Raw genomic sequence first — 57061 nt, 5'->3', positions numbered from 1 at the left:
GGGCCGCTCGGCCAGGGCGCGCTGGACAACGCGCTGCGCGCCGCGGTGCTGTCCCGGCTGCCCGGCACGCCGTTCCTGCCGCACCCGGCACCGGTCGAGGTGGGCACGCCCGCGCTGCGGCCCCGGGACGCGACGCTGCTGGAGGGCGCGGACGGCTCGGTGGTCGAGGCACTCGCGCCGATCTTCCCCGGGCTGCTGCCCGCCGGTCTGGAGCGCCGCACCGAGCTGCGGGTGCTGAACGTGCGCCGGGTGCCGCTGGCCGAGGTGGTGGACCAGCTCGGCGGCCTCGACCGCGAGCCCGGCTGGTGGCGCAACCTGTACGCGGCGCTCGGCGGGGCGGACCCGGAGGCGCTCGGCGCGCTGCCCGTGCCGCTCGCGGACGGCCGGACGGTGACCGGGCCGCGGCGCGTCCTGCTGCCCTCCGAGGACGCCGACTGGGCGGCCTTCCCCGGCTACCCGGAGTCGCTGGCCGGAGCCCTGGCCGCGCTCGATCTGCGGCTGGCCCACCCCGAGGCCGCCCACCCGCTGCTGGCCAAGCTCGGCGCCGGCACCGCCACCCCGGCCGGGGTACTGGACACCCCCGAGGTGCGGGCCGCCGTCGCCCGCTCCTACGAGCTGGCCGAGGACGACCTGGACGCGGCGCTGGAACTCGGCGACGCCGTCCTGGCCCTGGTGAAGGCCGCCGCCCCGGAGCCGGGCGCGCACCCCTGGCTGGCCCGGCTGGCACTGCTGGACGACGAGGGCGAGCCGGCCCGCGCGGGCGAACTGGTGCTGCCCGGCAGCCCGTTCGCCACGCTCGCGCGCGAGGAGGACGCCGGCTGGGTGGACGACGAGCTGCTGGAGCGCTGGGGGTCCGAGGTGCTCGCCGCGGTCGGTGTGCTGGCCGACTTCGTGCTGGTGCGCGCCGAGGACGTGGTGCTCGACCCGGACGACCTGGAACGGCTCGACCCCACCGTCCCCGCCGACCGGGCGGCCGGCGGCCACCCCACCGGCCTGCTGGACGAGGCACCGGACGGGTTCGCCGACTGGGCCGAGGACGCGCTGGAGGCCCTGCAGGCCGACGAGGCGGTCGGCGTCCCGCCGGTGGCCGCCGAGCTGCTCGCCGTGCGCGACCTCGACCTGGTGGACGACGACGCCTGGCCCGAGGCGCTCGCCGCGCTGGCCCGACCGCCGTACCGGGACGCCGTGGTCAACCCGGTCCGCACCCTGCTGCCGGACGGCACGTACGCCGACCTGCCGCCGTACACCGCGTGGTGGCTGCGCGACCACCCGGTGCTGGCGGGCCGCGAGCCCGCCGGGCTGCGCGCCGCCGGGGCCGACCCGCTGCTGCGCGGCCTCTACGACGAGGCGCGGACCACCCTGGACGACCAGTTCCTGCACGCGCTCGGGGTGCGCACCACGCTCGCCGCGCTGCTCGCCGAACCGCACGGACCGGACGAGGTCCTGGACCGGATGACCGACCCGGCGGTCGACCTCGGCCACCGCCAACTGCACGGCCTGCACAGCGCGCTGGCCCGCGTGGAGCGCGAGCGGATCGAACCGCTGGACGTGGTGCGGGCGCTGCCGCCGCTGGACCCGGCCACCGGTCGCCGGCCGGCCCACACCGTGGTGGTGGACGCCACCGAGGCGGTCGTCGCCGACGCCCCCGACCTGGTCCAGCTGCTGCACCCGTACCCGCTGCTGCCGGTCGCCCCGGCACTCGCGGCCGACCTCGCCGAGCGGCTGCACGTGTCGCTGGCCAGCGAGGTGGCCGGCGGCCGGGTGCTCTCCGAGGGCGTGCTGCACCGCGTCCCGGCCGTGGTGCGCGAACTGCTGCCCGGCTGCCCGGTCGCGTACGAGGAGCACGAGGAGCTGCTGGTCGTCGGACCGGACGGCGACGAGGCCGCGGTGGACTGGCGGTGGGACACTGGCGCGGACGCCCCGGAGCCGCCGTACGACCCCGAGCAGGCCGAGGCCGACGACGAGGACGACGAGTTCGAGGTCCCGCCGGTGGCCGGCCTGCTGCACGCGGCCACCCCGGAGGGCCTCGCGGCCGGGCTCGCCTGGTCGGTCGGGCAGTGGCACCGGCGCTTCGAGGTGCTGGCCGCGCTCAGCGAGCCCGACCGGGCGTACGAGCTGTCGGCGGCCCGGGACTTCGAGGGCTGAACTCAGCGGGCGCGGGCCCGGAGGCGGCCGTAGACGGTGACGGCGACGGTCAGCCAGACCGCCCCCAGGGTCACCAGCGCGGCTCCCCGCAGCGCGGGCGTCGGTCTGATCGCCAGGCCGATGCCCGCCATCGCCAGTGCGGTCAGCCCGACCGCCAGCAGCCCGGCCAGGAAGGCGATGAACGCCTCCAGGTCCCCACCCTTGCGCGCCATTCGGCACCCCCTCCCGGGGCCCATCATCGGGCTTCGGTGCGGGGGCTGTCACTCATCCGGCGGCGCGTGTCACTCCGTGCGTCTCGACCGGTGCGTCTCGACCGGTGCGTCTCGACCGGCCGCGTCTCGCCGCGGGCGGCTCACCCCGGGTTGCTCACTCCATGCCGTGGCGCTTCATGTAGCGCCAGGTGATCTCCAGGGCGATGCCGCAGACCAGGGCGATGGCGACGCCGATCAGCGGGTCGCGGACGCCGACCAGGGAGAGCTCGAAGAAGTCGGACAGCGCCGGGACCGCCAGGACCAGGGCGAACGCCCCGCCCATGGTGGCGATCAGCAGCAGCCGCCACCAGGTGTACGGGCGGGCGACGATGGCGAGGACCCAGATGGCGATCAGGAAGAGCGTCAGGGTGGCCACGCTGGTGTCGGCCTTGAGGTCGGTCGCGTGGTCGGTGCGGGCCAGCGTGTAGGCGACGAAGGTGCCGGTCCCGGCGATGACGCCGGCGGGGACGGCGAGCCGCAGCACGCGTTTCACGAAGCCGGTGCGGGCCCGCTCGTTGTTGGGGGCGAGGGCCAGGAAGAACGCCGGGATGCCGATGGTCAGCGAGGACAGCACGGTGGAGTGCCGGGGCAGGAACGGGTACGGCGAGTGGGTGAAGATCACCAGCAGCGCCAGGAGCACCGAGTAGACCGTCTTCACCAGGAAGAGCGACGCGACCCGCTCGATGTTGCCGATCACCCGGCGGCCCTCGGCGACGACCGACGGCAGGGTCGCGAAGGAGTCGTTCAGCAGCACGATCTGGGCGACCGCCTTGGTCGCGTCGGATCCGGTGCCCATCGCCACGCCGATGTCGGCGTCCTTGAGCGCCAGCACGTCGTTGACGCCGTCGCCGGTCATCGCCACGGTGTGGCCGCGGGACTGCAGCGCCCCGACCAGCAGGCGCTTCTGCTGCGGGGTGACCCGGCCGAACACGCTGGTCCGGTCGGCGGTCTCGGCGAGTTCCTCGGGGTCGGTCGGCAGGGTGCGGGCGTCCAGCGGGCGGTCGGCGCCCGGCAGACCCAGGTGGCCGGCCACGGCGCCGACCGAGACCGCCGCGTCGCCCGAGATGACCTTGGCCCGGACCTGCTGGCCCTCGAAGTACCGCAGGGTCTCGGCGGCGTCGCCGCGCAGCCGCTGCTGCAGCACCACCAGCGCGAGCGGGATGAGGCCGGCCGCCGGGTCGGGGGAGTCCAGCGGGACGGGCGAGCGGCCGAGCAGCAGCACCCGCAGGCCCCGCGCGCCCAGCTCGTCCACCTCGGCCAGCGCCGGGTGCCCGGCGGGCAGCAGCACGTCGGGGGCGCCGAGCAGCCAGCTGGCCTCGCCGCCCTGCGGCTCCAGCAGTTGCACGCCGCTCCACTTGCGGGCCGAGGAGAACGGCATCGCCTCGATGACCCGCCAGCCCTTGCGGCCCGCGGCGGCGCCCGGCACGCCGCCCGGGGATGCGCCCGGTGAGCCGTCGCCGTCGTCGCCGCGGCCGTACGCGTCGATGACCGCCTGCATCGACGGGTTGGGGCGGGCGTCGGCGCCGGCCATCAGGGCGAGCGCGTGCTTGACGGTGGCCGGGTCGACGGCGGTGGGTTCCCCGTCGGAGAGCACCCGCAGGTCGATCACGTCCATGCCGCCCTCGGTGAGGGTGCCGGTCTTGTCGAGGCAGACGGTGTCGACCCGGGCCAGTCCCTCGATCGCCGGGAGCTCCTGGACCAGGCACTGCTTGCGGCCGAGCCGGATCACGCCGATCGCGAAGGCCACCGACGTCAGCAGTACCAGCCCCTCCGGGACCATCGGGACGATGCCGGCCACCGTCCGCCGCACGGCCTCGCGCCAGTCCCGGCCCTCGACGGCCAGCTGGCTGATGATCAGGCCGATCGCGGTGGGGATCAGCAGGTAGGTGATGAACCGCAGGATGCTGTCGATGCCGCTGCGCAGCTCCGACCTCACCAGGGTGAACTTGCTGGCCTCCTCGGCGAGCTGCGCCGCGTAGGCCTGGCGGCCGACCTTGGTGGCGGTGAACGCGCCCGCGCCGGCCACCACGAAGCTGCCGGACATCACCTGGTCGCCGGGCTGCTTGAGGACGGGGTCGGGCTCGCCGGTGAGCAGCGACTCGTCGATCTCCAGGCCGTCCGCCTCGGTGACCTCGCCGTCCACGATCACCTTGTCGCCGATGCCGAGCAGCACGGTGTCGTCGAGGACGATCTCGGAGACGCCGATCTGCTGGGCGGCGCCGTCCCGGCGGACCTGCGGGCGGGCCTCGCCGATCAGGGCCAGGCTGTCCAGGGTCTTCTTGGCGCGCAGCTCCTGGATGATGCCGATCGCCGTGTTGGCGACGATGACCAGGCCGAACAGGCCGTCCTGGATCGGGCCGACCACCAGGATGATGCCGAACATCACGCCGATGATCGCGTTGAAGCGGGTGAAGACGTTGGCCCGGACGATCTCCCGGGTGGAGCGGCTGGAGCGGACCGGGACGTCGTTGACCTGTCCCTTCGCGACCCGCTCGGCGACCTCGGCGATGGTCAGGCCGCCGCGCCGGCCGGGCAGCAGCCCGAGGGGGTGGGCCCCGTCCGGATGGTCTCCGCCGGTCGGCCGCTCTTCCGCTGGCTGGGCAGGCTGCGTCATGGCACCGACTCTACGGGCGCCTTATGTCCGATGCGTGCTACTAAAGGACCGTTCAGTCCGACCGGGTGGCCGGGTCCTGACCGTTGTCGTCCACCGTCCGCCCGGCCGCCCCGGCGGCGCGGCTGCGGGCGATCGCGTCCCGCCGGGCGCGGCAGTACCAGAGGCCGATCAGGCCGAGCAGGCCGCCGGAGAGGCAGATCCACGGCCAGGTGCCGTGACCGTGCTCGGAGAGCGTGCCCTGGAAGGGGAGCAGGGCGAGGAAGGCGACGAACCACACCACCGTGCCACCGCCGACGATGGCGACGTCGTTGGCCTCCAGTGGAGGGGGCGAGGGGTGCAGCGGCGTCTTGGGCATGGGGCCTAGCGTACGGTGCGGCGGGGCCCGGACGCCGCGTGGAGGCCGCGTGGAGGCCGCCGTACGGACCGGGTGCGGACCGGGCGCGGCCCCGGGTGGGCCCGGGTCGCGACCCCTGCGGGCTCTACGCGCGAAGATAGCGCGTGTGCGATCGGGAAACCATACTTAAAGGTCTGATCCCGGCCACCGTCGCCCCGGGTGTCACCCCCCTCTCCTCAGCTCCCCCACAGAGGACGCACGCATGCCTGTGGTCCAGCCGACCACCGAGTCGCCCGAACCCGCCGACGCCGCTCCCGAGCCCCCCACCGGCGCGGTCGACCGCTACTTCCGGATCAGCGAGCGCGGCTCCACCCTGCCGCGCGAGATCCGCGGCGGTGTCGCCACGTTCTTCACCATGGCCTACATCCTGGTGCTCAACCCGATCATCCTGGCCAGCGCCACGGACGTGACCGGGGCCCACCTGGACAGCGCCCAGCTGGTCACCGCCACCGCCCTCACCGCGGGTCTCACCACCCTGCTGATGGGCGTGATCGGCAACGTCCCGATCGGCCTGGCCGCCGGCCTCGGCGTCAACACCATCGTGGCGCTCCAGCTCGCCCCGAAGATGACCTGGCCGGACGCCATGGGCATGGTCGTGCTGGCCGGTTTCGCGATCATGCTGTTGGTCGCCACCGGGCTGCGGGAGCGGGTCATGAACGCCGTCCCGCTCGGCCTGCGCAAGGCCATCGCGATCGGCATCGGCCTGTTCATCACCCTGGTCGGCCTGGTCGACTCCGGCTTCGTCAGCCGCATCCCGGACGCCGCGCACACCACCGTCCCGCTGCAGCTCGGCGGCAACGGGCACCTGCTCGGCTTCCCCGTCCTGGTCTTCGTCGTCGGCCTGCTGCTCACCCTGATCCTGGTGATCCGCAAGGTGCCCGGCGCGATCCTGATCAGCATCGCGGTCTCCACCGCGCTCGCCGTGGTGATCGACAAGGTGGCCGACGTCCCGGCGCTCAAGTGGGGCCTCACCGTTCCGACCTGGCCGGGCAACCCGGTCGCGGCGCCGGACTTCGGGCTGGTCGGCAAGGTCAGCCTGTTCGGCGGTTTCGAGAAGGTCGGCGTGCTGACCGGCGTGCTGTTCGTCTTCACCGTGCTGATGTCGTGCTTCTTCGACGCGATGGGGACCATCCTCGGCGTGGCCGACGAGGCCCACCTGCTGGACGAGAAGGGCGACCTGCCGGGCATCAACCGGATCCTGATGGTCGACGGCATCGCCACTGCGGCCGGCGGCGCCACCTCCGCCTCGGCCAACACCTGCTTCGTCGAGTCCACCGCCGGCGTCGGCGAGGGCGCCCGCACGGGCTTCGCCTCGATCGTCACCGGCCTGCTCTTCGTGGTGGCGCTCTTCCTCACCCCGCTTGCCACCATGGTCCCCGCCCAGGCCGCCACCCCGGCCCTGGTCACGGTCGGCTTCCTGATCCTGGCCAACTCGATCAAGGAGATCGACTGGGCCGACTACACGATCGCGATCCCGGCCTTCCTGACCATCGTGATGATGCCGTTCACCTACAGCATCACCAACGGCATCGGCTTCGGCTTCATCGCCTTCTGCGTCCTGCGCCTGGCCGTCGGCCGCGGCCGCAGCGTGCCGGTCCCGCTGTACGCGGTGGCGGCGGTGTTCGCCTTCTACTACCTGATGCCGGCCTTCGGACTGCTCTGACGCCCTACGGTCCCCGACGCCGTACGCCGCGCGGCCCCGTCCTCCCCCGTGGGAGGGCGGGGCCGCGCCGTGCACCGATTCGCGCGTTACCAGCACCTTCGGCTGTTCGGGGGTTGCAGTGACCGCAAGCTCCATACAAGAAGAGCCCCGGGGAACCAGTCCCCGAGGCTTCTCTGCGCCTTGGGCCGGATCAGAAGGTCGGGAACTCCCCGGCCTGGATGGCGCCTACGAAGGCCGACCACGCCGCGGGGGAGAACCCCAACTCCGGACCACTCCGGTCCTTGCTGTCTCGCACCGGAACGATGCCCTCGACCCGAGCGGCAGCGGGAGCTACCTCGATGCACTCGCCGCCGTTGCCCTGAGAGAAGGTCGACGTCTTCCACTCGCGCGGCCCGGGGTGCCAGTCGACAGGTTTGGTTGGGGTCACGTTCACTAGCTCCCTCATTGCGCAACGAATCCGGCGGGCGGAGTCCGGCCAGTTCAGTGCCTCAGCCCGAAGCCGATCATAGGCGTGCGATCGCCGCTCCACCGTTTCCGGGTCGGTCACGAAGTGCCCGCCGTCTCTGCTCTCTGCGTAGGACCATGTCTCCCCGTCCGGCAGGCTCAACAGATGAAAGCCGCCCGCTCCGGTTCGCTCGCCCAACTCCCTCTGCGTGACGTGTAGATGGATGTTCGGATGCCGGTCCGGGATGGTCAGCAGGTGTTCAAGCTGCTCGTGCATCACCAGGCGCCCGCCAACCTGCTGCCAGATGACCGCCTCATCGACTATGGCCACGAGTTCCGGCCCTCCGGGGGCTAGAAACCGCGCCTGCCGCCGGAGTCGCGCCCGTACGCCCCGCTCGATCTCGGCGTCGTCGGCTTCGGGCTGAAGTACATACCGGAACAGCGCGCGAGCGTAGTCGGCAGTCTGAAGAAGGCCTGGAATACGTTCGGTGTGGAGCCCGCGAATCCTCCACGCTTCCTGTTCCTGCCCGGCGTATGACCTGAACCATTCCGGATGATCGATGGTGGCCCAGTCGACCCGATCCCAGGCGTCTGCCAACTGGCCGTGAGTGTCAAGGGCCGTGTCACACGCTTCGGCAAACGCACGGGTCGGCGGGCGCTCCAGAACCTCGATCTTGTTGACGTAGCTGGGGTGGAAGCGGATTGCCCGCGCCAGCTTGGCGCACGAGTCGAACCCCGCCCTCTCCCGGTGGTCCCGCAGCAGCCACGCCCAGACGTTAGGCGTGATCTGTACGTCTCGCTGCTGCACCCGCCTGCCGGCCAACGTGAACTCCCCATTCGAGACAACCGATCTGTCTTGACGTCAGGTATACCCCTTCGCCTACCCGGTGCAGTTGTCTAGTTACCGCACAGCAACGGCTCAAAGGCGGCGGACATGACCGTGTACCGGCCCAAGCGTGGACAGCTTGTCCACGACCGACGGACGAACCGAACCGGCGTCTACATGGGCGCCTGGGGCGGTCAGCAGTACGTCCGCCCCGAAGGGGGCGGGTGCGAGTGGACGGCGGACCCGGCGGACGTCGGACCGATCGGCCCGGGACTGGAGTACGCCAACCCGCTCGGAGCGCCCCGAGGATCGATCCGTCTGACGGACGCGTGAGACCGCCGCGGGTCTACACAGTGCTGGTCGGCACAGCCGCCGTCGCCGCCCTGGCCGTCGCTCTCGTGACGGACACGGCGATACACGGTCAGCCGTACGGGCCTAGGGCACTTGCGGTGCTGCTCAGCTTCAACTGCGTCTTCGGTGCGGCGGTCGTCGCTGCCGATGCCCTTCTTCGGGGGGCAACCACTACCCGGAAAGGTGCGGCAAATGAGTGACCCCCCGGATCGCTGTCTCTGCGGTGCGCAGATCAACCCGAGCGAGCCGGACGCGGACGGCATCAGCACGTGGTCCTGCGGCTGCCGCCGGTTCGGGCTCTTGCTGCCGCCGGACTGTCGGCGGGCGCACCCGGACGAGCCTGCCGTTCAGGTCTGCGGCCGGAAGCGGACCCGGTAGCCCCGAACTCCCGCCCCGATCGGATGTCCTTCCGTGAACTCCGATCGAGGCGGGCTCCAACTCCCGTACCCCCGCCCGAACGCTTGGGTGGACGTCCCGGTACGGGAACGGTGGTCCCGTCCGTACATGCCCCCCGTCATGGATGGGCGGGACCGCTCCAGACCCCGTCCTGGGCGCGTGCCAGCGCCCAGGCCCCACCCCACGAAGGAACAATGGTTTTGCTCCCCAAGCCCAGCAAGGTCCCGCCGCGCAGTGAGGCGGACGAACCGACCGGAAAGGTCCGCCAGAGGCTGATCAAGCGGTACGAGAACGGGGTGTCGAGGTACGCCCTTGCGCGCGAACCGGGGCACACCGACCAGTGGTTGCGGGTGCGGTTCGCCCGGTGGGGTGTCCAGATCCGGGGCCGGTCGGAGGCGCAGCGCATCCGATGGGCGCAGCACAGCGAGAACCCTGCCGCATGACCGGCGGAATGCTCTCCGGTAGTGGGCCCGCTTCCAGGGTGTGGCAAGCCCAGTTCTGGTTCAGCGGCCAACCGGGCATCCCTGCCAAAGATGGGCTCCCTGGAGTTGCAGGGACGCCTGACACCAACGGGTGGGTGTACTGCGCGTCGTTCGAGCGTCTGGCATCCAACCTGATTGCGGGGGCTGCCTGGCAGTGCTCCGGGTTGGAGCCCGCTCCGGAAATGATCAACTTCGGGGAAATCCTGCTGCGGCACGGTCGGCGCGTTGCCGAGCGAACGGGGCGGTGGACGTACGGAGCGGGCAGAGGACAGGGCTGGGCGGACGTCACCGTCATCTATGACCCGACCAGGGGGTGATCCAGTGCCCCCGAAGACGCCCGCCGGCGCCCCGTTCCTTGTCTCCGACGTCGTCGCCACGGTGGCCAACACCGAGACGTGCGAATGCCCCCGACCCGCCGGATGCGTTCAACGCCTGGGGCTGCCCCCGGCGCGCGGACGGTTCCGCGACGGACAAGGCCGTATCTGGGAAGTGGTCCGTCGGCAACAGTTCGCCGACCCCGTAAACGGCAGGGTGCGGCAGACAGCCATCCTGCTCCGGCGGTATGAGGAGGACCAACCCGTCTTCATGACGATCCGGTGCGCTGGTCCGATGCAGACGGAGAACCGATACGAGGCGAACCGCCTCGGACGCCCACCCCGACTCCCGTTCGAACCGGTCACGCCGCCGACCGGAGGCCTGCGCAGGTGAAATCCGACAGCTACGACGCCCGACCGGCGTCATGAAATGGAGGGGACCGTGGGACACCAACTGATCGCTGCCCCGTTCGCGGGTGGGCACGTCGTGCTGAAGCCCGGCCGAATCGAGGCCATCAAAATTCCCGAGCGCCTGTTCCGGGAGCTGGACCACGGCGGTATCCCGCGCTGGCTGACGGACGCCGTTAACCGCCGGTGGGACATGACGCTCCCGGACCGGCCGATCGGCGAAGTCGTGCTGATCCGGAAGCCGCCGCTGTTCGGCCACAGTCGGGCCAGCTGGGAACTCAACCTCGGGTGCGACTTCGACTGTGATCACTGCTTTCTCGGTGAGCGGCCGTTTGCGGGCCTGGACGAGGCAGGCAAGCACGACCTGTTGCGGACCCTGCGGGACGCCGGGGTGCTCTGGCTCCAGATGACCGGGGGCGAACCCTTGATCGACCGGCACTTCCCCGGCGTCGCTCGGCTCGCCCACGACCTCGGCATGATGATCGAGGTCCAGACGAACGGGTCGCGACTGTCCCGGCCGGAGATCCTGGACGTGCTGACGTCCGTCCGGCCGTACCGGGTTGCCGTGTCCCTGTACGGCGCCACGCAGGAGACGTTCGACGGCTTCACCCACAGTCGGGGCGCGTTCAAGCGCGTCACTGTCGGACTGGCCGCCGCCGTCGACGCCGGGTTGCCCGTGCGCCTGTCGCTGATCATCACGGCGAAGACCGCTCACGAGCAGGACCGCATGCGCGGCATGGCCGACGACATCGGAGTGCCGTACATCGAGTACACCCACATGTCCCCGACGATCTACGGCGGCGGCAAGACACTCGACTCCCAGAGTCCCGCCCACCTCAAACCGGTTGGCCGTTTCGAGGGCTGCAACGCCGGTCACACCTTCCTGCACGTCGACCCCCACGGCCAGGCGTCGATCTGCAAGGTCGCCCGCGACGAACAGGTCGACCTGATGACCGAAGGAGTCCAAGGACTCTCCCGCCTCGGCGTAATCGCTGACGGCCTCATGCTTCGCACCGGTGGCTGCGCCGGCTGCCAGCTCTCCGAGAAATGCTCGGTGTGCAGGCCGCTGGCCAAGCGCTACCAGGAGGCGAAGGCACCACTCAGGAACTACTGCCAACACGGACAGAAGGAGAGTGCAGCATGACCGCTGTCATGGTCGAGATCAGCCCCACCCGCACCGAGGAGGACGACGAGCTGTCGTTCATCGACGACGCCGAGGCGTTCGGCGTCGACGCCCTCCCGGGATGCAACGACGACAACCCGTACCGGTAATCCGGTACTAGCGTGACGTGTCGCCGGGCAGGCTCCAGACGTTCAACCTGGGGCCCGCCCGGGGGCCTTCCATGACTGACGAACGGAAGACCGTGACCACGACCCGCATCCCCTACGCCGACCTTCCCGTCGCGGCGCGCAGGGCCGTTGAGACGCGCACCGGCCCGGCCCTGAAAGTGGAGTCGGAAGCCGAGGGCTTCAACAGCGAGATTGCTGCTCGCCTGATCACTCAGGCCGGCGAGTACTACGTGAAGGGACTCAGGGCAGACCATCGACGGGTGTGGACTCAGGCCAGAGAGGCGGAGGTGAACCCGTACGTGCACGGGATCGCACCCGCGTTGCTCGCCCGCGTCGAGGCCGCGGGATGGGACTTGCTGATCTTCGAAGCGGTCGACGGGCACCACGCCGACTACAGGCCCGGCTCGCCCGACCTGCCCAAGGTCGTTGACGTACTTCGGCGTCTGGCGGAAACCCCTTGTCCGCCGATCGAACTTCGGTACGCCGAACAGCGGCTCGCCCGGTACGCCGCGTGGCCGGAAGACCTTGACCACTTCGCCGGGAACGCGCTGCTCCACACCGACTGGCACAACACGAACGTTCTCGTGACCGACCAGGGTGCCCGGCTCGTTGACTGGGCATGGGCCACCAAGGGTGCCCCGTGGCTGGACGCTGCGTATTGGGTGATCTGGCTGATCGCATCCGGGCACGACCCCGCCGCGGCTGAGGAGTGGGCCTCACGCGTCCCGACGTGGCAGACGGCTCCCGCCAAGGGGATCGACGCATTCGCCATCGCCAACGCCAACATGTGGCACGAGATCGGCGGTCAAGACCCCGACGCGTGGACGGCCCAGATGTTGGCAGCCGCAGAACGCTGGCGGAATCACCGGACGACTTAGCTCTCTGTCCCGTCCGGGTCCGGCTGTGCGGGGCTATTCCGTCGGCGCCGGTCGCTGGTCGGCCGGAACAACCCAGGACCCACGTCCCCATTCGGTCGTGATCAGCCCGCGTTCGCGGAGCACTTCGAGGGATCGCCGAACGGTCATGATCGCCCGACCGAAGCGCGTCACCAAAGCCGACTCGGAGGGGAACGGCGTCCCGTCGTCGTACACGCCTGCATGAATTTCCGCGGTCAGCTCGTCGGCGATGGCACGGTAGCCGTTCCACCCCAGGCCCGCCGCCCCGCCCGCGCCGTCGTGGGAGATGCCCGCGCTGTTCAGGGAGATCCCGCCGCACGTCGCTGACTGGCGGAAGCCTCTCCGCGGTGAGGACAACGCCACAGTGCGCCCCTACACCCCGAAGGCCGTCGTCGACCCCATCCGGCGCGCAGCAGCGTTCGCAGCGCTCGACTTGCCTGATCCGGTCAACTGGCTGGCCGACGCAGCCACGGCTGACCAGGTGCTCGCCGGGGCGGGCGTGTGATGGCAGAGAACGCGACCAAGCCTCACTCGTGCTGCATCTGCGGCACGAAGACCGCTGACGGCCGAGTGATCGGCACCGTGGACCGCGTAAGCGGCCCCGCGTACGTCCGCTGGGCGTGCCGGACCCCCTGCGCCCCGGCGAAGACCCGCTAGACCCTCACAGCCCCGTCCGGGTTCGCCTGGGCGGGGCTTTCTCGGTCAGGCTCAGAAGTAGGAGTTAGAGGTGTTGGGGTCCCGCATGACGGTCCACGCGCCGCCCGGCTCCGCGACGTCCCGCAGGACGGTGGCGCCGAGGGCTTCGAGGCGGGTGACGGTGGCGGCGCGCCCGCCCGGGCCGGGGTGGAGGTCCAGGTGCAGGCGGTTCTTGGCCTGCTTGGACTCGGGGACGGCCTGGAAGAGGATGCGGCGGCCGAGGCCGGTGTCCGAGTCCGGGTCGTACGGGTCCTCGGGGTGGCGGACAGCGGCCGGCGTGCGCCAGGCGGCGTGGCCGTCCACCTCGGTGGTGGCGTCCGGGCCGACCGCGCCGGCGGCGAGCAGCCGGGTGACCAGCGGGCCGTGGTCCTCCAGTGCGTACTCCAGGGCGGCGGCCCAGAACGCGGCCTGGCGGTGCGGGTCGGCGCAGTCGATGACGAGCTTCCAGTGCAGCGGCATGTAACCGGTTGTATCGGTGACCCGTCCGACGGGCAATCACGGGCGGTCGGAAGGTGTCAAAAAGGTGCCCGTGTAGCCCAGTTGGCGGCGGGAATACTGGCTGGACGGAGAAGGGGGAGGGGACTCGACCGATGGTGCAACAGGATCCGCCCGGGGGTGTCGAGGCGCAGTTGCTGCCGGAGCTGTTCCGGACGGCGGACAACGCCTCGCTGGAGGGCCAGCGCGAGACGCTGCGCTGGTACCGCGGCCTGATCGCGATGCTGGTGGTCGCCGCGCTGATCGGGTCGTTCCCCGGCCCGGACCACGAGGGCGGCGACTTCGACGTCTGGCCGCTGTTCTCGGTGGCCGCCTTCCTGGTCGCCGGCTACTTCTGGTCCCGGCTACGCCGCAGCAACCCGCAGGGCCGCTGGTACGAGGCCCGGGCGGCGGCCGAGTCGGTCAAGACGCTGGCCTGGAAGTACACCGTCCGGGCCCGCCCGTTCGACGGCGAGGCGGAGTCCGCGGACGTCGACCGCGGCTACCTGCTGCAGGTCGAGGACGTCATGCGGGCCTTCGAGGACCCGGAGATCGTGCCTCCGGACACCGTCGCCGAGATCACCCCGGAGATGCGGCGGCTGCGCGCCGAGAGCCTGACCGCCCGGCGCACCCTCTACCTGCGCACCCGGGTCGAGGGCCAGCGCACCTGGTACCGCTCCCGGGCGGATTCCTGCGACTCGCAGGCGGTCTCCTGGGGGCTCGGCATCGCGGCGCTGATCATCCTCGGTGCGGCGGCCGCCATCGCCCAGGCCACCGGTGCGCTGCAGGTGCACGTCTTCGGGGCCAGCTCGGCCGCGGCCGCGGCGATCATCGCCTGGACGCAGCTCAAGCAGCTCCGCCCGCTGGCCGCCGCTTACCAGCTGGCCGCGCGCGAACTGGAGAACGTCGGCAACCAGCTCTCCGACCTGGACGTCCGGGCGCCGGACGCCGAGGCGCGCTGGGCCCGGCTGGCCGCCGAGGCGGAGGACGCGGTCTCCCGCGAGCACACCACCTGGCGGGCCCGCCGGGCGTTCCCGCGCTGAGCACCGTCGCGACAGCGGGCCCCTGCCGTGCCGCGGGGGCCCGCGCCAGTCCAACTCGGAGAAGGGACTGGGGAGATACCGCGAAGCGCGGGCCACGCCGGGACCACAGGTGTGCGGGGTGCGTGAGGGTAGAGCGGCGAGGTACGGACCGTAATCGTTACGTGTCCATGCCCTGGTTTCATCGCCTCCGCGCGACCCCTGTACCGCCGGAGGCCCCCCTTGCGCATTCTCCTGATCGCCAGCGCGTTCAACAGCCTGACCCAGCGCGTCCACACCGAGCTGCGCGAACGCGGCCACCAGGTCGCCGTGCAACTCGCACTCGGTGACGAGCAGATGAGGGACGGGGTGGCACGCACCGATCCCGAGCTGATCGTCTGCCCGATGCTGACCAAGGCCGTCCCGCGGGACATCTGGTCCACCCGGACCGTCCTGATCGTGCACCCGGGGCCCACCGGCGACCGCGGCCCCTCCTCGCTGGACTGGGCGATCACCGAGGGCGCGGAGCGCTGGGGCGTCACCGTGCTGCAGGCCGTCGAGGAGATGGACGCCGGCGACATCTGGGCGTCCGTCGACTTCCCCGTCCCCGACTGCGGCAAGAGCGAGCTGTACCGGGGCGAGGTCGCCGACGCCGCCGCGGAGGCCGTCGTGCTGGCCGTCCAGCGCTACGAGGGCGGGCTGTTCACCCCCGAACCGCTGGACTACGGCCGACCCGACGTGCGCGGCGAGCTGCGGCCGCTGCTGCGCCAGGAGGCGCGCCGGATCGACTGGGAGCACGACGACACCGCCACCGTGCTGCGCAAGCTGCGGGCCGCGGACTCCCAGCCCGGCGTGCCGGACGAGTTGTACGGACGCGACTTCTTCCTGCACGGCGGCCACCCCGAGGACGAGCTGCGCGGCCCGGTGCCCGGCGCCGTGCTGGCCACCCGGGACGGAGCGATCTGCCGGGCCACCGCGGACGGCGCGGTGTGGATCCCGCAGCTGCGCCCGCGCCGCACTCCCGGCGGGCCCGCCACCTTCAAACTGCCCGCCGCGACGGTGCTCGCCGACGAGCTGTACCGGGTCCGCGAGGTGCCGGTGAGCCCGGCGGCGGCCGCCCGCCGCGACACCTGGTCGGAGCTGCGCTACCGCGAGGAGGGCGACGTCGGCTACCTCGAATTCGCCTACCCGGGCGGGGCGATGAGCACCGAGCAGTGCCGCCGGCTGCTCGCCGCCTACCGGGAGGCGGCCGACCGGCCCACCTCGGTGCTGGTGCTCGGAGCGCCCCGGGACTTCTACTCCAACGGGATCCAGCTGAACGTCATCCAGGGCTCGGCCTTCCCGGCGCTGGAGTCCTGGGAGAACATCAACGCGATGGACGACTTCGTCGAGGCCGTCCTCACCACGACGGACAAGGTCACCGTCGCGGCCCTCGGCGGGAACGCGGCGGCCGGCGGGCTGATGGCGGCGCTCGCCGCCGACGAGGTGTGGTGCCGCGACTCGGCGGTGCTCAACCCGCACTACCGCCTGATGGGCCTGTACGGCTCCGAGTACTGGACGTACACCCTGCCGAACCGGGTCGGCGCCGAACGGGCCGAGCGGCTCACCACCGAGGCGCTGCCGGTCGGGGCCGAACACGCCCGCCGGATCGGCCTGGTGGACCGCACGTCCGGCGGGGACGCGGCGGAGTTCCGCCGCTGGGTCGTCCGGGAGGCCTCCGGCATCGCCGCCTCACCGGAGCTCACCGGGCGGCTGGTGGACAAGAAACGCCGCCGCGCCGCCGACGAGGACGCCAAGCCGCTGGCCGAGTACCGGGCGGAGGAACTGCGGCGGATGCACGCCAACTTCTACCGGGCGGGCGAGCCGTACCACGGGCTGCGGCGGGACTTCGTGCACAAGGCGTGCCCGGTGGCCACGCCGGAGCACGTGGCCGGACTGCTCGGGCGGCCCGAGTAGGACGCGCCCGGGCCGCCCGGGCAGGATGCGCGCGCACGGTGACGCCCGGCCGGGGTGGGGGACCGGCCGGGCGTCCGCTCGCGTGCCGCCCGCCGCTCAGCGCCGGACGTCGGCTCCTCGCAGCCTTTGCTGCGGGACCAGGGGTTCCCGCGGCGGCCGGGGTGCCCGGGGCGCCCGAGGGGGCAGCGGGGCGGCCGGACCGGCCAGCAGGGGCTGCGCGTCGGGGCGGCTCGGGGAGACGGCGAAGGCGAGCGAGCCGAAGAAGACGTAGCAGCCGAGCCCGACCCCGAGCGGGAAGATGAACTGCAGCGCCATCACACCGTCCTGCGTGGAGTGCGAGAAGTCCACCTGGACCGACAGCGCCGCCATGCCCGTGTAGTGCATGGCGCAGACCGCCACGCCCATCACCGGCGCGGCCGCCAGGACGGCGAGCGTGCCCCGGATGTTCAGCGCGGCCCAGAGCGCGGCCGTCGCCGCGACCACGGCGATGGCGACCGAGAGCGCCACCGTCACGTGGTCGTAGCCGAGTCGGCCGGGCAGGACCATCGCGGCCATGCCCAGGTAGTGCATCGCGGCGACCCCGAGGCCGGTGGTCAGCCCGCCGATCAGCAGGGCGAGCGCGGGGCGCCGGCGCCAGTACCCGACGGTGAAGAGCCCGACGCCGACGAAGGCGACGGCGACCAGCAGGCTGAGCACGGTCAGCCCCGGCTGGTAGCTGATCTCGACGCCGGTCACGGAGAAGCCGAGCATCGCGATGAAGTGCATGGACCAGATTCCGGCGCCGAGCGAGGTGGACGCGAAGAGCAGCCAGACGGCCCGGGTGCGGCCCGTCGAGACGAGCGACCAGCGGGCGCTGCGCAGGGCCACGAAGGCGCCGAGGCAGGCGACGAAGTACGAGACCGCCGGTGTCACCCAGCCGTGGTCGGCATGGTGGATCTCACCCAATTGAGCTCCCTGGAGGCGGGGTTGAGGGCGCCAGGGCTGGGGCGGACGCGGGTCGGCCGGGGGCGGCCGGGGAGGGCGTGCGGAAACGGGCACGCGAACGGGTACGGGGTCCGCCGAGGGGAGCCTGGCGTGTGGTGCCCCTGACAACGGGGGAGAGTAGGCCACTGTCCGGCGGTCGCACAATGTTCGTGGTTTTCGTGAAATCCCAGGTCAGGATGGACCTTTACGGCGCCTGCATGATCTTGGCACCAACCCCTGACACCGCCTGCGCACGGCCCCCGGGCCCGTTCGTGTCTTACTCCAACGGCGCTAGCCCGAACGGGTGGCCCGCCGGGTCGATCAGCACCTTGAGCGTGCGCCCGTGCTGGTACGCGGGTTGGGTGGCGCCGAGTGCGAGGGCCTTCGCCGTCGACTCCTCCAGGTCGTCCACGTAGAAGTCGAGGTGGAAGTGCTTGCTCCCGTCCGGCTCCGTCCACGGCTCCGGCCGGTACCCGTTCACCCGCCCGAAGCCCAGCGGACTGCCGCCCTCGGGGTTGTCGAGGATCGCGAAGTTCTCGTCCACGTGCCGGGTCTCCCACCCCAGCAGCTCGCCGTAGAACGACGCCAGCGCGACCGGGTCGGCGCAGTCGATGGTGACCATGGCGAGCCGGGCAAACCCGGTGTCGCCCTGTCCGGGCTGTCCGGACTGCTCGGACTGCTCGGACGGCGCGGACTGCTCGGAGACGAGGTCGGACATGGCTGGTCGGCCCTTCTGGGAGTCGAGACCTGAGGCCCATCACCAATATGTCACCGGGCCGAAGCTCCGGCGCGGCGGCGGATCCCATTTTCCTTAGCGAGAGTAATGACGTAAGCTAAAGAGATGCCCGAGATGTCCGAGCAGGACCTCGCAGCGATCAGTCAGCTGCGGTCGTCCACGATGCGCCTCTCCCGACGACTCAAACACCAGCGGGTGGAGGAGTCGCTCAGTCCCACCGAGATGGGAGTGCTGGGCACCCTCGCCCGGTGCGGGAAGGCGACGCCGGGTGAGCTCGCCCGGAAGGAGCACGTGCAGCCTCCTTCGATGACCAGGATCGTCGCGATGCTGGAGGAGAAGGGGCTGGTGCGGCGGGAGCCGCACCCCGAGGACCGCCGTCAGGTGGTCGTCAGCAGCACCGAGCAGGCCGAGACGATCCTCGCGGAGAGTCGCCGGCGCAGGAACGTCTGGCTCGCCGAGCTCGCCCAGGGGCTCGACGAGGAGGAATGGGCCGTCCTCCGGGAGGCCGCACCCGTGCTCTACAAGCTCGCACACCTCTAGGCACACCGAACCCCGCCGGCCCAGCCGGGAAGGACCCCGCGGGAGAAGGGACACCGCATCACCGCAGGACCGACCACCGACACCAGGAGCGCGACGGCCACCGCCATGGCCGTCGCGCCGCGAGGGGAGACCACCGTGACACCGCCGGCCGCAGCCAGCGCCGCCGCCATCCGTACCGACGACCTGACCAACGACCCCGCCGCGGACCGCGCCGGGGCCGCCGACGCCCAGGCACCCGCCCCCACGGGGCTGCCCGGCAGCGGCGACGACGACCCCGACGAACGCACCGCGGCGGACTCCGCCGCTCAGGGCCGGACCCACCCGGCCGCATCCCCGACAGGCGCCCGCTTCACCAGGCCCGGGGGGATGTTCTCCTCCCTGCGCGTTCGCAACTACCGCTACTACTTCGCCGGCCAGGTGGTGTCCAACACCGGTACCTGGATGCAGCGGATCGCCCAGGACTGGCTGGTGCTGAGCCTCACCGGCAGCCCGCTCGCGGTCGGCATCACCACCGCCATGCAGTTCCTGCCGATGCTGCTGCTCGGCCTCTTCGGCGGCGTGCTCGCCGACCGGATGCCCAAGCGCCGGCTGCTGATCTACACCCAGGGCGCGATGGGCCTGCTGGCCGCGGGACTCGCCGTGCTGACCGTCGGCGGCGTGGTGACGCCCTACTACGTGTACGCCTTCGCCCTGCTGCTCGGCCTGGTCACCGTGGTGGACAACCCGACCCGGCAGGCCTTCGTCTCCGAGATGGTCGGGCCCAAGGACCTCGCCAACGCGGTCAGCCTGAACGCCGCCAACTTCCAGACCGCCCGCCTGGTCGGCCCCGCCGTCGCGGGCCTGCTGATCGCCGCGGTCGGCAGCGGCTGGGCCTTCGCGGTCAACGCGCTGTCCTTCGTGGCCGTGATCGGCGGACTGCTCGCGATGCGGGAGGGCGAACTGCGCCCGACCGAGCCGATCGCCCGCGAGAAGGGGCAGCTGCGCGAGGGTCTGCGGTACGTGAAGGAGCGGCCCGAACTGCTCTGGCCGATGGTGCTGGCCGGTTTCATCGGGACCTTCGGCTTCAACTTCCCGACGCTGCTCGCCGGATTCGCCCACGACACGTTCAAGGTCGGTGCCGGCCAGTACGGCCTGCTGAACACCGCGATGGCGGTCGGCTCGCTGGCCGGCGCGCTGCTCGCCGCCCGCCGGGGCGCGCCGAGGCTGCGCCGGCTCGTCGTCGCAGCGCTGGCCTTCGGCGCGCTGGAGGTGACCGCCGCCTTCGCACCCGGCTACTGGACCTTCGCGCTGCTGCTGACGCTGATCGGGGTCTTCGGGCTGAGCTTCAACACCTCGGTCAACTCGATGCTGCAGCTGGCCACCGATCCCGCGATGCGCGGCCGGGTGATGGGCCTGCTGGTGCTGGTCTTCACCGGCGGCACGCCGATCGGCGCCCCGGTCGTCGGCTGGGTGACCGCCTCGTACGGGCCCCGGACCGGCCTGCTGGCCTGCGGACTGGTGTCCGCGCTGGCCGCCGCCGTGGTCGGCCTGGTGCTGGCCCGCAGCGCGGACCTGCGGGTGCGCTTCGACCTGCACCCGGGCCGCGGCGGCCGCGTGGTCGCCGTCGTGCCGCGCACCGCGCCGACGCGCAAGTCCCAGCTGGCCGCCGCCTGCTGACGTGACGTCGAACCCCCCGGGTCCGCCCCGGGGGGTTCCCGGCGTCAGAGCCGGATGGCGAGGACCTGGCCGGGCCAGACGCCGCCCGGCTGCTCGACCTCGAAGCCCTCGGTCTCGGTGAAGCCGAGCGCTCGGTACTGGGCGACGAGCTTGCGGTCGGCGCCGCCGTAGCAGTCGACCCGCAGCAGGCCGATGCCGCGCCGCCGGGCCTCCTCGACCGCGTCGGCGATCAGCGCGGCGCCGATGCCCGAGCCCTTGCGGGTGCGGTCCGTGACCAGGTTGCGGACGAACAGTTCGCGCTCGTCCACGGCCGGGACGTACGAGCCGCACTCCTCGGACAGCACGCAGGAGCCGACCGTACGGCCCCCGCCGTCCACGGCGAGGCGGATCAGGAACGGCTCGCGGCCGTACCGCTCGACGTGCTCGACCCGCTCGGGCGTGGTGCTGAACGGCTGGTCGCCCCACTGGCCGGTGCGGTCCCGGCCGGCCAGCCAGGCCACGGCGCCGTCGAGCAGGGCGAGGATGTCCGGGACGTCCTCGGGGCCTCCGGTGCGGATCTTCAAGCTGCTGGAATCGATCACGGACCCGTTCTAGCCCAATGCCGCGCGGGTGGGAAGACGGCCCTGCCGGGGACGGCCCCCGCAGGGGCGGAGCGGTCGCCGGGGCCATAGGGGCCGTAGTGGCCGGAGCGGCGGCAGGGGCCGCAGGAGCCGTAGGAGCCCCTCCGGGCCGCCGGGCTCCGCACCGGGCGCTCCGCGCGGGAGGATGGGCCCATGAGGCTCTTCGTGGCGGTGCTCCCGCCGGCCGAGGCGTTGCAGGGGCTGTCCGACGCGGTCGCGCCGGTGCGCGGGCTACCCGGGGCGGACCGGCTGCGCTGGACCACCGTCGCCGGCTGGCACCTCACCCTGGCCTTCCTCGGTGCGGTCCCCGCCGAGCGGCTGCCCGAGCTGGAGGAGGCCCTGGCCGCCGTCGCCGGGGTGCACCCGGCGCACCGGCTGCGCATCGCGGGCGCCGGGCGGTTCGGCGACCGGGTGCTGTGGGCCGGCGTCGAGGGGCGGACCCGGGAGCTGCGCCGGCTGGCCGAGGCCGTCGCCGGGGCCACCGCCGAGGTGGTCGGGGAACCGGCCGACACCTTCGCCTTCCACCCGCACCTCACCCTCGCCCGGGCCGGCTCCACCCGCGGCCACCGGCGCGCCGTCCAACGGGTCGCGGCGGCCGAGCTGGACGGCCTGGCGGCGGCGCTGGCGGACTACCGGGGGCCGGAGTGGGAGGCCGCCGAGCTGCACCTGATGAAGAGCGACCTGGACGGCGGCTTCGCGCACTACGAGTCACTGGGATCCTGGGCGCTGGCCGACCGGGACTGAGCCTCCGGGCGCCCTCGCCGTCCGGCGGCGCGGACGGCGGAGGTACGCTCGTTGACCGTGGATCCCAAGACTCGTATGCGCATCGTCTCCGGCACGCTGGTGCTGCTGCTGATCGTCGTGCTGTTCAGCTCACTCGCCGGTCGCTGAGGCCGGCCGGCGGGCATGCCTGCCGGGCGCGGTTGCCGGGGCCGCATGCCGGGGGTCGGCCGACGGGCCGGTGGCCGACGGCGGCCCCTGCCCGGTCCGGGCCCGGCCCCTGCCCCGAACGGCCGTGAGGGCCACCACCCCGGGTGGGTGGTGGCCCTCACGCATGCCTCAGCGGGTGCTCAGAGCTGCTCGACCACGTAGTCGATGCAGTGGGTGAGCGCCTCGACGTCCGCCGGGTCGATCGCCGGGAACATCGCGATGCGCAGCTGGTTGCGGCCCAGCTTGCGGTACGGCTCGGTGTCCACGATGCCGTTGGCACGCAGTGCCTTGGCGACCGCGGCGGCGTCCACCGACTCGTCGAAGTCGATGGTGCCGACCACCTGGGAGCGCTCGGCCGGGTTCGCCACGAACGGGGTGGCGAAGGAGGACTTCTCGGCCCAGCCGTACAGCCGGGACGAGGAGTCGGCCGTCCGGGCGACGGCCCAGTCCAGCCCGCCGTTGCCGTTCAGCCACTCCAGCTGGTCGGCCAGCAGGAAGAGCGTGGAGATCGACGGGGTGTTGTACGTCTGGTCCTTCGACGAGTTGTCGATGGCCGTCGGCAGCGAGAAGAACGGTGGGACGTAGCGGCCGGAGGCGGCGATCTCGGCGGCGCGCTCCAGGGCGGCCGGGGAGAAGGTGGCCAGCCACAGGCCGCCCTCGGAGGCGAAGGACTTCTGCGGGGCGAAGTAGTAGACGTCCGTCTCGGTGATGTCCACCGGCAGGCCGCCGGCGCCCGAGGTGGCGTCCACCAGGACCAGCGAGCCCTCGTCCGCGCCCACCGGGCGCCTGATCGGCATCGCGACGCCGGTCGAGGTCTCGTTGTGGGTGAGTCCGTAGACGTCCACGCCGGCCTCGGCGACCGGCAGCGGGTGGGTGCCCGGGGCGGACTTGATCACGCTCGGCTCGCCGAGCCACGGCGCGGCCTTGACCGAGGAGCCGAACTTCGAGGAGAACTCGCCGAAGTCCAGGTGCTGGGACTTCTCCCGGACCAGGCCGAAGGCGGCGATGTCCCAGAAGGCGGTGGAGCCGCCGTTGCCGAGCACCACCTGGTAGTCCTCGGGGAGCGAGAAGAGGCTGCTCACGCCCTCGCGCACGCGCTTGACCAGGTTCTTGACCGGGGCCTGGCGGTGGGAGGTGCCGAGCAGGGAGGTCTGGGTGGCGGCGAGGGCACTCAGGGCCTCGGGGCGCACCTTGGACGGTCCGCAGCCGAAACGGCCGTCTGCGGGCTTGATGTCAGCGGGGATCCGGATCTGAGCCACGCGCGCAGCCTACCGGCCGGGCACCGGGCGGGGGTACGGTCGTCCGCCCGCTGAGACTGTGATCTTGGCTGCTCGGAGACGCCGACAGCGGGCCCGATCGAGACCGGACCCGCTGCTCAGGGGCACTGTTCGGACGTACGTCCGGTGCGGTCAGTGGCCGATGGCGTCCCAGCCCTCGATCGCCTCGGGGCGGCGCGGGCCGGGGCCGATGTAGCGCGCGGAGGGGCGCACGAGCCGGCCCGTGCGCTTCTGCTCCAGGATGTGCGCCGACCAGCCGGCGGTGCGGGCGCAGGTGAACATCGACGTGAACATGTGGGCCGGAACCTCGGCGAAGTCCAGCATGATCGCGGCCCAGAACTCGACGTTGGTGGCCAGCACGCGGTCGGGGCGGCGGTTGTGCAGCTCCTCCAGCGCGGCCTTCTCCAGCGCCTCGGCGACCTCGAAGCGCGGCGCGCCGAGCTCCTTGGCCGTGCGGCGCAGCACGCGGGCGCGCGGGTCCTCGGCGCGGTAGACGCGGTGGCCGAAGCCCATCAGGCGCTCGCCCTTGTCCAGGGCGTTCTTGACCCACGCGGTGGCGTCGCCGGTGCGCTCGATCTCCTCGATCATGCCGAGCACGCGGGAGGGCGCGCCGCCGTGCAGCGGGCCGGACATCGCGCCGACCGCACCGGACAGGGCGGCCGCCACGTCCGCGCCGGTGGACGCGATGACCCGGGCGGTGAACGTGGAGGCGTTCATGCCGTGCTCGGCGGCCGAGGTCCAGTAGGCGTCGACGGCCTTGACGTGCTTCGGGTCCGGCTCGCCGCGCCAGCGGATCATGAACCGCTCGACGACCGTCTCGGCCTTGTCGATCTCGCTCTGCGGGACCATCGGCAGGCCCTGGCCGCGGGCGGACTGGGCGACGTAGGACAGGGCCATCACGGCGGCGCGGGCGAGGTCGTCGCGCGCCTGCTCGGCGGAGATGTCCAGCAGCGGCTTGAGGCCCCAGACCGGGGCGAGCATGGCGAGGGCGGACTGCACGTCGACCCGGATGTCACCGGAGTGCACCGGGATCGGGAACGGCTCGGCGGCCGGCAGCCCGGGGTTGAACTTGCCGTCGACCAGCAGGCCCCAGACATGGCCGAAGGAGACGTTGCCGACCAGGTCGTCGATGTCGACACCGCGGTACCGCAGGGCGCCGCCTTCACGGTCGGGCTCGGCGATCTCGCTCTCGAACGCGACGACTCCCTCAAGCCCGGGTACGAAATCGGACATGCGACGGCTCCTTCAGTTCTGTGATCGGCGCTCCGCCGTGGTGGGGCGGCGCGCCAGTGACCGAATCGTGGTTGGCACTGGGTGCCAGAGTGACAGGCACGGGGTGCATTGCGCCATACACCACCGTGGTGATGTTCGCCCCGTGCCCGCTTGACTTTTCCGTCGAGGGTCGGTCGTGCCCGGGAGAAAACACGGAACCAGGCACCCGGTTCCGGACAATTTCCCTGTACGACGGTCGGCCAAGCGGTGGCGAGTCACCTTATCTCCCACCGCGGTTTGTCCGGAGGTAGCGGTGCCGGCCGCTTGTCGTACGGGATGATGTTGGCGTGCAGACCCCGGAACGCGCCCAGTCGACGCCCCCGAGCCCCGCCACCCGGACCCCGTCCGGCGCGGCCCGCCCCGGCCCGGACCCCACCGTGATGCGCGAGCACTACGTCCACGAGGGCCTGGTCGAGGAACAGCTCGCGCCCGACCCGATCGGCCAGTTCACCCACTGGTTCCACGACGCGGACGACGCCGGAATGACCGAACCCAACGCGATGGTGCTCTCCACCGCCGACGCCGACGGCCGGCCCAACTCGCGCACCGTCCTGCTCAAGGGCTACGACGCGCGCGGCTTCGTGTTCTTCACCAACTACGGCTCCCGCAAAGGCTCCGAACTCGCCGCAAACCCGCACGCCGCACTGCTCTTCCCGTGGATCGCGCTCGCCCGCCAGATCATCGTCCAGGGCCGGGTGGAGAAGGTCGGCCGGGACGAGACCGCCGCCTACTTCCGCACCCGCCCGCACGGCTCCCAACTGGGCGCCTGGGCCAGCGAGCAGTCCAGCCCCGTCGACGGGCGCGAGGTCCTCGAACGGCGCTACGCCGAACTGGAACGCCGCTACCCGGAGGGCGAGGGCGTGCCCGTCCCGCCGTTCTGGGGTGGGTACCGGGTGATCCCGGAGACCGTCGAGTTCTGGCAGGGGCGCGAGAACCGCCTGCACGACCGGCTCCGCTACCTCGCCGACCCGACGAGCCCGACGGGGTGGCGGGTGGAGCGGCTCTGCCCGTGATCGCCGGGGGCCGGCGCGCCGCGCGCCGGATGACTCCGGCGCACGCGGGTAGGTAGGTGGGGCCCGATCCACCCGTCTCCGAAGGGGCTCGGACTTCAGATGCGTGAGGCCGCGATCACCGGATCCGATGCCGCTGTCGAACTCCCGTCCGCCGAGCCGGATCCCGACCGCTCCGGGCCCACGCTCGACGAGCTCCTGGCCCGCTGCACGCCCGAGGCCGTCGGACGGCTGATGCGCCGGGTCGGCCTCGTCGGCGAAGGCCCCGGCACCGTGTCGGTGATGCGGTTCCAGTCCGCCATCTGACCGGTCGGACCCTTGCCGTCACCGGCCGTCGGGCCGGATGCGCCGCCTCCGCCACGGCTTTCCCCAACCCCCGGTACGGTAGCCACGTCGGCCGACCGGGGGGTGCCGTGGAGCCCTTGTTCTTCTTCAGCTACGCGCGGCGGGACCACCTCGCCGGCGGTGCCTTCGTCGATCAGTTCTTCCACGACCTCAAGGACGAACTCGCCCGGATCGAGCCCACGGCCGGCGCCGCCGAACTCGGCTACCGCGACACCGAATGGCTGCGCGTCGGCGACGACTGGGAGCGACAGCTCTCCGGAATGCTCGCCTCCTGCCGCAGCATGGTGGCGCTGTACTCCCCGGCCTACTTCGAGAGCCCGTACTGCGGCAAGGAGTGGACGGCCTTCCACGAACGGGTCGGTCGGCACCGGGAGTTGACCGGGGAGGTGGTTCCGGCGCTGATCCCGGTGCTCTGGGAGCCGCCGTCGCAGGAGCTGCCCGCCGAAGTGCGGCGGATCCAGTACGTCCAGCACGACATGGGCGAGGACTACGCCGCCGGAGGGCTGCACGCACTGCTGCGCGCGGCGCCGTACGGGCCGGACTACCTGAGGGTGGTCCGGGTCATCGCCGAGCGGGTGCGCGAAGCCGTGGTGCGGCCGGTCACGGCGCTGACAGCGCTGGACCTCGGCGCGGTGGAGGGCTGCTTCCCGCTGCCCGCCGCCGATCCGGCGCCGGCCCGGACCGGCCTGGTCCGGCTGTTCGTGGCGGCGGACCGGGCACGGCCGGGTGCCCCCGCGCCGCAGGGGCCGTACCGCGGCGGCTGGTACGGCCCGCAGCCCTGGGACTGGGCGCCCTACCACCCGCCGAGGATGCCCTCGCTGGTCGCGCGCGCCCAGCAGGTGATCACCGGGGCCGGCCACATCACGACCCTGGACGAGGTCGGGCCCGGCCTCGTCGCCGACCTGGACCAGGCCCGGGAGAACAACCAGGTCAGCCTGCTGCTGGTGGACCCGTGGACGGCGGGGCGGGAGCCGTACCGGCAGGCACTGCGCGAGTACGACGGCCAGAACCACCCGGTCACCGGAGTGCTGGTGCCTGCCGGCACCGACGACCCGCCCGAGGGGCCGGCCCGCGCGCACCTGTGGGGCGGGGTGCGCGCGGTGTTCCCGCGCAACTGGTTGCACCGTTCGGGACCCGAGCCGCTCTTTCGGGTGCACGTCACCCGGGAACGCTTCGAGAGTGAACTCCTCAGAGCCGTGACCGTGGCGCAGAACCGCCTGTTGGACGAGGAGGACGTCACCGATCCGGTTGCCGCCCGCGCGTCGTTCGGGCTCGGTACGGAGGCGGCGGGCATACCTGGACTGACCATCCCGGCCTGGCCGCCATCGGAAGCGGAGGATCTGCCGCCCCGGCCGAGCCGACCGCCCGGAACCGCTTCCGACCACCCGCGTGAAGGAGACCCGCAGCGATGACCGCCGACCAGGCCGTACTGGCAGACGCCGGAACCGCCGCCCCGCCGGCGACCGGCTCGGTCGTCACGTTCTACTCCTTCAAGGGCGGCACCGGCCGGACCATGGCCCTGGCCAACCTCGGCTGGATCCTGGCCAGCCAGGGACTGCGCGTCCTGGTGGTCGACTGGGACCTCGAAGCCCCGGGCCTGCACCGGTACTACCACCCGCTGCTGATCGACCCCGAACTGCGGGACACCCCGGGCCTGATCGACATGCTGCGCGCCTACGTCGACCAGGCGCTGCCCCGCTCCGGTGACGCCCCCGCCGCCGGGCCGAGGGAGTGGCTCACCGTGCCCGGCCGACTCGACGGTTACCTGTGCGGCCTCGCCCTCGACCTGCCGTCCGACGGCCGACTCGACCTGATGCCGGCGGGGCGGCAGAACGGGGCCTACTCGGCGGCCGTCACCAGTTTCAACTGGCGGAGCTTCTACACCCGGGCGGACGTCCGGGGAGCGGAGTTCCTGACGACGCTGCGGGAACAATGGATCGGCTCGTACGACTACGTGCTGATCGACAGTCGAACCGGGGTGAGCGACACATCGGGCATCTGCACCGTACTGATGCCCGACAGCGTCGTCGACTGCTTCACCCTCGGTGCCCAGAGCATCCGCGGCGGCGTCGACGCGGCCCGCGCCATCGCCGAGGCCGACATCCGGGAGATCCGGGTGCTCCCGGTACCGATGCGGGTCGAGGAGACGGAACGAGCCGGGCTCGCCGCCGGTCGCGACCTCGCCCACGAGGCCTTCGCGCCGTACCTGGACCGCTGGCTCGGGTCGGCACGCCGGGACGCGTACTGGCGGGACGTGGAGGTGCCCTACAAGCCCTTCTACGCCTACGAGGAGGTGCCGGCGACGGTCGTCGACCGGCCCGGGCAGGACCGCAGCCTGCTCGGCGCCTTCGAACGGCTCGCGGACTGGCTCACCGAAGGGCGCGTGCGGGAGCTCGCCCCCGTCCCGGACCGGGTCCGCCGTCGGCTCTACGCCGCCTATCTGCGGCCCGGGCGGGCCAGGTCCCGCCGGGTGCAGGTGAGTTACGCCCCCGGGGACCGGCCCTGGGCGGAGTGGGCAGCCGCCGCCATGGCCGGATTCGGCTACCTGGCCTCCCTGCACAGCGCGGACACGCCGCTGGACGACGCCGGCGCACTCCCGGAGGCCGACGGGCCGGCCGAGGGCGACGGACGGGTGCTGGCACTGCTGTCGCCCGAGTACCTGGCGCTGCCCCGGGCGGGCGAGTTGTGGCGCCGGCTCCGTGCGGGGGAGGACGGCGCGCTGCTGGCGGTGTCGGTGACGGCGGAGCCGCTCGACGGGGACCACGGGGAACCGTTCGACAGCGGACCGGTCGCGGTCGGGACGGCGGTCCGACTCGCGGGCTGCCCCGCCGAGCAGGCGGAGTCCCGACTGTTCGAGCTGATCGGTCCGCCACCCGGTGCCGGACGCTGGGTCGGGGCGGAGGAGGAGCCCGCGCCGCCGCCCGCCCGCTACCCCGACGGCCGCCCGCCGGTGCACACGCTGCCACCGCGCGACCCGGCCTTCACCGGCCGCGGCCGACTGCTCGATCGCCTACGGGACGGCTTCACGGCTCCCGGTCAGGCCCGCTCCGTCCAGGTGCTGTACGGCATGGGCGGAGTGGGCAAGTCGCAGACCGCCGCCGAGTACGCCCACCGCTTCGCGGCCGCGTACGACGTCGTGTGCTGGATCCGGGCCGAGGAACCGGCCGGCGTCCCGCAGCAGCTCGCCGACCTCGCCACCAGGCTCGGGCTGCCCGTCGACAACGACGTCCAGCGGGCCGCCGCCGATCTGCTGCGCCACCTCGACCGGGCCCAACCGCGCCGGCCCTGGCTCCTGGTCTACGACAACGCCGAAGACCCGGACCGGCTGGCCCGCTGGCTGCCCGGGGGAACGGCCGACGGGCACGTGCTGGTGACCTCGCGCAACCGGCGCTGGGCACGGCACCCCGGCCGCGCGGAGGTCGCGGTGTTCGACCGGGCCGAGAGCGTGCAGCTGATGCGGCAGTTCAACCCGGCGATGCGGCCGGCCGACGCCGACCGCATCGCCGAACTGCTCGGCGACCTCCCGCTCGCCGTCGGCCAGGCCGCGCGGTGGCTGCAGGAGACACCGATGCCGCCCGCCACGTACCTGCGCATGCTGGGCGAGGCCCTCACCGAGGTGCTGGACCGACCGGTTCCCGGCGAGTTCTCCACCGCCACTGCCGCCACGGCCCGGATCGCCGGTGCCGACCTGCGCCGGATCAACGCCCCGGCGATGCGACTGCTGGAACTGTGCGGCTTCCTGGGGCCGGACGCCATCCCCGTCGACCTGTTCTACTGCGAACCGGCCGTTCGGGCGATCAGGCCGCCACAGGGCGAGGACGAGCGCATGGCGATCGGGGAGATCCTGCGCACCGTCAACCAGTACGGCCTGGTCCGCTACGACGCCGAGGGAGGTGGGACGCTCGGGGTGCACCGGATCGTCCAGGCGCTGCTGCGCGACCAGGTGGCCGAGGCCGACCGGCCGGCCGTCCGGGCCGCCGTGCACGGGGCGTTGGCGGCGGTCGGCACCGGAGTCCCGGAGAATCCGGCGGACTGGCCCGGGTTCGCGGCCTTGCTGCCGCACCTGGAGCCGTCCGGGGCGGTGGAGAGCACCGATCCGCAGGTACGGCGCTGGATCACCGACACGGTCCGCTACCAGCGCCACCGCGGGCTGTTGGACGCCGCGCGTGAGCTGGCCGAGCAGGCGCTCGCGCACTGGCCCGACGAGGAAACGGCGGCGCTGCTGATGCGGGTCGAGCTCGGCAACGTGCTGCGGCTGCAGGGCGCCGCGCAGGAGGCGCACCGGATCGACCGGGAGGCGTGGGAACGACTGACCGAACTGCTCGGCCCCGACCACGAGAACACCATCGCCGCAGCCGGCGGACTCGGTGGCGACCTGCGCCAACTCGGCCGCTACACCGAGGCGCAGGCGCTCGATCGGCAGACGCTGGAAGCCGCCGAGCGCGTCCTCGGACCGAACCACCTCCGCACCATGATGATCCTCAACAACCTGGCCCTCTCCGACTTCCTGGCCGGCGACCTCGGCAGCGCCGTCGAACGGCACTCGACCGCCCTGGCCCGCCAGCGGGCGGAGCTCGGTGCGGACGCCCTGAACACCCTCGGCTCCGAACTCAACCGGGCCCGCGCCCTGCGGGAGGCCGGCCGGTACGAGGAGTCCCGGGCGGTGTTCGCGGACGTCGTCGAGCGCTCCCGCGCGAGCCTCGGCGAGGACCACGACAGCACCTGCCGGGGCCTTCGCCACCTCGGCGGCGTCCTGCTGCGGCTCGGCCGGTACGAGGAGGCACGGGCGGCCGACGAGGAGGCGTACCGCAGGCTGCTGGCCCGGCACGGGGCCGACCACCCGGAGACCGCGGCCGCCGCCGGGAACCTCGCCGCCGACCTCGCGGCGCTGGGCCGGACCGGGCCGGCGGTCGAGCTGGCCCGGGCGGTGGTCGAGTACCACCGCAGCCACCTCGGCGAGGAGTACCCGACCACCCTGCTCGCCGCCGGGAACCTCGCGGTGCTGCTGCGGCGGGACGGCCGTACGGAGGAGGCCGTGGAACTGTCCGGGCGGGTGCTGGAGGGGCTGCGGGCGCACCTGGGAGAGCAGCACCGGTATGTCGGGGCGGCACTGCTGAACCACGCCAACTCGCTGATGGCGGTGGGTGATCCGGACGGCACCCTGGAGCTCGACGAGCAGGCGGCGGCGGTGCTGGCACGGACGCTGGGGCCGGACCACCCGGACACCCGGGGGGCGTTCGGCAATCTGGCGCTGAGCCGGGCCGGCCGTGAAGCCGGTGTGTCCGGCGCTGCCGGGCGGGTGGACATCTTCGTGGAGGCGCCGCCGGTGTGATCACTGATCCGCGAACGGCCCGTGCGCCGGTCGGAGTTCGTCCGTCGTGCCGGATGGCCACGGCCCGGTGTGTCCGAGGCGGTCGACCGCCCGATGGACGGCGTTGGGGTTCCCGTACCGTCCTTCGCCGAGGAGTCGACTCGTCCCGTCCGTGGAACCGGGCGAGTCAGGCGGCGCGGCTGAGCGCATTGGGCCGTTCGGAGTCGCCGGGTACCGCACCGCCGCGCCTGCGTTCGGGAGTGGGCTCGAAAAGGCTCGAACACCTGCCCCTGCCAACGCGCTTCGGCGTGCGCCATGGCGAAGTGCGCGACCGCTGAACGGGTGAATTATTGGGGCTCTGCGCGCCGTGGTACGGCGTCGACCGGGTGGGCAGCCCAACTTGAGGAGGCAAGGTGCCGCGCGGAGACCGCGCTGGCACTACATTGGTCGCAACCGGGTGGCCTACCCGCACTCGGCAGGTCCTAACCGCGTCTAAGGAAACGAATATGACTCCGGTAACCAGCACCAGGCCCGCCGGCAACCTCACTGACACTCAGGAGACGCCGGAACGCCCGTACCTCGCCGAGCTCGCCGCCCTGGGCGCGGAAGAACTCGCCTCCCGGCTGCGGCGAGCCCTCCCAGGCACGGGATCCGGCGTCGTGCCGGTCGCGGCCTTCAACTCGTCGATCTGACCCGGCCCCGAACACCGAACGGATCCCAGGCCCAGTCGAACCCGCCACACCCATGATGACGCGAATTCCGGTGCCACTGACGCAATTCGTGGTCAAGATGCACAGCCGGTGCGATCTCGCCTGCGACCACTGCTACGTCTACGAACACGCGGACAGCAGCTGGCGCACCCGCCCCAAGGTCATCGGGGACGAGATCCTGACCAGAGCCGCCGAGCGGATCGGCGAGCACGCGGCCGCCCACCGGCTGTCCGCCGTCCGGGTCGTCCTGCACGGGGGAGAACCCCTGCTCGCCGGCCCGGACCGGTTGCGCCGCGCCGCCGAAGCACTCCGAGCGGCCCTCCCACCGGGCTGCGGCCTCGACCTGCGCATCCACACCAACGGCGTGCTGCTGAGCCGCACCTTCCTCACGCTGTTCGCGGAGCTGGACGTCAAGGTCGGCATCTCGCTGGACGGCGACCGCGTGTCCAACGACCGCCACCGGCGCTTCGCCGACGGACGCAGCAGCCACCCCCAGGTGCTGCGGGCGGTCGCACTGCTGAACGAGCCCGAGTACCGCCACCTGTTCGCCGGGCTGCTGTGCACCATCGACGTCGAGAACGACCCGGTGGCCGTGTACCGGGCCCTGGCCGAACTCCGCCCCCCGGCAGTGGACTTCCTCCTTCCGCACGCCACCTGGGACGAGCCGCCGAAACGGCTCCCGGGCGGCGGCCGGACTCCCTACGCCGACTGGCTGCTCACCGTCCACAGGCTGTGGGAAGCGGACGGGCGGCCGTTCGCCGTCCGCACCTTCGAATCCGTCCACCGCACCGTGCGCGGGTTCTCCAGCCTCACCGAATCGCTCGGGCTGGAACCCTCGGACCTGGCGGTCCTGGAGACGGACGGGACCTTCGAGCAGGCCGACAGTCTGAAGACCGCGTACGACGGGGCGCCCGCCACCGGGATGAACGTCTTCGCGCACAGCCTCGACGACCTCGCCCGCCACCCCGGCATCGCCGCCCGCCAGTCCGGGCTGGCCGGGCTGAGCGGGACCTGCCGGGCCTGCCCCGTGGTGCGCTCCTGCGGTGGCGGGCTGTACGCGCACCGCTACCGGGCGGACACTGGCTTCGACAATCCCTCCGTCTACTGCGGTGACCTCATGACACTCATCAACGGCATTGCGGGCGAGCGCGGTTCGGCTGCCGTGCCCGCCGCCCCGACGATGTCGGCCGATCAGGCCGATCAGGCCGACCGGGCCGTTCCGGCCGTTCCGGCTCAGGGCGGTGAGTCGCTGCTGCCGACCGCGCTCACCGCTGCGCAACTGGACGAACTGGCCCGGGGGTACGGGAGCTCCGCCACGGTGGCCGCCCTCGCCCATGCACAACTCTCCATCACCCGAGCCATGTTGGCCGCCGCCTGGGACGCCTCCGGGCAGGGGCGGGCCGAGGCGTGGGAGCTGCTGTCGGCGCTCGACGCCTCGGCTCCCGCAGCGGTGGACGCCGTCCTGGCCCATCCGTACGCCAGGGCCTGGGCCGCGCGGCGACTCGCGGGAGACCTCTCGGTGGGGCTCGGGGAGCTCGCCGCGCTGGCGGCCGCAGCGGCGGTGCGGGCCGGGCGCGGGGACACGGTCGCGGTGCCGGTGCGGGGCGGGTGGCTGCACCTTCCGACGCTGGGGCGCCTCGCGGTGCCGGACGGGGAAGCGGTGGTCACGGGGTCACCCGAGGGCATCTCGGTGCGGGCGGCGGACGGGTCGGTGTTCACGGCCCTGGACCAGCCGCTGCGGCGGGTCCGGCTGGTCGGTGGCTGGACGGTCGCGCTGGAGGACCTCGACCCGCTGCGGGACAGCCACGACCACCCGGTGGCCGAGCGACTTCCGGACGGCGAACTCCTCGCGTGGACAGGTGCGTTGCGCGAGGCCTGGGAACTGCTCGGGCGCGACCTGCCCCGGTACGCGGAGGGCATCCTGGCCGGGCTGACGACGGTGACCCCGCTGCGGCCGGGGCCGACGGGCCGGGACGTCAGCTCGGCGGCCCGGCAGGCCTTCGGCGCCGTCGGCATCGCCCGGCCGGCGACCGCGCCGACGCTGGCGCTGCTGCTGGCGCACGAGTTCCAGCACGTGAAGCTGGGGGCGGTGCTGGACCTGTTCGACCTCCACGACCGGGCCGACGACCGGCTGTACCTCGCACCCTGGCGGCCGGACCCGCGGCCCCTGGAGGGGCTGCTCCAGGGCACCTACGCGCACCTGGCGGTCACGGAGTACTGGGGCACGCGCACGGTCGCGTACGGCGGGCTTCCGGGCGAGGCCGCGGACCGGGCGCGGGCACAGTTCGCGCTCTGGCGGCGGTACACGGCAGAGGCGGTGGAACGGCTGGTCGAGTCGGGGGCGCTGACGGGGCTCGGAGTCCGGTTCGCCGAGGGGATGGGCGAGAGCGTCGCCCCCTGGCTCGCGGTGCCGCTGCCGGCGGCCGCCGAGCAGTCCGCCGACCGGATCCGGGAGGGGCGCGGCCACGCCCGTCCCGTCGAAGCCTGAGCCTGGTAGAACACAGTCATGCTCACCGAGACCGCCCTCACCGCAGGGCAGCTGGCCGAGGGATTCGTCGAACTCGGCGTCCGCCCGGGCGCGGTGCTCCAGGTGCAGGCGTCCCTGCGTTCCCTGGGGCCGGTGGTGGGCGGAGCCACCGGGGTGGTCGACGCCCTGCTCGACACCCTGGGCAGTGCCGGGACACTGGTCGCCTACACCGCGAACCCCGAGAACTCGGCCACCTCGCGACTCCACCGGACCGCCACCGCAGGACTGTCCCCGGCGGAGGTCGCCGTCTACCTCGACGGGATCCCGCCCTACGACCCGGCCACCACGCCCTGTTCCCCGACGATGGGGGCCCTCTCCGAGGCGATCCGCACCCGCCCCGGAGCCCTGCGCAGCAGCCACCCGCAGACCTCCTGGGCCGCCCTCGGCCGTCTGGCGCGCGAGATCACCGCCCACCACCCCCTCAGTTCCCACCTCGGCCCGGAGACCCCTCTCGGCCGCCTGTACGACCTCGATGCGAAGGTCCTGATGCTCGGCGCCCCGATGGCGAAGTTCACCGCCTTCCACCTCGCCGACCTGCGGATGCCCGACGTCCCCATGCAGGAGTTCTGGTGCCGGGGCCCGGAGGGCTCGCTCACCTTCAAGGCGCCCTTTCTCGACGACCTCCACTTCGCCGACCTGGGCGCGCAGGTCCTCGCCGCCGCCACCGGCGTCACCGCCGCCCGCATCGGCACCGCCGACTGCCTCCTGGTCCCGGTCCGGGAGGCCGTCGACCTCGCCGACCGCTTCCTCCGCCGCGCCCGAGCCTGACCCGCTGCTCACCTGCCCCGCCGGGTCCTCGGTCGTCGCTTCGGGAGCGGGCCGTCCCGGGCCGGTCCGCGGTGCGGGCCCGGGTCTGCTGCAGCGGTGCTGACCGAACGGCCGGAACCGGCACGCCGGCCGCACGCGGCCGTTCGCCGGTGCCTACCGGCGCTGCTCCCACACGGCCCGGGTGAGTTCGTACTCGACCTCGCCGTGCTCGGAACCGGGGATCGCGTCCGGCCAGTTCCCGGTGAAGTTCCGCAGGAACGACAGGCCGGACTTCTCCATCACGCGCCGGGAACGGGCGTTCACGGTCATGGTGTTCGCGGTGACCCGGTCCACTCCGAGGTCGGTGAAGCCCTTGTCGATCAGGGCCAGTGATCCTTCGGTGGCGTAGCCCCTGCCCCAGGCGGCCTGATTCAGCCGGTACCCGAGCTCCACGACGGCGGGGCCGTGCTCGTCGAGGGGACGGAACTCGAACCAGCCGAGGAAGGCCCCGGTGGCCTTCTCCTCGGCGGCCCAGTAGCCGCGGGTGCCGAAGCACGGGTGGTCGTGGAGGAGGCGTGGCAGGACCCTCGTCCGGACCGCCTCCAGGCCGGCCGGCGCACCGCCGTTGATGAAGCGCATGACCTCGGGGTCGTCGTCCAGGGCGAAGAGGCGGTCGGTGTCGGCTGCGGTGAACGGGCGCAGCACGAGCCGTTCGGTCTCAAGGAAGACACGCATGCCGTGATCCTCTTCCTCCGCCACCGGGCCGTGCCACCGGATATTCGGGCCGTGGATCGTCCGGTGCGGCCGCGTCCCGTGCGGTGTCCTCCCGGGTGTCCGGGTCCGTCGGTCAGAGGCTGCGGGCGGTGATGTCGCCGTGGGAGGTGGTGGCGCGGATGTCGAGGACGGCGGTGATCGCGGCGGGGGTGGCGAACTTCTGCATCGTGCTCTCCTTCGTTCCGCGGCGGGCGCTCCGTTGGCCCGCTGCTTTCTGGCGATGGAAAAGCTACGTTGCGTTCGAGGATGCGACAACGCTCCTGTTGTGCAAAAACTGCATCACCGCAGGTGAGGATTGATCGTTGCAATGGCTCAACGGCGAACGCAATTGCCGGACCGGTGGAGGCGTCGTCAGGCGACGAAGTGGTCGAACTCGCCGGCCTTGGCCCCGCGGACCCAGGCGAGGAACTTGGCGCGGGTGGTGGTGACGACGCGGTCCGGGTCGTTCGACTCGCGGATGTGGACGAGCTCGCCGTCGGACGCGATCTCGATGAAGTCGGCCCCGTCGTCGCTGAGGCTGGACCTCTGCCAGTCGAGGTGTTCCACGGGTGCCCCTTCCGGTGGTTCGCGGCGGCCGGGACGAGGGTACTGCCCCGAGAGCACCGACGGCGGCATCGTTTCGGTCATGTCAATTCGTGCGAGTCGTTGTGCTATTCCATTGGGGTGTCAGTCGTTCCTACACTGAAGCCCCGCCGCACGGGGGCTGCGGGAGGCAGGTTGCCGACGGGCCCGGGGGAGGCGCGTGTGACTGACCGGGGCTGGGAAGACGACGACACCCGGCCGTACTTCTTCCTGTCCTACGCGCACACCCCGAAAGCCGGTGCGCGTGGCGCCGGCGACCCGAACCACTGGGTCCGCCAGCTGTACCGGGACCTGTGCGAGGCGGTGCTGCAACTCACCACCGTCCCGGACGGGGTGCCCGTGGGCTTCATGGACGAGTCCATGCACCAGGGCGAGTTGTGGGCCGACCGGCTGTCCGACGAACTGGCGTCCTGCCGCGTCTTCGTCCCGCTCTACTCGCCCCGGTACTTCAACAGCGTGCCGTGCGGGCAGGAATGGCACGCCTTCACCCGGCGCCCGGTCTACCCGGCGAACCTCGACTCCGAGCGCACCAGCGGCATCGTCCCCGTCCTGTGGGCGCCGATGAGCCGCTACCGGCTGCCCAAAGTGGCCGGCGAACTCCAGTTCAACCACGCGAGTTTCGGGCCCGACTACGCCACCGAGGGCCTGTACGCGCTGATGAAGCTCACCTACTTCCGCTCCGCGTACGAGCTGGCCGTGCACCGCCTGGCGGCCCGGATCGTGCAGGTCGCGGAGGAGACCGTGATCCCCATCGGGCGCCGGCTCGAATTCAACGGCCTCCCGAGCGCGTTCAACGTCACCGCGCCGACCAAGCAGCTGCGGATCTCCGTGCTCGCCTACCACCAGGGCGAGCTGCCCGAGGACCGCAGCCCGGACTACTACGGCGAGCGGCGCACCGACTGGCACCCGTACCGGCCTGTCGGTTCGCCGATCGCGCAGCACGCGGTCCGGCTGGCCCGGCAGCTGGGGTTCCAGCCGACCGTGCACGAGTTCGACGAGGAGGCCGAGTCGATCATCGAGGGTCACGCGGAGGCCCCCGGCCTGCTGCTGCTCGACCGGTGGGCGCTGCGCGACCCGCGCCGGCGCGAACTGGTGCGGCGCTTCGACCGGTCGGACTCCACCTGGGTGAGCGTCCTGGAGCCGTGGAACGCCGACGACCCGGAGTGCGAGGAAAGCGCGGGCGAGCTCGGCCAATTGAGCGACGACGCGCTGCGCATCACCCGGCGCGCCGGCCGCCCGAGCTTCCTCGGCGCGACCGGCCCGACCGGGCTGCACACCCTGGAGGACTTCGACGACGCACTGCCCCGGGCCGCGATGAAGGCCAAGTACGCCTTCGAGGGCCGCACCCGGGCCGAGCCGGAGGAACCGCCGCCGCCCCGGCCCAGCCTGCGGGAGGCGTTCCGGCGCGGCGGAGGCGGACCGGGCCCGGACGGATCCGGGCCGGACCCCTTCGAGTTCGAGGACGACCAGGACCAGGGCAACGGCGCCCACGGCAACGGCGCCACCGCCCGGGGCGCCGACCCCGGCACCCGGGGCACCGGCGACGGCCGGGGCCCCCACGGCGACCGCACCGGCAACCGCAACGACCCGTACCGCGAGCACGACCCGTACCGCGACGACGGCGATGACCCCGATGACGGGATGGCGCCCCTGGGAGGACGAGGAAACCGATGACCGAGAACCGCACCAGGAACCTCCGCCTCGGCGGCCTCACCGCCGCCGACCTGACCGCCCAGCGCGAGGCCGAGCGGCAGGCCGCGGAACAGGACCGCAACGGCCGGATCATCACCTTCTACTCGTACAAGGGCGGCACCGGCCGCACCATGGCCCTCGCCAACACCGCCTGGATCCTCGCGGCCAACGGCTTCCGGGTGCTCACCGTGGACTGGGACCTGGAGGCACCGGGCCTGGCCAAGTTCTTCCACCCCTTCCTCGATCCGGCCTCCCTCGCCGGAACCACCGGGATGATGGACCTGATCGCCGAGTACCGCGAGGAGGCGCTGCGCCCGGTCGAGCACGCCGAGGGCTGGCACCTGGACTTCGCCCGGGTGCACCCGCACGCGCTGTCGCTGTCCTGGCCGCACTTCCCGTCCACCGGCAGCCTGGACTTCCTCTCCGCGGGCCAGTTCAACCGGGACTACTCCGAGGCCGTCACCCACCTCGACTGGGACATCTTCTACGACCGCTTCGACGGCGGGCAGTTCTTCGACGCCCTCAAGGCCGACATGGCCAAGCGCTACGACTACGTGCTGATCGACTCCCGCACCGGCCTGTCCGACATCGCCGAGATCTGCACCGTCCAGATGCCCGACGACCTGGTGGTCTGCTTCACCCTGAGCGACCAGTCCATCGACGGCGCCTCCCGGATCGCCCAGCACATCCACGACCGCTACCGCGAGCGCGGCATCCGCATCCTGCCCGTCCCGATGCGCATCGACGAGGGCGAGAAGGAGAAGGCCGACGCCGGCCGCGCCCTCGCCCGGGTCCGCTTCGACGGCCTGCCCGCCGGCCTCAACGGCGAGGAACTCGCCCAGTACTGGGGTTCGGTGGAGATCCCGTACCGGCCGTTCTACGCCTACGAGGAGATCCTCGCGACCTTCGGCGACCAGACCGGCACCCCCACCTCGATGCTGGCCGCCTGCGAACGGCTGACCTCCATGCTCACCGACGGCCGGGCCCCCGGGCTGCCACCGATGGACGAGACGGTCCGGCTGCGCTACGTGGACGCGTTCACCCGCCGCCGCCCGTCCGTGCCCGCCGACCTCTACCTCTCCTACGTCCCCGAGGACCGGATGTGGGCGGACTGGATCGAGTCCGTCCTCACCCGGGCCGGCTTCCGGGTGCTGCCCCGCGACCTCAGTGCCGGCACCGACCCGCGCGAGGAGACCGAGCGAGGCATCGACTCCGCGTTCCGGACGGTCGCCGTGCTCTCGCCCGCCTACCAGCGCTCCCCGCAGGCCCGGGCGCTGTGGGAGTCGGTGGTCAGCTCCGACCCCTCCGGCACCCGCCGCCAGCTGCTGCCCGTCCGGGTCGGCGACGTCCGGCTCACCGCGCCGTTCAGCAACCGCAACCCGGTCGACCTGGTCGGCCGCGACGAGACCCAGTCGGTCCTGAGCCTGCTGCGCGCGCTCGGCCGCGGCGACGTGCCGCTCGACGACGCGCCCAACGGCGGGCCGCGCTTCCCCGGCAGCAAGCCGTCGGTCTGGGACGTCCCGCCGCGCAACCCGTCCTTCACCGGCCGCTCCGCCGTCCTGGAGCAGCTGCGCAACCAGCTGCGCGGCGGCATGGCGGCCGTGCTGCCCACCCCGCAGACCCTGTACGGGCTCGGCGGCGTCGGCAAGACCCAGGTCGCGCTGGAGTACGCCCACCGCTTCATGTCCGACTACGACCTGGTCTGGTGGATCGACGCCGAACAGACCGAGCTGGTCGCCCCGGCGCTCGCCGAACTCGCCCGCCGGCTGGGCCTGCGGGTCGGAGACTCGGTGACCGAGGCCGCCGAGGCCGCCCGGGAGGCGCTGCGCCGCGGCGTGCCCACCTCGCGCTGGCTGCTGATCTTCGACAACGCCGACGAGCCCGCCGAGATCCGCCGCTTCTTCCCCGGCGGCTCCGGCCACATCCTGGTCACCTCCCGCAACCAGGCCTGGACCGGGCACGCCGAGGCGCTGGAGGTCGACGTCTTCACCCGCGGCGAGAGCGTCGAGCACCTGTGCCGGCGCGCCCGCAGCCTCTCCCGGCCCGACGCCGACCGGGTCGCCGAAGCCGTCGGCGACCTGCCGCTGGCCGTCGAGGTCGCCGCCGCCTGGCTGGACACCACCGGCACCCCGGTCGAAACCTACGTCACCCAGCTGCACGCCGAGGCCGCCCGCGCCCTGGCCGTCGGCCGCCCCGCCGACTACCCGACCCCGGTCGCCGCGACCTGGAACGTCTCCATCGGCCGGCTGCGCCAGCAGTCCCCGGCGGCGGTACGGCTGCTGCAGCTGTGCGCGTTCTTCGCACCCGAGCCGATCTCGATGAACCTCTTCTACAGCGACCAGATGATCCGGGCGCTGGTGAGGTACGACGCCGACCTCAGCGACAAGTTCATGCTGGGCAAGGTCATCCAGGCGATCGGCCGGTACGCGCTGGCCAAGGTCGACGCCGGCAGCAACAGCTTCCAGGTGCACCGACTGGTCCAGGCGGTGATCCGGGCCGAGATGACCGCCGACGAGCAGGAGATCGCCGTCCATGAGGTGCACCGCATCCTCACCGGCGCCCGGCCCGTCCTCGGCGACACCGACGACCCGGCCAACTGGCCCGCGTTCGACGAGATCTGGCCGCACCTGTCGCCGTCCAAGGCGCACAACTGCGACGAGGCCGACACCCGACAGCTGCTCATCGACCGGGTCCGCTACCTGTGGAAGCGCGGCGAACTCGACCGCGCCCGCGACCTCGGCCACGCCCTCGACGCGGAGTGGACCAGCAAGCTCGGCGAGGACGACCGGCAGACCCTGCTGCTGCGCTTCCAGCTCGCCAACGTCCTGCGCTCCCAGGGCAACTACGCCGAGGCCCTGGCCCTCGACGAGTCCACCCTGGAACGCCAGCGGGCCCTGCTCGGCGAGCACCACCCGTACACCCTGATGACGGCCGGCTCGCTCGGCGCCGACCGCCGGGCGCTCGGCCGCTTCCAGGCCGCGCTCGACCTCGACCGCGAGATCCTCGACCAGTTCCGCGAGCTGTTCGGCGACGACAACCCGCGCACCCTCTCCATGGCCAACAACCTGGCGATCGACTACCGGCTGGTCGGCGACAGCGAGGCCGCCCGCGAACTCGACCAGGAAACCCTCGACCGGCGGACCGCCGTCCTCGGCCCCAAGCACCCCTACACCCTGTCCACCAAGTCCAACCTGGCCCGCGACCTGCGCGAACTCGGCGACTACCGCGGCTCGGTGGACCTGCTGCAGGAGGTCACCTCCGACCTCGGCGACGTGCTCGACCCGGACCTGCCGGAGAACCTGCGCAACGCCAAGTCACTGGCCGTCTCGCTGCGCCGGACCGGCCAGCTCGCCGAGGCCCGCCGGATCACCAAGGAGACCTACGAGCGCTACCTGGAGCGGTACGGCGCCGACGCCCCCGACGCGCTCGCCTGCGCGCTCAACCTCGCCGCCGACCACAGCGCCTCCGGCGACAAGGAGGCCGCCCGCGACCTCTGCTCCACCGTCTTCGAGGGCCACCGCCGGCTCTTCGGCGACGAACACCCCTTCACCCTGGCCTGCGCCAACAACCTCGGCATCTACCTGCGCGGCAGCGGCGATGTCCAGGGCGCCATCGAACGCGGCCGGCTGACCGTCGAGGGGCTCACCCGCTCGGTCGGACCGGAGCACCCGTACACCCTCAACGCGATGATCAACCTGGCCAACGCCTACGGCGACGACGGGCAGCCGGCGCTCGCCGAACAGCTCGGCCGGGCCGCCCACCAGGGCCTGTGCGAGCGCTACTCGGCGCAGCACCCGGACGCGGTGGCCTGCGAGGCCAACCTGGCGGTCACCCTGCGCGGCGCCGGCCGGCACACCCAGGCCGCCGAGCTGCGCTCGCGCTCGATCGCCGAGCTGATCCGGCAGTTCGGTGAGGAACACCCCAACACGGTGTCGGCGCGGGGCTGGAAGCGGATCAACCGCGACCTGGAGCCGCAGCCGGTCTGACCGGGGAGGGGACGGGGACGGGCGGAGTACGCTGCGGAGCCATGAGCGAGCGCAGCGAGCGAATGGTCGAGAGGTGTGCGTGGGCGAGCGCCCCTGCCGAGCGGGGCGGGGCGGGCGCATGAGCGAGCACGACGGGCGGACCACCGGCCGGAACACCCCGCCCCCGGTCCTGGTCACCCGGCGCCTCGCGCCCGGCGTCATCGAACGGCTCACCGCCCACCACGCCGTCACCAGCCACGACTCCGACCTGGCGATGGACCGGGCCGAGCTGCTCGCCGCCGTCCGGGGCCGGCGGGCCGTGCTCACCACCCTGGACGACCGGGTGGACGGCGAGTTCCTCGACGCGGCCGGCCCCGGGCTGCGGATCGTCGCCAACCACGCGGTCGGCTACCACAACGTCGACCTGGCGGCCTGCGCCGAGCGCGGCGTGCTGGTGTCGCACACCCCCGGCGTGCTCACCGCCGCCACCGCCGACATGGCCTGGGCGCTGCTGCTGGCCGCCACCCGCCGGCTCGGCGAGGGCGAGCGGCTGCTGCGCTCCGGCACGCCCTGGACCTGGGCGCCCGACTTCCTGCTCGGCATGGAGCTGGCCGGCACCCCGCTGGGCGTGCTCGGCATGGGCCGGATCGGGCAGGCGGTGGCCCGCCGGGCCCGCGCCTTCGACATGCCGGTCAGCTACCACAACCGCCGCGAACTGCCGCCCGAGCAGGCCGGGGACGCCGACCTGAAGCCGCTGGAGGAACTGCTCGCGACCTCCACCGTGCTGGTCGTCACCTGCCCGCTCGGCGACGCCACCCGGCACCTGCTGGACGCCCGCCGGCTGGCGCTGCTGCCGCGCGGCGCGGTGGTGGTCAGCATGACCGCCGGGGTGGTGGACGAGGAGGCGCTGGCCGCCGCGCTGGAGTCCGGCGCGCTGTTCGCCGCCGCCGTCGACAACTTCGAGCACGAGCCCGCCGTCCCCTCCGCGCTGCTCGCCCAGGAGCGCGCGGTGCTGGCCCCGCACCTGGGCAGCGCCACCGTCGCCACCCGGCAGGCGATGGGCGGCCTGGCGGTGGACAACGTGCTGGCGGTGCTCGACGGGCGGGAGCCGGTCACCCCGGTACGGCCCTGAGGGGTCAGCCCGCCGCCCAGGCCAGGGCGGTGGTCATCACCCGGAACGCCCCGAAGTGCGCGGCGCCGGGCTCCAGGAACAGTTCGGCGTCCGGGATGTGGTCGGCCAGCCAGCGGGAGTGGTCGACCGGCGAGAACTGGTCGTCGGCGCCGTGCCAGAGCCAGGTCGGCACCCGGATGGACCCGACCTGGAAGCCCCAGTCGGCGGTGAAGGCCAGCACGTCGTCGATCCAGCCGTCCGCGCCGTGCCGGAACGCCTCCCGGTAGTTGCTCTGCAGCATCCGCCGCAGCCCGCTGTCGGCCACCACCTCCCGGTCGGCGGGGGAGAGTTCGGTGCGCAGCCCGTTCAGCAGCCGGACCGGGTCGTCCTTGATCTGCCGGGAGCGGAACTCCATCGCGTCGGCGATCCGCCCGTGCCCGCGCTCGGCCTCCTGGTACGCGCGGACGTTGGACGGGGTCATCCCGGCGTACCAGTCGAGGCCGGTCGCGTTGCGCGGTGCGAGACCCACCAGCACCGCGACCCGGCTGACCCGCTCCGGCAGCAGCGCCGCGCAGGCCAGGGCGTGCGGGCCGCCTCCGGAGCGGCCGAGCACCGCGAAGCTCTCCAGCCCGAACTCGTCGGCGATGGCCCGCACGTCGGCCGCCGCCGCGCACACCCGGCGGCCGGACAGCCGGGTCGAGTCGCCGTAACCGGGCCGGTCGTACGAGATCAGCCGCACGCCGAGCCGGTACAGCACGGTGCTGCGCGGGTGCGGGCCGACCCGGCTGCCGGGCATGCCGTGCAGCAGGAACACCGGCCGGCCGCGCGGGTCGCCGAGGGACTCGACCGCGAGGGCGCGGTCGTCCGCGGTCTTGACCATCCGTAACGACACCTGCGGCCTCCTCAGTGCTCCCGGTCGGTTGGGTGCTCCGGGCCGGCCCCCGGGACCCGGTCGTTCCGCTGCTCCCCGTCGTCCTCGTGCTCCTGGTCGTCCTCGTGCTCCCGGTCGCTGGTGGTGCGCACCTCCCGGCGGGCCTGCCAGGTGGTGTGCTCGCGGGAGATCGCATCCTCGGCGTCCCGGGCCAGCCGGGCCCAGACCTCCTCGGCCTCCAGGGCGTCCAGGTCCAGCTCGGCGAGCTGCTGCTGGATCTGCGCCAGTTCCTCGGCGGCCAGCGCGTACGCGGCGGCCAGCGGGCGGTACTGGCGCAGCTGCGCCCAGGCGGTGACCGAGGCGGCCACCGCGGAGACGGTGCCCAGCGCGTCGTAGGTGAACGCGCCGAGCGCCCGCAGCAGCGCGAGGACCAGCCCGAGCGCGGGCAGCAGCACGCCCAGCACCCCGGCCCAGTGGCCGGCCCGCGCGCAGTAGCGGGCCTTGGCGCGGTACCAGTCGTGCTGCACGTGGATCCGCTCGCCCAGGTACACCTCGCGGCGCACCGCGAGCGGCTGCTCGCGCAGGTCCCGCATCGCCGCCGTGATCTCCGTCCCGCCGCCCGGCACGGCGACCGGGCTGTTCCGGAAGGCGCCGAGCACCCGGCCGAGCTGGAAGCGGTACAGGCCCTCGGCGTCCGGCAGGGTGCGCGGCGGCGGCTGGTAGGCGTCGGCCCGGACGGCGTACTTCCAGACCAGGGTCTTCACCGATTCGGCGGCCGCCCGCCCCTCGTACCAGAGGCCCTGCGGATTCTGCCGGCTGATCACCACCGCCAGCGCGACCGCACCGAGGTAGGCGACGGCGGCGGGCCAGGCCCAGGGCTCGCCGTCGGCGGAGCCGGTCGCGGCGGCGACCACCAGTAGGACCAGCTCCCAGGCGGAGAGCAGCACCGAGCGCCGCTGGCCGCGCAGCGAGGCCGTGTCGGCGGCCCAGAAGAACCCGGGCAGCAGGTCCCGCTCACGCACCCACCCGGTCCGTCCCGCACCAGACGCCATGTTCGGCCCCCACCCGTCGCTCCGGTCGCACCGCTCTCCTGCCCCGGGCGGCTTCCCGGTACGCCTGGTGCCGCCCGGGGCGGCCCGCAATGGCCGGGAAGGCCCGGTGGATTGTCCGGTACGCCCCGTGGTCGGGCAGCCACCCAGCGTGCGGGGCGCGGAGGGCGGGCGGGCGTGCCGGGCTCCGGCGGGTGCGGCCGGGTCCGGGACCGGGGGCTCCGGACGACGCGGCCGGGGGTCAGTAGGTGTAGAGGACCCGGTCGGCGTTGTCGGCCATCTGCCGCGCGTTCCACTCGGTACCGCCCGGGACGTTCCCGGAGCGGAACAGCGGCGGGGCGGGGGCCTCGCCGGCGGCCGCCAGGTCGGCCAGCCGGCCCACCGCCGAGGCGACCACGGCCTGCATCAGCGCGCTGGTCACGATGGTGGAGACCGGGCCGAAGGTGGTCTCGGCGCCCGGGTGGGTCAGCTCGCCGTCGCCGACCGCGATCTTGCTGTCCAGCACCACGTCGCAGTGGTCCTTCAGGTACGTGCCGGACGGGTGCGCCGAGGGCACCTCCGCGGGGTAGGCCAGCGAGGTCACCCCGACCACCTTCAGACCGCGGTCCCGGGCGTGCCGGGCCAGCTCGACGGGCATGACCTGACGGCCGGAAAGCGAGATCACGAACAGCAGGTCCCCGGTGGTCGCCGGGGTCAGGTCCAGGGTCGCGGTGGCCAGCCCGGAGACCCGCTCCAGGGCGCTCGACAGCGGCGCGGGCATCACCGTCACCCCGGCCGTCCCGGGCACGTTCAGCAGGTTCACCGGGACCAGACCGCCGGCCCGGTAGACCACGTCCTGGGCCGGCAGCGAGGAATGTCCGGCACCGAAGGTGAAGACCCGGCGGCCCTGCGCCATCGCCTCCGCCAGCAGCGCGGCGGCGGCCTCGATGGTGTCGGCCTCCTCCTCGCGGACCCGCTGGAGGTGACCAATCGCGGCGTCGAAGTACCTGCCGACCAGGTCGTTCATCTGGGGCCTCCGCTCTCTGCCGGTGGGGGAGCCGGCCGGGTGGGACGGTCCGGGTGGTCCAGACCGCCGGTGGAGAAAGCTACGGCGAGCACGGTCGCGCCCCGGCGGTCCCGCTGTCAACAGGAACGAAATCCCGTACCCGAAGCCCCCGCGCGGGCCCGGTTGCCGCCCCGGTACGTCAGAATTGGCGATGAGGACACCGAAGAACGGAGCCAGCGGCGATGTCTGGGCTGATCGACACCACTGAGATGTACCTTCGCACCATCCTGGAGTTGGAGGAGGAGGGCATCGTCCCGATGCGCGCCCGGATCGCGGAGCGCCTGGAACAGAGCGGCCCCACGGTCAGCCAGACGGTCGGCCGGATGGAGCGCGACGGGCTGCTCCAGGTCGCCGGGGACCGCCACCTCGAACTCACCGAGGACGGCCGCCGCCTCGCGGTGCGCGTCATGCGCAAGCACCGCATCGCGGAGTGCCTGCTCGTCGACGTGATCGGCCTGGAGTGGGAGCAGGTGCACGAGGAGGCCTGCCGCTGGGAGCACGTGATGAGCGAGACGGTCGAGCGCAAGGTGCTCGCCATGCTCGGCCACCCGACCCAGTCCCCGTACGGCAACCCGATCCCGGGCCTGGACGAGCTGGGCGACGCCAAGGCCGAGGGGGAGGGCTTCGACGCGGGGCTCGTCCCGCTGGACAGCGTCAAGCCGGGCGATTCCGGGGCCGACGTGGTGGTCCGCCGGATCGGCGAGCCGATCCAGACCGACAGTGCGCTGATGAGCACGCTGCGCCGGGCCGGCGTCCGGCCGGGCTCCACGGTCAAGGTGAGCGCCGGGGTGGCCGGCGTGCTGGTCGGCAGCGGGGACAACGCGGCGGAGCTGGGCAAGGACATCGCCCAGCACGTCTTCGTCGCCCAGGCCTGAGGCCGGGCGCCGGGGCCGACGGCCCCGGCGCCCGCCGGGGCTCCCGGTACGGCGAGGCCGTGAAGACGGCCAGGGCCCGCTGCTCTCCCTGCAGCGGGCCCTGCTCGTCCTCCCCGTCCCTCCCTCTTCCCTCCCTGCTCCCCTCCGTCCCTCCCTGCTCCCGCCCGGGCTCCCTCCCGGCTCCCCTCCAGCGCCTCGCCCGGCTTCCCCGTCCGAGCGACCCTTCCGGCGTTCCCACGCACCGCAATTCCTCCCCTCGGCCGATCATGGCAATCCTTGAGCGCTGTCACTCGTACGAGGGGCTTCTCCGGTTGACCAGCGGGTACACGGAAGCCTTATCCGGATATGCGTATGACGGGCCCCGTCTCCGGTGGGAGACGGGGCCCGTCACTCGTGCGCGTTGTGTCGCGCGGTGCGCGCCCTCGCCCGATCGGCGTAGGGCGGCCGTTCGGGGGGAGGGCGAACGGGCGGCCGGCCGGCCGTGCTCAGCCCACCGCGGCCGGCTGGGCGGCGCGGGCGGCGTGGTGGGCGGGTGCCTCGCGGCCGCAGGCGTACGCGAGCGGGCTGATCAGTTCGGCGGCGTCGGGCAGCCAGCGGTTGAGCGCGGAGGGGGAGCGGGCCCACTGGGCGTAGCCGGTGGAGCCGATCCGGGACGGCGGGGCCACCGTCCAGTCCCCCTCGCCGCGGGCGACCAGGTCCAGCCGGCCGGGCGGCCAGCCGAGCTTGCGGAGCATCTCCGGGAGCTTGGCCGCGACCCCGGGCAGCACCAGGAAGTGCAGCCGGCGGCCGATCCGGCCGGGTGCGACGGGCAGCACCGCGACCGGGCCGAGCTGGAGGTCCATCCGTTCCATCCGGGCCAGCGCCAGGCAGCCCGCGGTCTCCGGGACGTCCAGGACGTCGAAGGAGCGGCCGGTGGGCAGCAGGATCGAGGCCTGGGGGCGCTCGGTCCACCAACGACGCACCGCGCCCGGCCCGGCGCTCGCCCTGCGGGCCCAGTCCGCGTCCAGCGGGTGGGCGCCCGGCAGCGTGCAGCGGTGGTCGCCGCAGGAGCAGTGGGCCGGCCCGTCGCCGTCGATCAGCCAGGCGCCCGGTGCGACCTCCCAGTGGCGGTTCTCGGCGTAGCCGACGGCTTCGATGAGCAGCGGATGCAGGTCGGCGTTCTTGTCCTGGCCGGAGGCGTCGGGGATGTCTTCCACGGGCTGCTCAACTACCGTGTGTGAGCCTGGTTACGGCCCGGCGCTGCCCGGTTGGGTGCATCCCGGCAATGTCACCCGTTCCGGTTACTCGACCGAGTTGGGGCGGCCGAGGGCAGGCGCAGCGGGGGCGCACAGGAGCATTTCCCAGGGCGCAAGGGGGGTGCGGATCGTCACCGTGGGTATCCCGGTGGCGTTGCTGATCGCTAACCTGGTGTCAGATTCCTTGGACGGTCGGACAGTCGGCAACAGATCAGCAGAATCGTCGCCCGCCGGCCGGGACCGGAGGGTGTGGGGAGGCGAAGCCCAATGGCCGCGAGACCACTCGTCGCACGACAGCCCAACGAGCGTCTGCAGCAACTGATCCAGGAGGCCAGCTGCTCCAACGCCGGCCTGGCCCGGAGGGTCAACCTCTGCGGCGCCGAGCACGGTCTGGACCTGCGCTACGACAAGACCTCCGTCGCCCGCTGGCTGCGCGGTCAGCAGCCGCGCGGCCAGGCGCCGGCGGTGATCGCCGAGGCCCTGGGCCGCAAACTCGGCCGCAGCGTGTCGGTCGAGGAGATCGGCATGGCGGACGGCAAGAACCTCAGCTCGGGCATCGGGCTGCAGTTCGCGCCGACGCTCGGCGCCGCCCTGGAGCAGGTCTGCGAGCTCTGGCGCAGCGACGTCGGGCGCCGTGACTTCCTGACCGGGGCGACGGTCGCCGCCTCCGCGCTGGTGGAGCCCAGCCGGGACTGGCTGATCACCCCGCCGGACCCGGTGGTGGCCCGCACCGGCGGCCCCCGGGTCGGCCCGACCGACGTGGCCGCGATCAAGGCGACCACCGCGATGCTGGTCGACCTGGACCACCGCTTCGGCAGCGGGCACGTGCGGCCGGTGGTGGTGCACTACCTCAACTCGGTGGTCTCCGGCCTGCTCGGCGGCGCCTACCGGGAGGAGACCGGTCGCCAACTCTTCGCCGCGGTGGCCAGGTTGACGGAGCTCGCCGGCTACATGGCGGTGGACACCGGGCAGCCGGGGCTGGCCCAGCGCTACTACATCCAGGCGCTCCGGCTCGCCCAGGCGGCCGACGACCGCGGCTACGGCGGCTACGTGCTGGCGGCCTCGATGAGTCACCTGGCGGCGACGCTCGGCAACCCGCGGGAGATCGCCCAGCTCGCCCGCGCCGCGCAGGAGGGCGCCCGGTCGGTCGCCACCCCGACGGCGATGGCGATGTTCTACGCCGCCGAGGCCCGCGGCCACGCCCTGCTCGGGGACGCCCGCTCCTGCGAGGCGGTGTCGGCCAGGGCGCTGGAGATGATGGAGAAGCGCCGCCCGGAGGACGACCCGGACTGGATCGTCCACTTCGACGACGCCTACCTCGCCGACGAGCTGGCCCACTGCCACCGTGACCTGGAACAGGCCGGTCAGGCCGAGCACTACGCCCGCCGGGCGCTCGACCTGCACCCGCCGACCCGGGTCCGGCGCCGGGCGGTGGACCTGGTGCTGCTGGCCACCGCGCAGTTGCAGCAGCGGGACCTGGAACGCGCCTGCGAGACGGGCACCCAGGCCGTCCGGCTGCTGAGCGGACTGCGCTCCAACCGGGGCGTGGAGTACCTGGACGAGTTCCGGCGCCGGCTGGAGCCCTACCGGGAGCAGCGGGTGGTCCGCGAGTTCCACGCCAGGGCGGACGCGGAGGCGGCCTGAGCGACGGCGGACCCGTACCGTCCGTGCAGGGAGCGTGACGGATGTCCCGCCCGCGTGGTCACCCGGTGAGGTGAACCGGTAGCGTGGGCGCGACGTCCAAGGAACTGTGATGCTCCCAAGAACCGACGAGATGTGGTCCGCCGTCAGCGCGCGGTCCTGCACAGGTGAGGAATCGCGTTGAGTCAGCGCCGCTCGTACCCCAACTCGGGTGACTTCAACCTGGACGATCTGTTCCGCCCCGAGCCCGGCCAGCCGCAGGGCCAGCCGGGCCAGCCGCAGTTCCAGGAGCAGCCCGGACAGCCGTCGTTCCCCGGCCGGCCGCAGGGCCACTCCGCGGTGCCGCCGGTGGGACAGCCGTCCGGGCAGCCGGAGTACCTCGGCGAGGGTGCGTACGCGCTGCCGAACCAGGCTCCGCCCGCGCAGCCGGCGCCCGGGCCGGGCGCCCCGTGGGGCGCGCCGCAGCCCGGGTACGGCGCGCCGCAGGCCGACCAGGCCCCGGAGACCCAGTACCTGCCGCCGTACCCGGTCGGCGACCCGCAGGCGGGCGGCTACCCGGCGGCGGTGCCGCAGGCCCAGCCCGGCTTCCCGCAGCAGCAGCCCGCGCCCGGTTACCAGGCCTACCCGCCGGCGGCGCAGCACCAGCCGGCCTACCCGGCGCAGGACCACGGCCAGGGGTACGCCCCGGACCGCGGGCCGGGCTTCGACGCGACCCAGGGGGGCGGGTCGGCCCGGGGCGGCCGTCCGTCCAACAAGCTGATCATCGGCGGGGTGGTGGCGGGCTGTGCGGCGGCCGGCATCCTGGTCGCCGTCCTGATGAGCGGTGGCGACGACACCGGGACCGGCAAGAAGACCACCCCGGTGGCCGGGGCCACCACGGGCGCCGGCGCCGGCACCGGCGCGGCGAGCGCGAGCGGTTCCGGCGCCGCCGTCGACCCGGACGTCAAGGCGCAGGCGCAGCCGCTGTCGGACCTGCTGGGCACCGCGAGCGACAGCCGGAGCGCCGTGGTCTCCTCGGTCGCCTCGGTGCAGAAGTGCGACAAGCTGCCCGAGTCCCAGCAGGCCCTGACCGCCGCGGCCGGAAAGCGGCGCGAGCTGCAGACCAAGCTCGGCCAGCTCAAGACCGACAAGCTGCCGGGCGGCCAGCAGCTGGTCGAGCAGCTGAACGCGGCCTGGACCGCCTCGGCCCAGGCCGACGACGAGTACGCGGCGTGGGCGCAGGACGCGCAGACCTCCTGCGACGCGAAGAAGCAGGACAACCAGCACTACAAGAACGCCGTCCAGGCCAGCGGCACCGCGACCAACGCGAAGAAGCAGGCCTCCACGCTCTGGAACGCGATCGCCGGCCAGACCGGACTGCCCAGCCGCGGCGACGGCGACCTCTGAACCCGGCCGACGGGCCGGGGCGGGCCGTTCCCGGCCCGCCCCGTGCGCGTCAGGCCGGCGGGCGGCCCCCGGTGAGCACCCAGCGGACGTCCACGAAGCCCGGCTGCTGCAGGGTCATCCGGCCGTTCTTCACCACCTGGTAGGTGACCCAGGTGTTCACCAGCCGGGGCGACGCGGTGCTGGGCAGCATGCTGGTGGTGCCCCAGTTCAGCGGCGGGGTCAGCCCGACGTCGATGCCCTCGCCGGAGTCCAGCAGCCCGGTGACCGACTTCGGGGTGACCGGCTTGCCGGCCTCCGACAGCTTCTGCGACACCGCCCGGAACACCTCGTACGCGACCCAGGTGGTCTGCACCCCGGGGTCGGAGACGTCGATGGTGCTGCCGCCGGTGGTGTCGGCGCGCACCACCGAGCGCAGCCCGTCCCAGATCTTCGCCGACTCCGGCGGGTACCAGCTCGCGACGTAGGCGCCGCTGAGCGGGCCGGAGTCGCCGCCGGTGGAGTCGACCACCGACTGCTGCACGCTGCCGATCACCGAGGCGAGCTTGGTGTTCCTCGTGTTGAGCCGCCGGTAGGAGTCCAGCAGATTGCCGGTCGGCTCGGCGGCCAGGGCGCTGGTGACGCAGTTGCCCGGCTCGTCCCTGCCGACCGCCTTGCGGGCCACCGTGGTGTAGTCGGAGGACTGCTCGGGAGCCTTGACGTCCAGCAGCTTGATCCCGGCCGGCCGCAGCGCGGTGCCCAGGTAGCCGACCAGGCTGTCGCCGGCCGGGGTGTCCGGGCGGACCAGCGACACGGCCTTGCAGCCGGCGTCGACCAACTGGCGGCCGCTGCCCGCGACCAGGGCCGGCAGGCCGCCGTCCACCGGGTAGGACAGCGGGCTGGAGAACTCGGGCTGGGAGAGCCCGTAGCCGCCGATCAGCGGGATGTTCGCGCGCTCCAGCACCGGCATGAAGGCCTCGCCCCACTGGCTGTAGGAGCCGAGCACGGCGACGGCCCTGGCGTCCACCGCCTGCTGGGCGCAGGCGCGGGCGCCGTCGGCGGTGTTGTGCTCGTTGCAGGTGATCACCCGCAGCCGGTGGCCGTTCAGCCCGCCCTTGGTGTTGACGTCCTGGCCGATCGCGGAGGCGATCGCGGTCATGCCCGGCCGGTCGGCGGAGCCGGTCCCGGAAGGGGCCCAGGTCATCACGGTCAGGTCGGCGCCGCTGGTGGAAGCATCGGCCGGTCCGCCGCACGCGGAGGCCGAGAAGAGGGTGGGGAACAGCACCGCGGCGGTCGCGGCGGCGGCGATCGGACGTCGGCGGCGGCGCCGTCCGATCGGGGGGCGGGAGTGGAGCGAGTCCCTTCGGCTGGTCATCGGTCTTCCCTCTCTGGGGCGCACTCCGGCGCACCGGAATCAGCCAAGCCCCGGTGGCACAAGCCGAGAGGGCCGAAGTGCGAACGGTCGGCAAACGGCGGCTGAAATCCGAAGGGGTACGCGTGTAGATCAGGAGTGGAGTACGAACGGACGGGGAACGTACGATCGTTGACCATGTCCGTCAGCACAGATTCTTCGCACCGGTCCGCCCGAAACTCTTCTCGTCCGGGCCACCGCTCCAGCACCATGGGCGGCATGCCGCTCAACGACCTGCCCTGGTGGCGCTGGCGAGCCCGACTGCGCTCGGCGCTGCACATGCTGTCCGACCCCGGTTTCCAGCAGGAGGCCTGGCTGACCGGCCGGGACGGCTACGGCGACGTCACCGACGCCGTCTACCGGCTGGTCGAGGACACCTGGCTGGACCGCTGGTCCGCCGAGAAGTACGTCGGCACCGTGGTCCGCGACTCCGCCGAGGCCGCGCTGGTCGACGTCGCGGTGCTGCGGGCGGTGCAGATGCTGCACGAGGTCGGCGCGGACGCCCCGGCCTCCGCCTACCTCGGCCACCCCGGCTGGCCGGAGACCGTCCGGGCCGCCCGTGAGGCGCACGTGCTGCTCGCCACCAACGACGGGGACGACCCGGACGCGGCGCCCAGGTCGCTGGACGTGCTGCGCATCCTCACCCAGGTCTGACCCCCGGGCCGGGCCGGCCGGACGGTGCCGTCCCGCAGTACGGGCAGCGGGGCGGCGGCTGTCCAGGATGTGACACGCTGGACAGTCCGCGCACGTCACGACCTCAGAACGGGATACGCCCAGTGGAACAGCAGCCGGCCGGTGCCCAGTACGTCCTCACGCTGTCCTGCCCCGACAAGCAGGGCATCGTCCACGCTGTCTCCAGCTACCTCTTCATGACCGGCTGCAACATCATCGACAGCCAGCAGTTCGGTGACGGCGATACCGGGCTCTTCTTCATGCGGGTGCACTTCTCCGCCCCCGAGGTGGTCACCGCCGACAAGCTGCGGGCCAGCTTCGCCGCGATCGGCGCCTCCTTCGGGATGGACTGGCAGATCCACCCGACCGACGAGCGGATGCGGATCGTCCTCATGGTCAGCAAGTTCGGGCACTGCCTGAACGACCTGCTCTACCGCAACCGGATCGGCGCCCTGCAGGTCGAGATCGCCGCCGTGGTCTCCAACCACACCGACCTCCAGGACCTGACCGAGGGCTACGGGATCCCCTTCCACCACATCCCGGTCACCAAGGACACCAAGGCGGAGGCCGAGCAGCGGCTGCTGGACCTGGTCGCCGCGGAGGAGGTCGAACTGGTCGTGCTGGCGCGCTACATGCAGGTGCTCTCCGACCAGCTCTGCACCGAGCTGTCCGGCCGCGTGATCAACATCCACCACTCCTTCCTGCCGAGCTTCAAGGGCGCCAAGCCGTACCACCAGGCACACGCCCGCGGCGTGAAGCTGATCGGCGCCACCGCGCACTACGTCACCGCCGACCTGGACGAGGGCCCGATCATCGAGCAGGAGGTCGCCCGGGTCACCCACGACGTCAGCCCGGACCAGCTGGTCGCGCTCGGCCGGGACGTCGAGTGCCAGGCGCTGGCCCGCGCGGTGAAGTGGCACAGCGAGCACCGGGTGCTGCTCGACGGCGCCCGCACGGTCGTCTTCGCCTGACCGCCTGACCGCCTGACCGCCTGACCGCCTGACCGCCTGAGCGCCTGACCGCCTGAGCGCCTGAGCGCCTGGGGCGGCGCCGCGCGTGACCGCTACGGCCGGGACAGCAGCGGGAGCGCGTGCAGCACCTCGCGGACCGCGGCCCGGTCCCCGTGCTCGCCGACCGGCAGCCGGTCCGGGTCGCGGTGCGCGGCGGCCAGCTGGCAGAGCTCCAGGCCGTCCAGCACCATCGAGGCCACCGGCTCACCGCCGGACGGCGGCCCCGCGTCCGGCCCGCCCGGGCCGTTCGCCCCGTTCGCCCCGTCCGGGCCGTCGCCGCCGTCCAGCGGGACCAGCCACTCGCCGGCGGCCGGGCCGTCGATCACCAGCCGCAGCCGCCGGGCGGTCCGGCCCCCGTGGTCCGGCGCCGCCGGTGCCCCGGCGTGCTCGGGACGCTCCGCGCGCAGGCCGGCCAGCGCCCGGGGGAGCAGCCGGACCACCAGCTCCACCATCTGCCGCAGGTGCTGCGGCGCCGGCGGGTCGTACGGGTAGGCGACCGCGCGGGCCACGTCCTCGCCGTGCACGTAGCACTCCAGGGCGCGGTCCACGAACGCGTCGCGCAGCGGCAGCACGGTGCCGCCGTAGTCGACCGGGGTGTTGCCCTGCGGCGCGAGCGCCGCGCTGCGCACCAGGTCGTGGGTCTGCCGCCGCCACCGGGAGCGCACCGACTGCGGTGCCAGCGCGCCCTGCTCCGCGAGCATCCGGGCGGTGCGCGCGGCGATCGCGCCGTACGGGCCGCCCTGCGGCGGGACGCGCGGCAGCGCGGCCGGAACGGCCTGGTCCTGCGGCGGGACCCGCCGTTCGGCGGCCGCGGCGGTGGCGCCCGGGCCGGCCGGCACCGGGTCGGGCAGGCCGAGGGCGAGCGCCAGGAAGCCGTCCACGGCGGTCAGCCGGCCGAGCACCTCGGCCGGGCGCAGCCGCTCGGTACCGCCGTGCCACGGCAGTTCGGCGACCTCCTGCCACTCCTCCGGGCCGAGGTCGCGCAGCAGCGCGTCCAGCTTGGCGGTCTCCGCGGTGTAGGGCATGCCCCAGGCGGGGACGGGCAGTTCGGCCGGGCGGCGGGTCAGGCACCAGTCGATCACCTGCTGGCGCAGTGAGCCGGGCTGGTCCAGCGGTTCGTCCAGCGAGAGCCAGCCGGCCGCGTCGCGCAGCCGGGCCGCCTCCTCGGCGCACTCCGGGCAGGTGCGCAGGTGCCGTTCCAGGTCGGCCGCGTCGCGGGTCGGGCAGGCGCCGAGGGCCCAGGCGCCGAGCAGCGAGCGCAGGGCGTCGTGCTGCTCCTCAGTGCTGCTCACGTCTCCCCGTCCCCGGTGTCGTCCTGGCGGGCGCGTTCCTCGGCCAGTTCGGTTGCCAGCAGCTCCAGTCCGAGCCGCATCCGCTGCTTGGCGGCCTGCTCGCTGATGCCGAGCAGGCGGGCCGTCTCCCGGTAGGTGCGGCCGTCGTAGTACGTCACCGCGATGGTCTCCCGCAGGGGTTGGGGCAGGGAGTCGACCACGTACTGGACGCGCGCGGCGGTGGCCACGGCGCGGATCTCCGCCTCCGCGCCCTGAGGGTCGCAGCCCGGCACGCGTTCGGCGGCCCGCCGCGCCCGCAGCCGGTCGACGGCGCGGCGGTGGGTGAGCGCGCCGAGCCAGGAGCGCAGGGTGCCCTGGGCGGGGTCGAAGTCCTCGGGGTGCTCCCAGACGTGGGCGAAGATCTCCCGGGTGAGTTGGGCGGCGGCCGCCTGGTCGGCCAGTATCCGCCCGGCCAGGCCGTGCACCATCGGCGCGAGCTGGTCGTAGAGTTCGCCGAGCGCGGTCTCCTCGCCGCGCGCGAGGCGGCGTTGCAACTGCTCGTCCCAGCGCGGGGGCCGCTCCGGGGTGGCCATCGGGAACCACCCTCCTGCCCGGGGTCGCTGGCTTACCCAACGGTATCTTGCGGCCGGTCCGCGGTGGAGGGAATCCGGCAAGAACGGAACCCGGTCTCGCGGATCCTCATCCTCCGGTCCGTCACGGCGGCGTGGATCGTCCCATGGTGGGACGGTCCGCGCGTGGGGCCGTCGGCCGGGGCCGCTGTTCGAGCGCCGCTGGACATATGTCGCACGGGTGGTTCGCGAGTGGCGGGCGGGGCGCCGGGGGCGTCCGGCGGTAGGTTCCCGACTGCGGACCGGCGGGTCGGCCCGGGCCGGACGAGCGCCGGTACGAGGCTCGCGAGAGTGAGCGGGACAGTATGCACTGCCTGTCCCCCGATCGCCGGAATATGCCCGAAGCGCTTGCTGCGGTCCGTCCGCCCGCCCATCCTGAGGCGTACTCGTGTCGCGGCCGGTGCGAGAGCGACGAGCCGGCGCGGACGAGCGGGCGCGGGCGGACGGACCGGGCGGTCGCCCGGGTGCGGCCCGGGTGGCGCCGGGCGGAGTGCGAGGACCCGCCGGCCGGTCGATCCGGCCCGATCGGGACTTAGGCCGAACTGCGAGTGCGGGTGGTGGAGCGGTGCAGGTTCTTCAGGTACAGCTTGCGGTGCAGGCGGA

At 73.0% G+C, this 57061-nt stretch carries 49 protein-coding genes and 2 pseudogenes (2 of these 51 running past the window's edge); 29 read left to right on the top strand and 22 right to left on the bottom strand.

Annotated features, from left to right (window positions below; all coding sequences use genetic code 11):
• Positions 1 to 2145, top strand: the 3' portion of a protein-coding gene (locus AB0D10_RS18285; RefSeq protein ID WP_360257178.1) for a molecular chaperone Hsp90. It extends 1152 nt beyond the left edge of the window; only the last 2145 of its 3297 coding nucleotides appear in the window; its start codon lies beyond the left edge, outside the window; the stop codon is at positions 2143 to 2145.
• A gap of 2 nt (positions 2146 to 2147) precedes the next feature.
• Here the strand turns inward: AB0D10_RS18285 and AB0D10_RS18280 are convergent, their stop codons facing one another.
• From AB0D10_RS18280 to AB0D10_RS18270, 3 genes are all read right to left on the bottom strand, one after another.
• Positions 2148 to 2357 (bottom strand): hypothetical protein, encoded by a 210-nt coding sequence (locus tag AB0D10_RS18280; RefSeq protein ID WP_360257176.1) that lies wholly within the window; start codon positions 2355 to 2357, stop codon positions 2148 to 2150.
• A gap of 154 nt (positions 2358 to 2511) precedes the next feature.
• A complete protein-coding gene (locus AB0D10_RS18275; protein WP_360257174.1) occupies positions 2512 to 5010 on the bottom strand; it encodes an HAD-IC family P-type ATPase in 2499 nt (832 codons plus the stop codon).
• Between the two features lie 52 nt (positions 5011 to 5062).
• A complete protein-coding gene (locus AB0D10_RS18270) occupies positions 5063 to 5365 on the bottom strand; it encodes a DUF2530 domain-containing protein (RefSeq protein WP_360257172.1) in 303 nt (100 codons plus the stop codon).
• A 241-nt stretch (positions 5366 to 5606) separates the two neighbouring features.
• Between AB0D10_RS18270 and AB0D10_RS18265 the strand changes: the two genes are divergently transcribed.
• A complete protein-coding gene (locus AB0D10_RS18265; protein WP_360257170.1) occupies positions 5607 to 7067 on the top strand; it encodes an NCS2 family permease in 1461 nt (486 codons plus the stop codon).
• 190 nt (positions 7068 to 7257) lie between these two features.
• Here the strand turns inward: AB0D10_RS18265 and AB0D10_RS18260 are convergent, their stop codons facing one another.
• The 3 genes and pseudogenes from AB0D10_RS18260 to AB0D10_RS18250 form a co-directional block, all read right to left on the bottom strand.
• Positions 7258 to 7512, bottom strand: coding sequence for a DUF397 domain-containing protein (locus tag AB0D10_RS18260; RefSeq protein ID WP_360257302.1), 255 nt, complete (start codon positions 7510 to 7512; stop codon positions 7258 to 7260).
• A gap of 18 nt (positions 7513 to 7530) precedes the next feature.
• A pseudogene (locus AB0D10_RS18255) lies at positions 7531 to 8043 on the bottom strand (DUF5753 domain-containing protein); the annotation flags it as partial.
• A gap of 63 nt (positions 8044 to 8106) precedes the next feature.
• Positions 8107 to 8319 (bottom strand): annotated as a pseudogene (locus tag AB0D10_RS18250) (helix-turn-helix transcriptional regulator); the annotation flags it as partial.
• A gap of 126 nt (positions 8320 to 8445) precedes the next feature.
• Here AB0D10_RS18250 and AB0D10_RS18245 point away from each other — a divergent pair.
• The 5 genes from AB0D10_RS18245 to AB0D10_RS18225 all read left to right on the top strand — a co-directional run bounded on the left by AB0D10_RS18245 (position 8446) and on the right by AB0D10_RS18225 (position 12456).
• Entirely contained in the window at positions 8446 to 8670 is a 225-nt protein-coding gene (locus tag AB0D10_RS18245; RefSeq protein WP_360257167.1) for a hypothetical protein, read from the top strand.
• A gap of 608 nt (positions 8671 to 9278) precedes the next feature.
• The gene (locus tag AB0D10_RS18240; protein ID WP_360257164.1) at positions 9279 to 9527 is read left to right on the top strand and encodes a hypothetical protein; all 249 of its coding nucleotides are present in this window, start codon (positions 9279 to 9281) and stop codon (positions 9525 to 9527) included.
• A gap of 795 nt (positions 9528 to 10322) precedes the next feature.
• Positions 10323 to 11432, top strand: coding sequence for a radical SAM protein (locus AB0D10_RS18235; RefSeq protein ID WP_360257162.1), 1110 nt, complete (start codon positions 10323 to 10325; stop codon positions 11430 to 11432).
• The gene (locus tag AB0D10_RS18230; RefSeq protein WP_360257160.1) at positions 11429 to 11560 is read left to right on the top strand and encodes a hypothetical protein; all 132 of its coding nucleotides are present in this window, start codon (positions 11429 to 11431) and stop codon (positions 11558 to 11560) included. The genes AB0D10_RS18235 and AB0D10_RS18230 overlap by 4 nt, the downstream gene beginning before the upstream one ends.
• 92 nt (positions 11561 to 11652) lie before the next feature.
• On the top strand, positions 11653 to 12456 hold the full coding sequence (locus AB0D10_RS18225; protein ID WP_360257158.1) for an aminoglycoside phosphotransferase: 804 nt from the start codon (positions 11653 to 11655) through the stop codon (positions 12454 to 12456).
• A 33-nt stretch (positions 12457 to 12489) separates the two neighbouring features.
• Here AB0D10_RS18225 and AB0D10_RS18220 read toward each other — a convergent pair whose 3' ends face one another.
• A complete protein-coding gene (locus tag AB0D10_RS18220) occupies positions 12490 to 12837 on the bottom strand; it encodes a GntR family transcriptional regulator (protein ID WP_360257156.1) in 348 nt (115 codons plus the stop codon).
• Here AB0D10_RS18220 and AB0D10_RS18215 point away from each other — a divergent pair.
• Positions 12761 to 12979, top strand: a complete 219-nt coding sequence (locus tag AB0D10_RS18215; RefSeq protein WP_360257311.1) for a hypothetical protein — start codon at positions 12761 to 12763, stop codon at positions 12977 to 12979. The genes AB0D10_RS18220 and AB0D10_RS18215 overlap by 77 nt on opposite strands.
• A gap of 203 nt (positions 12980 to 13182) precedes the next feature.
• Here AB0D10_RS18215 and AB0D10_RS18210 read toward each other — a convergent pair whose 3' ends face one another.
• On the bottom strand, positions 13183 to 13629 hold the full coding sequence (locus tag AB0D10_RS18210; RefSeq protein ID WP_360257153.1) for a VOC family protein: 447 nt from the start codon (positions 13627 to 13629) through the stop codon (positions 13183 to 13185).
• A 131-nt stretch (positions 13630 to 13760) separates the two neighbouring features.
• On the opposite strand from AB0D10_RS18210, the gene AB0D10_RS18205 reads away from it, so the two are divergent.
• Both AB0D10_RS18205 and AB0D10_RS18200 read left to right on the top strand, forming a co-directional pair.
• Complete coding sequence (locus tag AB0D10_RS18205) at positions 13761 to 14687, top strand: DUF4231 domain-containing protein (RefSeq protein ID WP_360257151.1); 927 nt, start codon at positions 13761 to 13763, stop codon at positions 14685 to 14687.
• A gap of 219 nt (positions 14688 to 14906) precedes the next feature.
• The gene (locus AB0D10_RS18200; RefSeq protein ID WP_360257150.1) at positions 14907 to 16619 is read left to right on the top strand and encodes a hydrogenase maturation protein; all 1713 of its coding nucleotides are present in this window, start codon (positions 14907 to 14909) and stop codon (positions 16617 to 16619) included.
• Between the two features lie 96 nt (positions 16620 to 16715).
• Here the strand turns inward: AB0D10_RS18200 and AB0D10_RS18195 are convergent, their stop codons facing one another.
• Both AB0D10_RS18195 and AB0D10_RS18190 read right to left on the bottom strand, forming a co-directional pair.
• The gene (locus AB0D10_RS18195) at positions 16716 to 17564 is read right to left on the bottom strand and encodes an MHYT domain-containing protein (RefSeq protein WP_360257149.1); all 849 of its coding nucleotides are present in this window, start codon (positions 17562 to 17564) and stop codon (positions 16716 to 16718) included.
• Between the two features lie 295 nt (positions 17565 to 17859).
• Positions 17860 to 18300 carry a VOC family protein gene (locus tag AB0D10_RS18190; RefSeq protein ID WP_360257147.1) on the bottom strand — a complete coding sequence of 147 codons (441 nt, stop codon included), beginning with the start codon at positions 18298 to 18300 and terminating at the stop codon, positions 17860 to 17862.
• A gap of 123 nt (positions 18301 to 18423) precedes the next feature.
• Here AB0D10_RS18190 and AB0D10_RS18185 point away from each other — a divergent pair, with 123 nt between their 5' ends.
• Both AB0D10_RS18185 and AB0D10_RS18180 read left to right on the top strand, forming a co-directional pair.
• Positions 18424 to 18858, top strand: coding sequence for a MarR family transcriptional regulator (locus tag AB0D10_RS18185; protein WP_030235202.1), 435 nt, complete (start codon positions 18424 to 18426; stop codon positions 18856 to 18858).
• Between the two features lie 135 nt (positions 18859 to 18993).
• Positions 18994 to 20514: an MFS transporter gene (locus tag AB0D10_RS18180; protein ID WP_360257145.1), complete on the top strand. Its 1521-nt coding sequence runs from the start codon at positions 18994 to 18996 to the stop codon at positions 20512 to 20514.
• Between the two features lie 44 nt (positions 20515 to 20558).
• Here the strand turns inward: AB0D10_RS18180 and AB0D10_RS18175 are convergent, their stop codons facing one another.
• A complete protein-coding gene (locus AB0D10_RS18175; RefSeq protein WP_360257143.1) occupies positions 20559 to 21095 on the bottom strand; it encodes a GNAT family N-acetyltransferase in 537 nt (178 codons plus the stop codon).
• 192 nt (positions 21096 to 21287) lie between these two features.
• On the opposite strand from AB0D10_RS18175, the gene thpR reads away from it, so the two are divergent.
• On the top strand, positions 21288 to 21878 hold the full coding sequence (thpR, locus tag AB0D10_RS18170) for an RNA 2',3'-cyclic phosphodiesterase (RefSeq protein ID WP_360257141.1): 591 nt from the start codon (positions 21288 to 21290) through the stop codon (positions 21876 to 21878).
• Between the two features lie 326 nt (positions 21879 to 22204).
• On the opposite strand, the gene serC is transcribed toward thpR, so the two are convergent.
• Both serC and AB0D10_RS18160 read right to left on the bottom strand, forming a co-directional pair.
• Positions 22205 to 23323 (bottom strand): phosphoserine transaminase, encoded by a 1119-nt coding sequence (gene serC / locus AB0D10_RS18165; protein WP_360257139.1) that lies wholly within the window; start codon positions 23321 to 23323, stop codon positions 22205 to 22207.
• Positions 23324 to 23473: 150 nt separating this feature from the next.
• Positions 23474 to 24574 carry a citrate synthase 2 gene (locus AB0D10_RS18160; protein ID WP_360257136.1) on the bottom strand — a complete coding sequence of 367 codons (1101 nt, stop codon included), beginning with the start codon at positions 24572 to 24574 and terminating at the stop codon, positions 23474 to 23476.
• A gap of 419 nt (positions 24575 to 24993) precedes the next feature.
• On the opposite strand from AB0D10_RS18160, the gene pdxH reads away from it, so the two are divergent.
• From pdxH to AB0D10_RS18125, 7 genes are all read left to right on the top strand, one after another.
• Positions 24994 to 25626: a pyridoxamine 5'-phosphate oxidase gene (gene pdxH, locus AB0D10_RS18155; protein WP_360257300.1), complete on the top strand. Its 633-nt coding sequence runs from the start codon at positions 24994 to 24996 to the stop codon at positions 25624 to 25626.
• 99 nt (positions 25627 to 25725) lie between these two features.
• Positions 25726 to 25929: a hypothetical protein gene (locus AB0D10_RS18150; protein ID WP_360257134.1), complete on the top strand. Its 204-nt coding sequence runs from the start codon at positions 25726 to 25728 to the stop codon at positions 25927 to 25929.
• 107 nt (positions 25930 to 26036) lie between these two features.
• A complete protein-coding gene (locus tag AB0D10_RS18145; RefSeq protein ID WP_360257132.1) occupies positions 26037 to 27380 on the top strand; it encodes a TIR-like protein FxsC in 1344 nt (447 codons plus the stop codon).
• Positions 27377 to 31300 (top strand): FxSxx-COOH system tetratricopeptide repeat protein, encoded by a 3924-nt coding sequence (gene fxsT, locus AB0D10_RS18140; protein WP_360257130.1) that lies wholly within the window; start codon positions 27377 to 27379, stop codon positions 31298 to 31300. The genes AB0D10_RS18145 and fxsT (AB0D10_RS18140) overlap by 4 nt, the downstream gene beginning before the upstream one ends.
• A 485-nt stretch (positions 31301 to 31785) precedes the next feature.
• Entirely contained in the window at positions 31786 to 31971 is a 186-nt protein-coding gene (gene fxsA, locus AB0D10_RS18135; protein WP_360257128.1) for an FxSxx-COOH cyclophane-containing RiPP peptide, read from the top strand.
• A gap of 55 nt (positions 31972 to 32026) precedes the next feature.
• On the top strand, positions 32027 to 34477 hold the full coding sequence (locus AB0D10_RS18130; RefSeq protein ID WP_360257298.1) for an FxsB family cyclophane-forming radical SAM/SPASM peptide maturase: 2451 nt from the start codon (positions 32027 to 32029) through the stop codon (positions 34475 to 34477).
• 18 nt (positions 34478 to 34495) lie between these two features.
• Complete coding sequence (locus tag AB0D10_RS18125; RefSeq protein ID WP_360257126.1) at positions 34496 to 35284, top strand: AAC(3) family N-acetyltransferase; 789 nt, start codon at positions 34496 to 34498, stop codon at positions 35282 to 35284.
• Between the two features lie 153 nt (positions 35285 to 35437).
• On the opposite strand, the gene AB0D10_RS18120 is transcribed toward AB0D10_RS18125, so the two are convergent.
• On the bottom strand, positions 35438 to 35998 hold the full coding sequence (locus AB0D10_RS18120) for a GNAT family N-acetyltransferase (RefSeq protein WP_360257124.1): 561 nt from the start codon (positions 35996 to 35998) through the stop codon (positions 35438 to 35440).
• Between the two features lie 390 nt (positions 35999 to 36388).
• Positions 36389 to 36583, bottom strand: coding sequence for a DUF397 domain-containing protein (locus tag AB0D10_RS18115; RefSeq protein ID WP_360257122.1), 195 nt, complete (start codon positions 36581 to 36583; stop codon positions 36389 to 36391).
• Between the two features lie 198 nt (positions 36584 to 36781).
• On the opposite strand from AB0D10_RS18115, the gene AB0D10_RS18110 reads away from it, so the two are divergent.
• From AB0D10_RS18110 to AB0D10_RS18100, 3 genes are all read left to right on the top strand, one after another.
• Positions 36782 to 38293, top strand: coding sequence for a TIR-like protein FxsC (locus AB0D10_RS18110; RefSeq protein WP_360257120.1), 1512 nt, complete (start codon positions 36782 to 36784; stop codon positions 38291 to 38293).
• Between the two features lie 149 nt (positions 38294 to 38442).
• The gene (gene fxsT, locus AB0D10_RS18105) at positions 38443 to 42297 is read left to right on the top strand and encodes an FxSxx-COOH system tetratricopeptide repeat protein (protein WP_360257296.1); all 3855 of its coding nucleotides are present in this window, start codon (positions 38443 to 38445) and stop codon (positions 42295 to 42297) included.
• A gap of 118 nt (positions 42298 to 42415) precedes the next feature.
• On the top strand, positions 42416 to 43408 hold the full coding sequence (locus AB0D10_RS18100; RefSeq protein WP_360257118.1) for a D-glycerate dehydrogenase: 993 nt from the start codon (positions 42416 to 42418) through the stop codon (positions 43406 to 43408).
• 4 nt (positions 43409 to 43412) lie between these two features.
• Here the strand turns inward: AB0D10_RS18100 and AB0D10_RS18095 are convergent, their stop codons facing one another.
• The 3 genes from AB0D10_RS18095 to AB0D10_RS18085 all read right to left on the bottom strand — a co-directional run bounded on the left by AB0D10_RS18095 (position 43413) and on the right by AB0D10_RS18085 (position 46313).
• On the bottom strand, positions 43413 to 44267 hold the full coding sequence (locus tag AB0D10_RS18095; RefSeq protein ID WP_360257294.1) for an alpha/beta fold hydrolase: 855 nt from the start codon (positions 44265 to 44267) through the stop codon (positions 43413 to 43415).
• 23 nt (positions 44268 to 44290) lie between these two features.
• On the bottom strand, positions 44291 to 45280 hold the full coding sequence (locus AB0D10_RS18090) for a DUF4231 domain-containing protein (protein ID WP_360257116.1): 990 nt from the start codon (positions 45278 to 45280) through the stop codon (positions 44291 to 44293).
• 268 nt (positions 45281 to 45548) lie between these two features.
• Positions 45549 to 46313 carry an SIS domain-containing protein gene (locus tag AB0D10_RS18085; protein ID WP_360257113.1) on the bottom strand — a complete coding sequence of 255 codons (765 nt, stop codon included), beginning with the start codon at positions 46311 to 46313 and terminating at the stop codon, positions 45549 to 45551.
• A 221-nt stretch (positions 46314 to 46534) separates the two neighbouring features.
• Here AB0D10_RS18085 and AB0D10_RS18080 point away from each other — a divergent pair, with 221 nt between their 5' ends.
• Positions 46535 to 47227: a metal-dependent transcriptional regulator gene (locus AB0D10_RS18080; protein WP_360257111.1), complete on the top strand. Its 693-nt coding sequence runs from the start codon at positions 46535 to 46537 to the stop codon at positions 47225 to 47227.
• Between the two features lie 485 nt (positions 47228 to 47712).
• On the opposite strand, the gene AB0D10_RS18075 is transcribed toward AB0D10_RS18080, so the two are convergent.
• Entirely contained in the window at positions 47713 to 48423 is a 711-nt protein-coding gene (locus tag AB0D10_RS18075; protein WP_360257108.1) for a bifunctional DNA primase/polymerase, read from the bottom strand.
• A gap of 306 nt (positions 48424 to 48729) precedes the next feature.
• Here AB0D10_RS18075 and AB0D10_RS18070 point away from each other — a divergent pair, with 306 nt between their 5' ends.
• Both AB0D10_RS18070 and AB0D10_RS18065 read left to right on the top strand, forming a co-directional pair.
• Complete coding sequence (locus AB0D10_RS18070) at positions 48730 to 50106, top strand: transcriptional regulator (RefSeq protein ID WP_360257106.1); 1377 nt, start codon at positions 48730 to 48732, stop codon at positions 50104 to 50106.
• A gap of 177 nt (positions 50107 to 50283) precedes the next feature.
• Entirely contained in the window at positions 50284 to 51489 is a 1206-nt protein-coding gene (locus tag AB0D10_RS18065) for a hypothetical protein (RefSeq protein ID WP_360257104.1), read from the top strand.
• Between the two features lie 49 nt (positions 51490 to 51538).
• Here the strand turns inward: AB0D10_RS18065 and AB0D10_RS18060 are convergent, their stop codons facing one another.
• Positions 51539 to 52840, bottom strand: coding sequence for an ABC transporter substrate-binding protein (locus tag AB0D10_RS18060; RefSeq protein WP_360257101.1), 1302 nt, complete (start codon positions 52838 to 52840; stop codon positions 51539 to 51541).
• Between the two features lie 174 nt (positions 52841 to 53014).
• On the opposite strand from AB0D10_RS18060, the gene AB0D10_RS18055 reads away from it, so the two are divergent.
• Both AB0D10_RS18055 and purU read left to right on the top strand, forming a co-directional pair.
• Entirely contained in the window at positions 53015 to 53530 is a 516-nt protein-coding gene (locus AB0D10_RS18055; RefSeq protein WP_360257099.1) for a hypothetical protein, read from the top strand.
• A gap of 122 nt (positions 53531 to 53652) precedes the next feature.
• Complete coding sequence (purU, locus tag AB0D10_RS18050) at positions 53653 to 54519, top strand: formyltetrahydrofolate deformylase (protein WP_360257097.1); 867 nt, start codon at positions 53653 to 53655, stop codon at positions 54517 to 54519.
• A 92-nt stretch (positions 54520 to 54611) separates the two neighbouring features.
• Here purU and AB0D10_RS18045 read toward each other — a convergent pair whose 3' ends face one another.
• On the bottom strand, positions 54612 to 55850 hold the full coding sequence (locus tag AB0D10_RS18045; RefSeq protein WP_360257095.1) for a zf-HC2 domain-containing protein: 1239 nt from the start codon (positions 55848 to 55850) through the stop codon (positions 54612 to 54614).
• Positions 55847 to 56422 carry a sigma-70 family RNA polymerase sigma factor gene (locus AB0D10_RS18040; protein WP_360257093.1) on the bottom strand — a complete coding sequence of 192 codons (576 nt, stop codon included), beginning with the start codon at positions 56420 to 56422 and terminating at the stop codon, positions 55847 to 55849. Before AB0D10_RS18040 ends, AB0D10_RS18045 begins: the two co-directional genes overlap by 4 nt.
• A 601-nt stretch (positions 56423 to 57023) precedes the next feature.
• Here AB0D10_RS18040 and AB0D10_RS18035 point away from each other — a divergent pair.
• Positions 57024 to 57061, top strand: the 5' portion of a protein-coding gene (locus AB0D10_RS18035) for an ATP-binding protein (protein ID WP_360257091.1). 439 nt of this gene lie beyond the right edge of the window; 38 of the gene's 477 nt are visible here — the first part of the coding sequence; the start codon lies at positions 57024 to 57026; its stop codon lies off the right edge, out of view.

Origin of the sequence: Kitasatospora sp. NPDC048545 (assembly GCF_040651155.1) — a bacterium.
In the GTDB taxonomy this organism is placed as follows: Bacteria; Actinomycetota; Actinomycetes; order Streptomycetales; family Streptomycetaceae; genus Kitasatospora.
The sequence above is the reverse complement of the archived record's forward strand: the minus strand, read 5'-3'. Positions and strand labels throughout refer to the sequence as shown.

Coding starts and splice junctions, on each gene's coding strand:
- AB0D10_RS18280 (WP_360257176.1), bottom strand. CDS start 2,357: ATGGCGCGCAAGGGTGGGGACCTGGAGGCGTTCATCGCCTTCCTGGCC.
- AB0D10_RS18275 (WP_360257174.1), bottom strand. CDS start 5,010: ATGACGCAGCCTGCCCAGCCAGCGGAAGAGCGGCCGACCGGCGGAGAC.
- AB0D10_RS18270 (WP_360257172.1), bottom strand. CDS start 5,365: ATGCCCAAGACGCCGCTGCACCCCTCGCCCCCTCCACTGGAGGCCAAC.
- AB0D10_RS18265 (WP_360257170.1), top strand. CDS start 5,607: ATGCCTGTGGTCCAGCCGACCACCGAGTCGCCCGAACCCGCCGACGCC.
- AB0D10_RS18260 (WP_360257302.1), bottom strand. CDS start 7,512: ATGAGGGAGCTAGTGAACGTGACCCCAACCAAACCTGTCGACTGGCAC.
- AB0D10_RS18245 (WP_360257167.1), top strand. CDS start 8,446: ATGACCGTGTACCGGCCCAAGCGTGGACAGCTTGTCCACGACCGACGG.
- AB0D10_RS18240 (WP_360257164.1), top strand. CDS start 9,279: ATGGTTTTGCTCCCCAAGCCCAGCAAGGTCCCGCCGCGCAGTGAGGCG.
- AB0D10_RS18230 (WP_360257160.1), top strand. CDS start 11,429: ATGACCGCTGTCATGGTCGAGATCAGCCCCACCCGCACCGAGGAGGAC.
- AB0D10_RS18215 (WP_360257311.1), top strand. CDS start 12,761: ATGCCCGCGCTGTTCAGGGAGATCCCGCCGCACGTCGCTGACTGGCGG.
- AB0D10_RS18210 (WP_360257153.1), bottom strand. CDS start 13,629: ATGCCGCTGCACTGGAAGCTCGTCATCGACTGCGCCGACCCGCACCGC.
- AB0D10_RS18205 (WP_360257151.1), top strand. CDS start 13,761: ATGGTGCAACAGGATCCGCCCGGGGGTGTCGAGGCGCAGTTGCTGCCG.
- AB0D10_RS18190 (WP_360257147.1), bottom strand. CDS start 18,300: ATGTCCGACCTCGTCTCCGAGCAGTCCGCGCCGTCCGAGCAGTCCGAG.
- AB0D10_RS18185 (WP_030235202.1), top strand. CDS start 18,424: ATGCCCGAGATGTCCGAGCAGGACCTCGCAGCGATCAGTCAGCTGCGG.
- thpR (WP_360257141.1), top strand. CDS start 21,288: ATGAGGCTCTTCGTGGCGGTGCTCCCGCCGGCCGAGGCGTTGCAGGGG.
- AB0D10_RS18160 (WP_360257136.1), bottom strand. CDS start 24,574: ATGTCCGATTTCGTACCCGGGCTTGAGGGAGTCGTCGCGTTCGAGAGC.
- pdxH (WP_360257300.1), top strand. CDS start 24,994: ATGCGCGAGCACTACGTCCACGAGGGCCTGGTCGAGGAACAGCTCGCG.
- AB0D10_RS18150 (WP_360257134.1), top strand. CDS start 25,726: ATGCGTGAGGCCGCGATCACCGGATCCGATGCCGCTGTCGAACTCCCG.
- fxsT (WP_360257130.1), top strand. CDS start 27,377: ATGACCGCCGACCAGGCCGTACTGGCAGACGCCGGAACCGCCGCCCCG.
- fxsA (WP_360257128.1), top strand. CDS start 31,786: ATGACTCCGGTAACCAGCACCAGGCCCGCCGGCAACCTCACTGACACT.
- AB0D10_RS18130 (WP_360257298.1), top strand. CDS start 32,027: ATGACGCGAATTCCGGTGCCACTGACGCAATTCGTGGTCAAGATGCAC.
- AB0D10_RS18125 (WP_360257126.1), top strand. CDS start 34,496: ATGCTCACCGAGACCGCCCTCACCGCAGGGCAGCTGGCCGAGGGATTC.
- AB0D10_RS18120 (WP_360257124.1), bottom strand. CDS start 35,998: ATGCGTGTCTTCCTTGAGACCGAACGGCTCGTGCTGCGCCCGTTCACC.
- fxsT (WP_360257296.1), top strand. CDS start 38,443: ATGGCCCTCGCCAACACCGCCTGGATCCTCGCGGCCAACGGCTTCCGG.
- AB0D10_RS18100 (WP_360257118.1), top strand. CDS start 42,416: ATGAGCGAGCACGACGGGCGGACCACCGGCCGGAACACCCCGCCCCCG.
- AB0D10_RS18095 (WP_360257294.1), bottom strand. CDS start 44,267: ATGGTCAAGACCGCGGACGACCGCGCCCTCGCGGTCGAGTCCCTCGGC.
- AB0D10_RS18085 (WP_360257113.1), bottom strand. CDS start 46,313: ATGAACGACCTGGTCGGCAGGTACTTCGACGCCGCGATTGGTCACCTC.
- AB0D10_RS18080 (WP_360257111.1), top strand. CDS start 46,535: ATGTCTGGGCTGATCGACACCACTGAGATGTACCTTCGCACCATCCTG.
- AB0D10_RS18070 (WP_360257106.1), top strand. CDS start 48,730: ATGGCCGCGAGACCACTCGTCGCACGACAGCCCAACGAGCGTCTGCAG.
- AB0D10_RS18060 (WP_360257101.1), bottom strand. CDS start 52,840: ATGACCAGCCGAAGGGACTCGCTCCACTCCCGCCCCCCGATCGGACGG.
- AB0D10_RS18055 (WP_360257099.1), top strand. CDS start 53,015: ATGTCCGTCAGCACAGATTCTTCGCACCGGTCCGCCCGAAACTCTTCT.
- AB0D10_RS18040 (WP_360257093.1), bottom strand. CDS start 56,422: ATGGCCACCCCGGAGCGGCCCCCGCGCTGGGACGAGCAGTTGCAACGC.